The following is a 57,671-nucleotide window of genomic DNA, read 5'->3' as shown; positions in this document are numbered from 1 at the left end:
ATCCCTAGGCCTGTCCCGCCTTGACCGCGGCTGGTTGTGAAGAATGGATCAAAAATATGATCCAACACCTCCTCGGACATCCCTTTCCCATCATCGGAATAGGCTAGCATGACATGATCGGGATAGTCTATTACTCGGATACATAAACATCCTTCATCGTCATCAGTATCGTAAGCATGATTCAGGGAATTCATAACTAAATTCGTAATGATTTGAGATAACGCACCTGGGTACGTATACAACTGCAGTTGATCATCGCAGTAAACATCTAGTTGTATACGTGTTTTCTTAAGTGCAGGCTTCAAACTTGCGATAATCCCTTCCACATATTCTTTGAATAGGAAGGTTCGCTTCATCTCTACACTTTGATCCACTGAAATTTGCTTGAAACTTTTTACTAAAGAAGAAGCTCGTTCCAAGTTAGATTGAACCATCACTATGCTCTCATGGGAAATGGATAGAAATTGCTCCAAATCGGATTTCTTCATTTTCCCTGCTTCATACAAGGTTTGAAACTCTTTCGCCTTCTGATCCAAGTAACTTATAGCCGTTACACCAATACCAATTGGGGTGTTAATTTCATGCGACACGCCTGCAACTAAATTCCCTAGTGCCCCCATTTTCTCCGAATGTACGAGCTGATCTTGGGTAACTTGCAAGGTATTCAGAGCCTGCTGCAGCTCCTGATAGCGTTCATCCAAATTGCTGACCATATCATTAAAAGCGTCAGAAACCTCGGCAATTTCTGGTGAAGCTTTGAATTGCAATTTAGGCAGTTCTCCACCTTGCTTCACAATGACTGCCGCTTCACGCAACCGGCTTAATGGCCGGATAACAATGACTCGCAGAATAAGCCATAATAAAATCGATAGTATAATTGCAATACTAAGCCCAACGAACAGAATCAGTTTCGTTCTTTGTTTGAGCAGCAATTCCTCTTCCGATGAGTCGAAAATAACCTCTACTGCCCCGACAACAGAACCATCTTCTTGCAGTGGTGCCGTTAATCGAACGATCGGCCTATCACTCTCGGCAATTGGGATACGATCTACAATCGTCTTGTCTTGCTTAGGAATCACGATTTTCGCGGCATTCAGAATCGTTCCTACCTCTTGTCGATTCGAGGAGGCTAAGATTTTTCCTTGTTTGTCATACAGCTTCATATCCATAACGCGATTATTCTTATATTGAATGTAATCGAAAATCTGCTGAATATCGGAGATCGATCTTGATTCTTCATAACGACCGTTGATTGCAATCGTCATACCGCTGATTTGACTTACATATGCTTCACGGATCGATTGATTCAAGCTGATCGTATCAAACACCATCATCGTCGAGATCATGCCCGCTGTGACCGCTGTTACTAGGAATACAATACGTTTCTGTAAGCTTAATTTCTTTTGACGAAAAGACATCAACACACCTACTTCACATCGAACGTAACTGTTTTGCTAACATCGTAAGGCGTGTGGTCGTTATTATGTAAGGAGATTTTCACTTCATGTGAACCTTTACTTAAATGATCCAATACCTTTTGCTTTGTTGTGACTACGATCTTCTCACCCTTGTCTAACGATATATGAACATGACCTTCACCTTCTACACGTTGTTGATCATAGTGTTCCTTCGATAACTTCAGATCCGTTGTCAAATCTAAGGTGACAGTATCATCTTTAACAACGTAAGCGACTTCTAAAGTAGGTGTAAACGCAGGTGTGTTGGACGTTGTCGTTTTGGCTTTCCCACAACCAGAAATTACGATTGTTAATGCTGCTAATAAATAAAAACCCTTAAATTTATTCATTTTCATCCCCCATGAAGATGTTTTTATATCTATACATGCCCACAAAACTATCCTCTCTAGCTTAAGAATAATCAGTTAATTTGTCCACTTTTATTTTGGTAACATGTGTAAGAATGCACCCAATATAGCGAATAGTTAATTTATTCGAAATTGTCTGACAATTAATGTCGAATCCGCATGATAACACTCACATTTTGCGCTTACCCAGGAAATAATTTCATTTCCCGAATCCGAATTATTTCCCCAATTTTGGTGCAATGTAGTAAAGTCGCTTTTCATAGCTTCTCCCTTGTCTTTACGAACCCTAAGGAGGTTTCCCCCATGACAGAAACCAATCAGCATCAACAACCGGTTCAGCACGCTATTGACGCTGCTGATCATGCCATTCTCCAAGCGCAAGACGCCCAGCATAAGCTGCAAGTCGCCATAACCGAAGCTAATCCCCATGCGATTCAATCTGCTCAAGCGGCACTTGTTCAAGCAGATCAACAGGTTACGCAAGCCCAAAGACAATTAGCTGAATTTGCCAACGAACAATTTGGACAGCAAATCAAGCAAACGTTCGAACAGCTAAACCAAGCTGCTCAGGATATTGAAGCTAATCAAGAAAAGTTTCATACGCCAAAGCAGGTTCGTTAACCGCTTTGCCTCCCAAAAGTGATCGATATTCGATCACTTTTTCTTTTTAGGCATACATTATGTTAAACTACGTAGGAAGGTTTTCAAGTTATTTGGGGAGGCACTACTTACATGCTCGTGATTGGAATTGCCGGAGGTACCGGTTCAGGTAAAACAACAGTAGCAAAATCGATTATTACAAAACTCGGATCCACGAACGTGACTTTAATTTCACAAGATAATTATTATCTTCATCATAGCGGACTGACCTTTGAAGAGAGGGAACGCATTAATTATGATCATCCACGTGCTTTTGAAAATGAATTGCTTCTTCAGCATTTGAATATGTTGAAAAGCGGGCAGCCCGTCGACATTCCCGTCTACGATTTTTCTAAACATGCTCGCTCACAAGAAACGATTCGTATTGATGTAAAACCCATTGTGCTGCTTGAAGGCATTCACGTTCTAACGGATGAGGACCTCCGCGGCGCGTTAAATATTAAAGTGTTCGTGGACACAGACCCTGATGTACGCATCCTACGTCGTCTATCTCGCGATATTAATGAGCGCGGTCGTTCCTTACAATCCGTTTTCGACCAATACTTAACGACAGTTAAACCTATGCATGATGCATTTATCGAACCATCCAAAAAGTATGCCGACATCATTATTCCTGAAGGCGGAGAAAATCAAATCGGTATCTCGCTGCTTACCATTTTGACAGAACGCTATATGACGGATCAAGCTGCAAATTACGAAATCGGCTAGCATCAGAAACAGCAAGAAGCCACCTTCCTTTATCTAGGGAAAGTGGCTTTTTTCATGCCGTACGAGCTTTGAAAATGAACCCTGAGAGGCCAAACAACAAGTACACAAGGCCAAGAAAGTAGAAAATACTGAACACACTCAAATAGTGAAGAGCTATGCCGCCTACTAAAGGACCAATGATACTCCCTACACTATATTGAATGGAGGCAATGATATTGGCGGTCGGCAGCAAATGTCGCGGCAAAATATCTGCCGCATAGGCCAACCCTAACGAGAAGAAGGATCCTACCATGCCGCCTGCTACGCCTAAGCAAAGCCCAAGTCCCCATAAGTTTGTCCCAACTAAAGGCACACAACTGAACGCCAAAGCCCCTACAATGGCTGTACCCATGAGAATTGGCTTACGACCAATGCGATCACTCCATATTCCGAGCGGGAGCTGCATGATGAGTCCACCGATCCCCGTTACGGGAAGTAAAAGTCCAATTGTAGACTCCGAAATACCAATCCGAAGGCCATAGAGCGGAAAGTTACTGTTCATCGCAGCTTCCATGTAGCCAAAGAGTAAGGAAGTAATCAGCGGAAACCACGCTAATGAAATGACTGTTGTAGCACGTTTATGCGCAGCTTCCGCACGTTCGGCTCGCTCTGGCTTCTCATTTTTCAACCTCGTTAGAAGTAATAAGATGAGAAGAAAAAATGCACTTGTCACCATAAAAGGCACCCAAATCCCCGCTTTAAGCAACGTTATGCCTAATGGACCGAGACTAAACCCTACCCCATAGGCCATTCCGTATAGGGAAATATTGCGTCCTCTCTTCTCTTTCGGGCTGGAGGCTACTATCCAGAGTTGTGTAGCAAAATGTAAAGCACTGTCGCCGATACCCACTATTAGTCGCAATACAAACCAAAAGCCAACCTGCTGCCAGACGGGGAAAAGGCAATTCGCAATAATAATTAAGCTCATCCCGATCAGAATGACGGGTTTATAGCCATAACGACGAACAGGCTTCTCGATGAAGAACATCGTCGCGAAAATCCCAATATATAGGGCTGCCGCGTTTACACCGTTTGTATCTGTTGATACACCCGAACGATCTAATAATATCGTGAGTAACGGCAGGAGCATCCCTTGACTCATTCCCGCCACGATGATGACCAAGATTAATGTGGTTAATTGATAATTAGATCGCAGTAATTTAAATGCCATTCCCGAAATCCACCGTTTCCCATCTCTCGGCACAGTCATTTAGCTTGCCATGAAGGGGAACACGGAACTGCGTAAATATGACGAGTCTAGCTTTTTTTATCCATTCTTTGAAAGATGGGTATGTAACGAAGAGGTTCGCATAACGATCGCTCATACAAATAAAGTGTGGCCCTGAGGATTTCTCTGTTAAAAAATTTAGTGATGTATCGAGTGGCGTATATTTCTTACGTTTCCCTTCCCATTTGTCCACTTCAACTTGCAGATTCGTATCTACATCCTCCAACAGTTGTTCCAGATGCTTCAGACGGGCATAATAGGGCATTTCCGATCGGATATCCATTCTACGGAGCGTTTCCTCATGCTGTGGATAGAAGATCACACGAACGAATTTCCGTTCTTCCGCCCAAGCGATACAAGCGCTCATTTCGTGCTCTGTCCAATCTTCGAATGTCTCGAAAACCATGACTGTTCCCTTATCTGAATTTTCCGGGGGTTCATACCCATAGGGTACTTTTATTTGGTCTCGTGCCATAGCTTCCTCCTCTAGTTGATCTTACATGTCGTTGGTATGATGGAATTACTTACACATATACCTAGTATACCCCTTCCATCTCGATGAAACCATTGCACAGATTGGATTACAGGATCGCGTTACGTTATAATTTGAGGGTACGTATTATTTATTAAGGGAGACCTATAGGATGAGAGATCCAAGATTACAAACTTTTGCCCGAAACATTATTCGATATTCCGTGAGCCTACAGCCCGGTGAGAACATATTGATTGAAATGATTGGTGTTAAAGATCCAGAACTTGCGAAATGCTTAATTGAAGAGGTTTATGCAGCCGGGGGTAATCCATTCATTGAATTGCGTGATCCTGCCATTACGCGCAGCTTGCAAATGAAAGGAACGCAAGAACAATTCAGCACGTGGTCTGCTATTGAGCTTGCTCGAATGAAACAAATGGATGCCTATGTGGCTGTCCGCAGCGGAGATAACATCACGGAGTCATCAGATGTGCCTGATGAACAAATGAAGCTGTTCCTGAAGTACTTCCAACGTCCAATCTTTGATGAGCGTATTAACAATACCAAATGGGTCGTTATGCGCTATCCAAATCCGTCAATGGCGCAGTTGGCTGGTAAAAGTACGGAGGCTTTCGAGGATTTCTACTTTAACGTCTGTAACCTGGATTACAGTAAAATGGCAAAAGCGATGGAATCCCTCGTTGATTTGATGAAGCGCACGGATCGTGTCCGTTTGGTCGCCAAAGGTACGGACCTCAGCTTCTCGATCAAAGGCATCGGGGCTGTTCCTTGCTCAGGACTTCGAAACATCCCAGACGGTGAAGTATACACAGCACCTGTGAAAGATTCCGTAAATGGTACAATCAGTTACAATACACCGACGATTTACTCGGGTACTTCTTTTGAGAACATTGTCCTGACCTTCGAAAATGGCCGAATCATTAATGCGACAAGCAACGATACCAAGAAACTGAATGAGATCTTGGATACGGATGATGGCGCACGCTATATCGGCGAATTCGCAATTGGTGTGAACCCCTACATTCAACATCCAATGAAAGATATCTTATTTGATGAGAAAATTGACGGCAGCATCCATTTCACGCCAGGTCAAGCCTATGAAACCGCAGATAACACCAATCGTTCATCTGTCCACTGGGACATGGTTCTGATTCAACGTCCTGAGTATGGCGGCGGCGAAATTTATTTCGACGATGTGATCATTCGTAAAGATGGCCGTTTCGTCATTCCAGAACTCGAAAAGCTTAATCCAGAGAACTTAATGTAGTTAATTATAGGAATAGACAGCAAACTTAAAAAGCAGTTGAGACTTCCGAGTAGATTCACTCGGTAAGCTTCAGCTGCTTTTTAGCCTAACCAATGGAAAATGGTATTTCCCGCGGATTCTGAGTGCTGAGGCAGGCTCGTTGGAATAAGCTTTGACATTTGACCCACCTGGTCAACTCGAATAGGTGTATGTTCACTTGAAAGTATACGCACCTCAGTTCCTTTCGGTACGAAAGGGAATAGTTGCTGTATATCGTCATTTGTTAATCGAATACAACCTAGGGACTTCGCTTCTCCGATCGAGCTCTCATCATATGTGCCGTGTAAAGCGATAGATCCTAGTCCTAAGCCTGCATCACCATAGCTTTGACTTGTCTTTCCTTTTGGCTGCTGCACTCGCTCTATGACCCGATATACGCCATCAGGCGTGCTGCCATTCGCACCGAGTCCAATTTCTTTGTCCCATAGCAAGTATGAGCCACTAACGAGCTGCAACTGATAATCACGCTGACTGACTTCGAGATGCACAGGTTCATAGGGAACTTCATCCCCTCCAACGACATTCGCATAAAACATATGTGCAATATCTGCCGCTTTGGGGTTAAATACCCAGCCCCCATCCCCCTTATAGGCTGATTTGATCTCATTCGAACCCGAAAGAGTCTCAATCGGGATGAAGCTCAAGTAATTTAGCGGATAGTCTTGCAGGAGTTCATCTATTCGTGTGGGCGCTTGTCCCACATTGTCGCGATAGGAGTCCAAAGCGGTTCGAACTAAATTAGCACCAATCGCGCTTAGCGGTTGGTGCTCTTCAAATTCAGCGTTCAGAAATCGGATGTGAACCAACGCATCTGCCTCTGGCTGATATGTTGCGATAACCATCGCACGTTTAATATCATCCTCATTGGTCAACAGCATCGTTTTCCCTTTATCCACATTATCCTCCGTGATAATCCCATAGAGGAGAATCGTTGACTTCGGTATTTCCTTTGCCAAAACCAAGGCTTGAGCATGGAGCTTCTTCTCGATTTCTGCATGTGACATCTCTGGCGAGAGATACAGAATAAAAGGCTTGTCTACCGATTCGTAGGTTACTTGCGTGCCTGAACTCCACAATTTCATTTTACTAATCGTCCGTGGTATTGCCTGATCTCCAGCAAAAAACAAAACTAAAAGGACATTGAGGATCAGAAGGACAAGCAACAACATTTTCATAAATGGCGGCAATAAAGGCTTTCGCTTCTCGGGCAGCGTCTGTTCTAGATTCGCTACATGAGTGGCTTGCTGCTGATCAAGGAGGTGAATCGCACGATTTGCAGCAGAATAGAACGGCGAGGGATAGGTTTTGAGCGCTTCCTTGTAATGAAACCTGGCTCTCTTCCAATTCCCTTTCTCACGAAATTTCTGTCCCAGATTGAAATGGGCTTCCGGAGAATTCGCATCCAAATAACGAATAACCTTTTCATGGTAAAGTGGATCAGCATGACTAATGAACAAATTCTTGTGCAAATGGACGAGGTGATCATCGAGTTGGTTACGGAATCGTTGGTTTCGTCGGATCATTTGGCTCCTCTCCGTTCATAAATTTAGCTCGATACAATTAGTATCTCTGATACATAATGTATCATGAGCGAAATGGAAAGACAACCTTTTTTCCGACTTAAGCATTGACGTACGCCATCAATTAGAAAAAGACGCCCTCAGCCTTGATAAACAAGGCTAAGAACGTCATCTAATTCATGCTATTAACTATTTAATGCGCGACAGTATTATAGGTCATGATCCAGATGGAACCGGCTACGATGGTCACTAGAATAACTAGACCAAATAGCAGCGCCATAATATTCCACCGTGCATTCTCACCTTCTTTGACATGCATGAAGAAGAACAACTGCACACCAAATTGCAGAACGGCCATTACTAAAATTAATACCAATGTACCTGTTTTCCCAAGCATATGGTTCATGACAACAACGAGTGGAATGATGGTCAGAATGATAGATAACGCAAAACCGATAATATACGATTTCAATGATCCATGCGACCCGTGATTGTTATGAGATTCTGTATGTGGTTGGCTCACTTACATCACCCCCATGAGATAGACGACTGTAAAGACGAAGATCCAAACGACATCCAAAAAATGCCAGTACAAGGAAATGATCTCTACTTTACGTTTCGTAACTGTTGTGATCCCGCGGCGCTTCAATTGAAATATTAGACCAATCATCCAAAGTAGACCAACGGAAACGTGCAAACCGTGTGTGCCAACTAATGTAAAGAAGGCTGATAGGAAAGCACTCGTACTGATTGTTGCGCCCTCATGGTTAACCATGGTAATGAATTCTGAGAGCTCTAGTCCAACGAACGATGCTCCTAATATCACGGTCACAATCAACCAACCGATTAACTGCTTCAGATTCCCTTTGTGCATACCCAGTACAGCTAAACCGCTAGTAAAGCTGCTCGTAAGCAAAATGAAGGTTTCCGCAATAATTCCCGGCATCTTGAATAACTCTTCCGGTGTTGGTCCGCCATTTGTATTTTGATGAAGGACGATATAGGTTGCAAATAACGAGCCGAATAAAATAACGTCAGTGATTAGAAATATCCAAAAACCGAACGTTTTGAGCGATTCGTGCTCTTGTTCATGATCGTGTTCATGGTCGTGTGCTCCATGTGCTACTGAGTGTGCCATTACACCTTCACTCCTTTCCAAGCGGCGTCTTCCGTCTTCTTCACTTCATCCGCTGGAATATAGTAATCCGTATCATAGCTGAAGGAACGAGCAATCATACAGATGGCAACACCAATTAATGATGGAATGGTTAGCCACATCCAATCCCAGACGAATCCGAAGCCCGCAAAAAACCATAACAGCGATATAATAAACGGAATTGCTGAGTTTTTAGGCATATGAATCGGTTCATAGGTAGTTGGTCTAGGTTGTTTCTTGCCTGTCCCTTGCTTCGCCTCCCACCAAGCGTCAGCGACTTCTGCTTTAGGCAGCACAGCAAAGTTGTAAAGTGGTGCTGGTGAAGGAATGGACCATTCCAGTGTACGTGCATCCCACGGATCGCCAGTAACATCTTGTTCTCTGAACTTAATGGAGTGAGCAATTTGCCACACTTGGAAAATGAAACCAAGACCCATTAAGAAACCGCCGACGGTCGAAACCATGTTAAGCGGGCCCCAACCCATATCCCAGCTATACGTATAGGTCCGACGAGTCATTCCGTCTAAACCAAGGAAGTATTGCGGCATGAAACAGACATAGAAACCAATGTTCCACACCCAGAACGCCCATTTGCCTAAATGTTCATTCAGCTTAAAGCCGAACATTTTCGGCCACCAGTAGTAGAGACCTGCGAAATATCCGAATGCTACACCACCAATAAGTACTTGATGGAAATGGGCAATCAGGAAGTAACTATTATGGAATTGGAAATCAGCTGGAGCGACAGATAACAGAACCCCTGTCATACCCCCAACAACGAAACATGGAATAAAGGCAATCGTCCAAAGCATCGGGGTCGTGAAGCGAATTTTCCCCCGGAACATCGTGAAGAGCCAGTTAAATACTTTTGCCCCTGTTGGAATCGCAATTAGCATTGTACTTATCGCGAAGAAAGCATTCACATCCGCGCCGGAACCCATCGTGAAGAAGTGATGTGCCCAGGTGAAAAAGGATAATAAGCTGATGATCAGCATCGCGAATACCATCGATTTGTACCCGAACAGCTTTTTCTTCGAGAAGGTTGATACGATCTCGGAGAAAATACCGAAGGCTGGTATCACGACGATATAAACCTCAGGGTGACCCCACATCCAAATTAAATTGATATACATCATCGGATTGCCGCCGCCGTCCAAGGTGAAGAAATGGGCACCAAAGAAGCGGTCTAAGAATAATAACGCTAGTGTAACTGTCAAGATTGGAAAAGCAAAGATAATCATAATACAGCTTGAAAATACGGACCACGTAAACATCGGCATTTTCATCAACTTCATACCAGGTGTACGCATTTTCAAAATGGTCACAATGAAGTTAATCCCTGTTGCCAAACTACCGATACCTGAAATTTGAATACCCCAAATGTAGAAGTTCTGGCCAACTCCTGGGCTATGTGACAATTCGGATAGTGGCGGATAGCTGAGCCAACCTGCATCTGGTGAACCACCAATAACGAATGAAACATTGAATAACATAGCGCCCCAGAAGAACATCCAGAAACTCAATGAGTTCAAGAATGGGTATGCGACATCGCGCGCTCCGATTTGCAGAGGAACAACAATGTTGAATAAACCAAACATGAGCGGCATCGCCATGAACAAAATCATGATTACACCGTGCGTTGTAAAAATTTGATTATAGTGATCTGGCTGTAGGAACTGGCTATCCGGAATCGCTAGCTGTAACCTCATTAGAAGCGCATCTACACCACCGCGGAATAACATCATTAACGAACAAATAATATACATAATCCCAATTCGTTTATGATCGACACTTGTCAACCATTCCCGCCAAAGCCAACCCCATTTCCGGAAGAACGTGAGTACGAATACCATGGCTACTAACGAGAGCCCGATACTAACCTGGGCTCCCAGAATCATGGGATCGCCCGTTACGAAAAACTCGGATGCAAAATCTTTAATTTTATCCAGCATGAGCAGATCTCCCTTTCATAAAACTCTGATCTATCACTTATTACTTCGACATATTCATCTGACTATGATCCATTTGCGAATGGTCCATGGAGCTTTCTTTCTTTATATCCTTTGAATCTTTGCTTTCATGACTAGCCCCGTGACCATTGTGAACAGGCTGACCCTTCGTATATTTCGTTACGATTTGTTCGAAAAGTCCTTCCGGGACCTCTGAGAAATATCTCACACCAGACTTGCCTGGCAATGCTAATTCATCGTAGCCTTCTTTAGTTAATTTCGTAGGGACTTTCTTGGTCTTCGCAATAAACGAATCAAAGTCTTCTCGCGAAGTAGCATTCACGTCAAACGTCATGTCAGCGAAATGTTCACCACTGAAATTCGCTCCCGTTCCGAAATAATGGCCGATCTCATCTGCTTGCAAATACAACGTCATCGCCATGCCTGACATCGTATAAATTTGCCCGCCTAATTGTGGAATCCAGAATGAGTTCATTGGCGCATCCGAAGTGAGTTCGAACTTAATTGGTGTATCCTCTGGAATTTGCAAATAATTCACAGTAGCAATCCCTTGCTCTGGATAGGTAAACAACCATTTCCAATCTAGTGATGTCACTTGAATGGTAATCGGTTCTTTATCCGACTTCAATGGCTTTGACGGTTCCAAAGCATATGTGTACTTCAGCGTAACCACAGCCAATGTGACAATGATGATAATCGGCACAGCCCACCAAACGATTTCGAGTGAGGTACTGTGAGACCAATTTGGTTTATACGATGCCTTATTGCTTTTGCTATCGCGATATCGCCACACAATCCAACCCGTAAGCACAAGAACCGGAACAAGGATTACCCCACATAAAATAGTTGCAATCACAATTAAATCTCTCTGCTCTGCACCAACGGGTCCTTTAGGATCCAACACCATAGCTTGGCTGCAGCCAGAAAGTACTAAGATGATGGCGACCATCATGAAGAGCATTCCTGCTTGTACAAGCTTTCTCTTCTTCATCCATTTAACCTCCCAATCAACAAATCCTGCCTGTTATCAACATATCATCTTGTTCGTCAAAGTTCACCATCACAAAGTCAACTTAACAAATACGTCAACGGTTCGACGTAGTAATGTAAAACAAATGTCACAGAACGTTTGTTGACTCTGCTGGAAAAATATGAACAGCAAAAAGCCTTCCAAGTATTAAACTTGAAAGGCTTGCATAGTATTCCTTCGAACCCTCGTTCTCATTCGCTCTTGGAAACATTGCGAGAATGTACCAAATGAATAGCGGTGCGAATCACATAAATATGGACACTACCGACCATGAACCCAATACCCACCATTAAAGTTGTATTGCGATCACTGAAGCTTTCTAAACTGACTAAGCTAAGTACTAAACCTATAGCAAGCAACGCCCACGCGGCAAAAGTCATTAATTTCACTAACGGCATCACATCACGTTCAACACGCTCAACGGAATTTACGGACACGGCTCTATTTGACATTATGATCACCACTCCTGACTTAAATGTAAGTGCTTTAAAACTAGTATAACACAAAAATCTGTTTTTGTTCATATTTTATTCACACGATGATCAAAATTTGGACAAAAATACACGAGGTATTTTTCATTATAACATTAACATTGACTTTAATCGATAAATGTGTTATGATAAAATATTTAATTGACATGAATAACCTCAATGGATATGATGATTCCATGCCTTTTGATACTTATCATTCCAAATTGGAGGGTTTCGCATGCAAATTTCAGAAGGACTTTATTCCGTTGACTTATCCGTTCCACTCATGGGACGAATCAATGTCATTCATCCCGCCTTATTCGTCGATGAGCAAGGAGCTGTACTTGTAGATACAGGCTACCCAGGTACTCTTCCACTCCTACATAAAACATTAGAAAACTTAGGCGTTGATGCATCGACTTTGAATTCCGCCATCCTTACTCATCAGGATATCGATCATATCGGAGGTTTACCTGCTCTTCTCGAAGCTTCCTCCCATCCCCTTGAAGTATTCGCTTCTGAACTAGAAAAACCTTATATTCAAGGCGATAAAATGTTAATTAAAATAACCCCCGCATCCATTGAACGTGCTGTTGCGAATTTACCTGCAGACACGACTCCTGAGTGGCGAGAAGCGTTTCGACGTAACCTTGAGAACCCGCCGAAGGCACCGGTTACCACCATATTGGATGATGGTCAGGTACTCGACAGATGTGGTGGGATCGTTGTCATCCTTACACCTGGTCATACACCAGGTCACATGAGCCTTTATCATAAAAAAAGTAAAACACTAATCGCCGCGGATTCCATGGTTGTCGCTGAAGGCGAACTTCAAGGACCTATACCAGCATATTGCGCTGATTATCCATTGGCCCTACAATCATTGCGAAAATATTTGCAATTCGATATCGAACAGGTTCTATGCTATCACGGCGGCTTAATCACCGTTAATGTGAATCAACGAATCATTGAAATCGTAAATTCAATAGAAACTTAAAGAACAAAAAAGGGCTGACTACCGTATAAGATTTACGGTAGTCAGCCCTTGCTACTATGTACGTTCTACTTCAGAAGTGTATAGCTGCCGATAATAGGAAGAGGTTTTACTTGACCTTGCGCTGCTGCAACAATGCCCAGCACAGCCAAAATCACCAACGCCAAGTTAGCAATCGGCTGAAGGATCCAACCAATGAATGGTATAATGCCGAGAACCACATTCACAATGACCCATGCCAAAAACAAAGTAAGTCCTTGATTGGCATGGTACCACGCAAACTTGGATTCCTTCGCCGCGATTAACGGGATGAAAAACAAAATGTACGCAAGAATCGCCATTCCCTTGTTACTTTGAATATCTGTGGAATCGTACATGGACAGCACCTCATCTTCTCAGAGTTTTACTCTTCCATTATATTCAAATTCCAGCAGCTATTCATCCGCCTAGTGGACAAATCTCAAATTATTTTTGACCAACCTTCCACTCGTGCCAAGCCTTCAGCAACTCCTGCTCTCGCCCTGGTTTTAATCCAGCTACTCGAATAATATCAGTACCTCGACCTTGATCCCATTCCCGTGTATCTTTCACGGTGTCAATTAATGCTCTCGTCGTTAAACCCGATTGGAATGCTTTTGCATTGTTTAACTGCAACATGCCGATCAAACTGTCGCTTGGCAGCCACAGTGGCAGCTCCATCCATGGACCCACCCCTTTTTCAACTAAGAAGTCTTCCGTCACCCAAGTAAACGTCGACTCTACATCGTTGTCGTTAGATCTGCAAGCTTCCATGACCTCTTCCATTGAATACTCATTTCCACTCGCATGAATAGTTCCCGTTACACCTTGTTCAATCAAACCTATCGTCCACGCCGCTAGGTCACGTACGTCTATGAATTGAAGCTTTCGCTCTTTGGGCAGCGGAACTAAAACCTCGCCGCCTCGTTGTAAACGAGCAGGCCAATAGGTGAATCGGTCTGAGGCGTCATAAGGCCCTACGATGAGACCTGGGCGAATGATGAGTGCTCCAAGAGGAAATGCTACTTGGACAATCTGTTCACATTCCGCTTTGAGCGCCCCGTAGCGCTGTCCAGGATCTGTTGCCTCTTCTAGCCTTAATACGGGTGCCGCTTCATCTAAATGGACCTGCTTTAAATCCGCGTACGCAGATACGGTAGATATGAATGTGTAGTGCTTTGCACGTCTTTTCAATATTTCGGTTGCTGCTATCACAGACTCCGGCTCATAGCCACTTGTATCAATGACCGCATCCCACTCCCCATCCTGCAGTTTAGCAAGGTCGGTATTCCGATCACCTAGAAGGTGATGGACTTGAGGAAATGCAGCAGCATCGTGAAGACCACGATGGAACAGTGTCACTTCGTGTCCTTTCGCGAGTGCTGCCTCCGTCAGTGCTCTTCCTAGAAATTTGGTGCCGCCAAGGATCAGAATGTTCATGTGTGACCTCCACCTCGCTCCGGGTTTACTTGAATGATTCCATCTAATATAGTTCTCGCTTTTCTTACCTTCTCTTCCTCAACCATCCCACTCACACTTCCATTTTCTCTTACAGCTGTACCAAGGTGGACATTATGCACCCCTGTAGCTTGGACAAATGAACTCAAACTATCAAGTGTGAGTCCACCACCTGGCAAGATATTTAAATGACTGTCGCGGGTAAGAGCCTTTAGGAGTCGTATCTGCTCAACAGCATGAAGTACACTTGCGGATCCTCCTGATGTGAGCACGGATTGAATTTGTTTATATGACATCAGCATTGGCAAAGCATCTGCTTGTTCTTCTATTTCGTCGAAGGCCCGGTGAAAAGTCACAGGCAAAGAAGTAGCCGCTAACAAAATTTCAAGATTGTGGCGATCAATCTTCTTTTCCGGTGTCAACACGCCAAATACAAGAGCGCTGGCGCCTGCTTGCTCCGCGCCTTGGATCGTATCGATCATCGTTGCGATGTCATCCTCAGACATATGAAAGGACCGAGCATGCGGACGAATCATCACGTGCACAGGGATATTCACAACAGATATGATTTGCTTAACAAGCTCTATCTCGGGTGTCAAGCCTCCAAGTTGCAAATTTGCAACAAGTTCAATCCGATTTGCGCCGCCAGCTTCAGCTCGTAAAGCATCTTGTAATGTAGTCGCGATTACTTCCAATAGCATATTTAGAACGACCTCCACTTTCATATATATGAATTCCCACTCTCACTCTAACACAAAGTGGACAACACAAAAAACTCCTTAATCTATTCGATTAAGGAGTTGTGTTACCCTATGGGAAATGTATGTCCTAAATATTCGAAGCTGTTTGCCATTGTTGTTGATGCACTTCGACGAGCTCAAGATTGGCAAATGAACGACTAAGCTTCAACATTTTCTCCGTTGCTGCTAATTTCGGCAATGGTGCACTCATAGGCTTGCCTTTGTAACATACGATAAACAACAATTTCATCACCTTCGCTTTCTAGGATTACAACGTTTGGTTGGCTTTGCTGCTATATCATTCGAAAGACCCCCTCAGATTTGAGGGGGTCTTTCGACATTTCGACAAATTTCGCTTCGGGTTATATTACACGATCGCCAGTTCAGATAACTTTGCCCGAACTTCTTGTGCTAGTTGAACAGCATCTGCCTTGCGATTCACGACATCGACGCGATCCATATCAACGATAAGAACTTCAGACGCATGATAATGATTCATGACCCAGTCATCATAACCTGACCAAAGCTTACGATAATAATCAACCAATGATTGATCCTGTTCAAAACTGCGGCCACGAAGACCAATGCGGTACATGACGGTTTCGAAGGAAGCCTTCAAATAAACCATCAGATCAGGCGCCTTCTTAGGCAGCTCCGCCAACTCTGACATCATGTTATCAGCCAAGCCCTCATAAACATCAAATTCTAATTGTGAAATGCGCCCTAGCTCGCGGTTCACCTTGGCAAAATACCAATCTTCATAAATACTTCTATCCAGTACATTTCTGTTATGTACTAATGCCTGTTTAATGGCCTTAAAACGCGTATTCAAAAAGTGCAATTGCAGCAAAAACGGATACCGATGCTTTTCGATTTCTTCCGGTGAAGCTGTGTAAAATAGCGGTAATATCGGATTATCATCGACACTCTCATAGAAAACATTCGAATTTAGTTCTTGCCCAAGTAAAGTGGATACTGATGTCTTACCAAGACCGATCATTCCCCCAACCACAATCACTGCCATTGACCCCTTTCTCCTTCTACCCAATCGTAATTTACCTACTGTCAATTCAGCAAAGCTTACCTATTATACAAGGAATTCAAAGGCGAGGGAACCCTCTATTTTTCCCTTTATCATTTGACTTAGTTGTTGCTGAAGAGTCGAAGTACATAGCCACGCAAAATTCCCGGCAACGACTGCTCATATTCTACATATTTTAGGAAATCCTCAATGTAACCCACAAAAAAATTAAGAACACAGTGTGATGAATTCATCTGCCATACTGTCCCTATTTATAAGTACTTAACAACTATCCTTATGACAGAGGTGTATCGATGATTTACGGAACTAAGCTACTAGATACAGATTCAGAATTATTTGCTGCTGCCCTATCAAAAACGCCAGTGTTCGTATGGTCACTCGATCAATTAGGCGTTTATTACCAAGTAACTACAGGGATTATCGTCAAATACACGCCAGATCATGTACAAGTCTACAATGAAAATAACACCACTATTTCCACTTGGTATTCAAGAGAAACTTCGGAATTTAGTATTGCATTCTAAAGAAATGAGAAAACCGCCGATACCGGTTCAACCCGTCGGCGGTTTTCAGCTTCTCATCGTGTGTTACACAAGCAAATCAATTATGCTCCCCCGTATACGTTGGCAAGAACACATCAATAGTCGTCCCATACCCCACTTGGCTCTGGATGGTCATAGTTCCTTTGTGCGCTTCGACAATCTTGAAGCACATCATTAAACCTAAGCCAGTTCCCTTCTCTTTCGTCGTATAAAAGGGCTCCCCTAACCGTTTCAATCGTTCCTCCGGTATGCCACATCCGTTATCTTGTGTCCGAACTCTAATCTGATCATTCCCGTGCAAGGAAACGATTAATTTGATTTGACCATCCTTCGGCATCGCTTCCATCGCATTTTTGATCAAATTGATGAATAATTGCTTCAAATGCATCTCCGAACACGTAATCTCAGGTATATCCGATTGGAATTCCAAGACAAGCTGTACGTTACAGAGTACGGCTTGCGTATCCAGAAGGGCAATGACCGATTGCAAGATCGTCACTAAATCGCTTTTTTTATACGTTATGGCTTCCGGCTTAGCGATCACTAAGAATTCACTAACAATGAAATTGATCCGATCCAACTCCGATAACATGATATCAAAATAATGCTTTTTATCTTTCAGATCATGCTGGAGAAGCTGCAAGAAACCGCGAAGCGAGGTAAGCGGGTTCCTAATTTCATGCGCTAGCCCCGCCGCGAGCTGTCCTGCTACGGACAGTTTGTCCGATTTTCGGAGGAGCTCCTCCGTTTGCTTCCGTTCAGTAATATCTCGTGTAATACCTGCGAATCCGAAAATATCACCTTTTTCGTTCCTAATGGGCGTTTTCGTTATACTCACATGGATCAATTGACCATCTTTACGAAGTCGAACCGATTCCATCCCTGTTACCTGCTTCCCTAGTCGCAGTTCGTTATACATATCTTTGCGTTCTTTTTCCAAATAATCAGGATAAATTGGTAATGTTCGATCCGCTAACTCCGCTTGACTCCAACCAAATATTTGCTCATGTGCGGCATTGATTGAGATCACTCGCTCATTCAAATCCAGTACACAAATTGCGTCCGTAGTGTTATTAATAACAGATTCTAGAAGCTCCTTCGTTTCTCTGAGCTCAGTTTCCATCCTCTTACGTTCCGTAATATCGACACATGAACCAATAACCTCCACCATGCGCTCATTCTCCAGAATGGGTCGCAATGAAGTGAGATAGGTAATCCCCCGAAAGGTCGCTTCAAACATCACATTTTCTTCGCCATTCCAAGCTCGATGGTAATAAGTTTCTATATAACTGGCCAAAAAGGCTGGCCAAATATCATGTAATGTATTCCCTAAAATGTGTGATGGCTTAAAACCTAAACGATATAGCAGCTCACCGTCACACAATGTATGGATGAAATTCCCATTTATTTTTCTAAACTTTAAAGTCATCCCCTGTTGTCTTCGTACAGTGTCATGGAGATCCTGTTGAGCGACTCGCAACGATTCTCGATCACGATTGAATTGCGTGATATCCTTCGCGATTAAATACACGCCATCCAGTTTATCATTGACAATGATCGGAACATTTTTGACTCCTAATTCTATCTGTTCGCCACTCTCTTGTTGAAACACCAACATATAATTATCATTTTGCATGAGTATGCCAGCAGCAGATTCGAATCTCGTGTTATTCTGCAGAAAAATATGATGGATAAATTGAGAGAGCAATTCTTCTTCAGGGTAGCCTAGAATCCTCTCCATGGCTGGATTAACACCCTGTATGCGACCATGTATATCACAGGTCAAAATCCCTGCCGGATTATGCTCAATTAATGATTTATAGCGCTGTTCGCTTTCCGCCAGTTTACGTGCCATGTCAGACTGTTGGGAGATGATCTTAACTTGAACAATGAATGCCTGAGGTTTGTTGTCTGCATCTCGCATGATTGACATCCGCCAGTCAACGCATAGTAAAGATAAATTCTTATGTAGGATACTGATCGTTTCTTGATAGGTAGGTAACTCTCCACCAAGTAAATTTTTCATGATACGCTCTATGCGACGCACTTGATTAGGTTCTACTAACGACTTCATTTGCGTTGTAAGGAGCTCCCGCTCCGAGTAGCCGACGATGTCGCACAAGCTGCGATTTATTTTCAACCAATGACCCTCAAGCGAAATCAGAGCCATTCCCATTGTGGTGAATTCAAAAATCGCATCGAACGATGGCTCCATTTCCGAATGCTTATTCATATATTTTCCCCCAGGGTACATGCTTAGATGGTGATCTTCACCGTTTGATAGATTCGACAATCCCACTAACAATCCTGCACTTAGAGCCTTAAGGATCGAAATTGTTCACGAAATATGCCCTTGCTTTCCATCATTATGTTAGAATGAAAAGGTTCATTATTCTTCATCTCACGTTGTAGGAGGTTGCTCCCTTGCCCAATATTTGGACACATTTAATTTTCGGTCAAAAAGCGATGAACCAACTTGGCCACACTTCGGTTCTAAACGATAAACAACAGCGTCACATCTTTTCTCTTGGCTGCCAAGGACCTGATTTTCTTTTCTACCACAACTTTCTACCTTGGCAAAAAGACAAGAAATTAAATACACTTGGTAGTCTCATGCACAAGGAGTCCTGTGGACCCTTTTTACTTGAGCTAGTTCGACAGGTGCAGGGCCGCGGCCTATATAATCCTGCGGTTCTCTATGTTCTCGGTTTTCTAACACACCATGTTTTAGATCGCAATTTACATCCTTATGTATTCTATAAATCTGGTTTCAAGAAGTGGGATCATCAACGATTTGAAATCATCATGGATACACTTTACGCAAAACATGAACGCGATATCCAAACGTGGAAAACGCCAGTATGGAAAGAGATATATGTAGGTGAAAAGTTCCCCTTGGGCATCGTTCCGGCTCTCTCGGCTGCAACAGCAATCCATTACCCAGGAATCGCCTCACAAATGCAAGATTCCGATTGGGACGACGCCTACTATGACATGATCCGTGCACAACGGCTATTTCATGATCCGCATGGAATTAAACGAATATTGACAGTTGGTCAAATATCACCCTTGGTTTACACAAAGCATCCCGCTCCACGCGATTATTTTAATGAAGCCAAGACGACTTGGAACTGTCCAACCGATCTGAATGAAACTTATACGTACAGTGTATGGGAATTGTTGGAGACAGCGATGAATGATGCCGTACTTGTGCTTGAAGCAGCCATTCAAGTCTTGCAGCGAGGCACCGAAGCCGACTACGACGCACTTCGCGAAGTTCTCGGAAACCGTTCCTACGAATCGGGTAAGAATTGCGAGCTAAACTTGCCAATTACATATGTACAACCTATATTGTAGAATAGCTAGGCAATCTTTACATAGTCAATATATACTATTCGTTTCGGAACGTTGGTTTCGGTCTATACAAATGTAAAAAAACCATGAATATTGTCATTCATGGTTTTCATTATGCCTACTAGTCGGGATTTGCCAGTCGATCTCTGTCATATCAAGTCGATTCAGCACGGTATTGATGTTAGAAAAAGGCTTGCTGCCAAAGAAACCACGATATGCCGATAACGGGCTTGGATGGGCCGATGTTATGATTACATGTCGAGTGGTGTCGATAAGAGTTCGTTTGGCCTGTGCGTGGCTTCCCCATAGCAAGAAAATGACAGGCTTCTCACGTGCACTTAATGCTTGTATGATCTGATCCGTGAATCTTTCCCAGCCCCTTCCCTTATGCGAATAGGGTAGTGCCTCACGAACGGTTAATACCGTATTTAACAACAGAACGCCTTGTTCTGCCCATGCTTTCAAATAACCATGATCAGGCACCGTACAGTCGAGATCTGACGCTAGTTCTTTGTACATATTTCTTAGCGAAGGTGGAATGGCAATCCCTGGCTTCACAGAGAAACTAAGTCCATGAGCTTGCCCGCTCCCATGGTAAGGGTCTTGCCCAAGTATTACAACCTTTGTATCCACAAAGGAGGTCCACTCCAATGCAGTAAACACTTCATCCGCTGGTGGATAGATCGTATGCTGGGAATACTCTTCCTGCAGGAACTGTTCAAGCGCCCTATAATAAGGTGCTTGAAATTCGTCTGCCAAAACCGTCAACCAATCATTTGTTACAGGTTTCACACCTTAGTTCCCCCATCTAGTCATTCAGTGCCTAGTGCACCAGTAGCAACATCCATCAGCACAATCTTCCCGTCTGTTTCTGTTCCATCAGCTAGAACTAGCTTCAACTTGGTCGTTTTCCCTTTTTGAACAAGCGCTTGTACTTGTATGTCTGTTAAGCTTCGACCGAAGCTTTCCTTCCAAATAACAAAGCTGCAGCCTTCCTTATAATGCGAGCAGCCGTAACCCTTTCGACCCATAAAGAGGGAGCCGCCACAGCCAGGTCTAGGACAAGTTGCAATGAACGTACTAGCTCCATCAGCTGCAGGTTTCGCAGCAGGCGCTCGCTTCTTCGCAGGAGCTTTCGGTGCACCGTCTCCACGAGCCGCCGTCTTCGTTGTTGCTAAGCCACGTTTGCCAGATGATTCCGGCGCATTTTCGCCCTCGAAATCCGTTTTCGAAGCTCTAGCTTGCTTGCGCACCTTATCGACAATCAGCGTCGCAAATCGCTTCACATTGTGCATAAACTGGTCGTCCGATGCTGTGCCACGGGAAATTTCGTTCAATCTGCGCTCCCATTGCCCTGTCATCTCAGGTGACGTCAACAGCTCAATGCCCGCTCCGCGAATCAATTCAACAACCATTCTGCCTTTCTGGGTCAAAATGATTTTCTTCCCCTGCATGTCGATATAGCCGACTTTCTTCAATCGTTCAATCGTTGCTGCTCGTGTCGCAGGCGTGCCTAGACCGGAGTCTTTCATCGCATCGCGGAGCTCTTCATCCTCAATCTGCTTCCCTGCGCTCTCCATTGCCTTCAGCAAGGTACCTTCATTAAAATGCTTAGGTGGCTGTGTGTCTTTCTCTTTAACAATCGCATCCGTACACAGCACGTCACCATTCGCATCGATGGAGAACGGTTCGTTGACTTCGACCTCTTCGTCGTCATCCGTATCTTCCTTTTCTTTCCCTTTGGTCGCCTTCACCTTTTCCTTCTTCTGATCAGCGTAAATGACCTTCCAGCCTAGCGATAACAATTCTTTGACAGTTGTCTTGAAAAGCTCTTGTTCCACTTCCGTCATGACGGTATGTACCTTGTAGGCAGCAGGCGGGTAAAATTGGGAGAGAAAACGTCTGACAATAAGATCGTACAATTTCTGCTCATCCGGACTTAGTCCTGAAGCCTTCTTATTCGTAGGCAAAATGGCATGGTGATCCTCAACCTTGGTTGGATTACAAATAAATTTATTATTAATATGAACAAGATTGCGATTCGCACCTTGTACAAGTTCGTGATATGCCGTTCCTTGCAAGGCGTTTAGCGCCTTATGCATATCCGGAATATTTTGCTCCGTCACATAGTTGGAATTCGTTCTAGGGTAAGAAATAACCTTGTGCTTCTCATACAATGCTTGCGCCGTATCCAAGGTTTTCTTCGCTGAAAATGCATATTTCGCATTCGCCTCACGTTGCAGCAAGGTCAAATCATACAATTTGAATGGGAATTCCTTGGTTTCTTTCACCTCATAGGACTGAATCCGTGCAGGTTTCCCTTTTACCTTTGCAGCAAGTGCTGCCGCCTTCTCACCATCCGTGAAACGTTCACCCTGCCACATGCCCCGGTATGGTGTTTCCCCTTGCGCGAAGTGCCCCTCCAGCTCATAAAATTTGAGTGAGGAAAACGCTTCGATCTGCTTTTGGCGATCATAAATCAGCGCAAGCACCGGCGTTTGAACGCGTCCCACTGAGAGCAACACATTATGTTTCGTCGTAAATGCACGTGATCCGTTCATGCCAATCAACCAATCCGCTTCACTGCGAGAGCGAGCGGCGCGCGTCAAGTTCTCGTATTCAGCGCCATCCTTTAACGTGGCGAACCCATTGCGAATCGTTTCCGACGTTAAATCGGAGATCCAAAGCCGCTTAACAGGCTGATTGAGCCCCAGATGCCGCTGGATAAGGGAGAAAATGTGCTGCCCTTCTCGCCCCGCATCGCACGCATTAACCAGTTGATTGCACTTCTTCGCTAACTCCGCGATCACCTTGAGCTGATCATACGTACGCGGGTTAGGAATTAACTTAAATTCAGAAGGGATAATCGGAAGATGATTAATATTCCATTTTTTATATTTTTCGTCATAATGATCCGGTTCCGCCAGCTCAATCAAATGTCCGATTGCCCACGTGATGATATATTGCTCACCTTCTAGATGAGACCTCATATTTTTGGCTTTTGGTTCTATTGCGGCAGCTATGTTTCGCCCCATATCGGGTTTTTCCGCAATAATTAATGTCTTCAACCACAAATCGCTCCTATCATGTGATTCCCGAAGTCATACTGGAAATCAGATTCTGTCGATTCAGTGTATCCCACTTTATTATCGCCTGCAATATCGATTGCGTGAATTATGACTTTTGGCATAAAAAAAAACCTCTCACACCACCATAGAAGTGGAATAAGGGGTTTACATGGATGTATGGAAATGAAGTTGTCATGGTAGGTCGAACATATTAAACCAACTTCCCATTCCAATAATAACTATCTTCCCGATATAGCTTGAAAGCAATTTCAACCTCAGGAATCCCGAGTGATATAATATGTTTAGTCAGAACCTCCGCATAGGAATCACGAATTTCCTGCCCTCGCTCGAACCAGCCTACTTCAACAAATGGATAGGTTGCACAGATCTCACCTTGGAAAATAGAGACGACCGGCAAACATTCCAACATGAAATTGTCTGTACCACAAGCACAGACAGCAGCCAATTCGGATATCAGCGCTGTGCTAATAGATTGAATTTGAGGAACGCTGATCCCTCTTATTATCATATGAGGCATTGTCGAAAGCTCCTTTGCTTGCTGGAGCGGTTAAGCTCTCATTAATTCTTTTATGGTTTGCAAGGAGACCCCTGTTTGATGGTAAATTTCAATAAGTGTCGCACGTGGATGTGTTCGAACAAAATCTTTGACTTTATTCGAATCGTTCAAAACTAGCTGCGAGCAGCTTGTACATCTTGTTTCCCATTTCGTGAGGAAAACGCGCCCACATTTATCACAATTACAAAGTGACATCCTTACACTCCCCTAGAAACATTGAATGACCTGCTCGTTAAGGTCATTCGTAATGACAGGTCAATTTCCGGGGGTACATCAGAATTTTTTTTCACAATATCGCCAATTCATTTCCAATCTCCCAACCGAGCACAAAGGCCTCCCAACGTCTCTCTTCTGGAAAATCCACCAGATTGCCAAAATGTCTCCCAATCGTGACATGCTGCGTTTGATGAGCTTTAAGTGCAGCAGCTTTCACTGGCCACAGCTTCTCGGTGTCAATTAGAATGGACGGTTCATGCCCTTGGGCACGCAGCAACGGAGAAAAGGCATAATACAATTTCCTTACACTCGGACAAGCTCCACTGTGTACGGCCGCTGTAGTCGCCTTGGAGATCGCGATATGGTCACGATGTCCATTACCGCCATCTTCTGCAAATGTGTAGACATTCTCCACTTCGTGACGCTGAATAAATGTGATAATTTGTTGTACGAGTGTTTCAAAATCAACTTCATCCAACTGACCGTCTGGCCAGCCTAAGTGTTCAATCGTTGAAATCCCAAGTATTTCCGCTGCTGCACGCATTTCATGTTCTCGTAGTTCCGCTAATTCTTGCCGATTCTTCGCCCGCTCCAACCCTTGTCTTCCCGCATCGCCACGTGTGGCAAGGAGTAAGACATTGTCTTCTCCAGCATCAGCTAGACGGCGAATGAGGCATCCGCTTAAGAATGTTTCATCATCGGGATGGGCATAAATAAACCCGTTCTGTGACCCCATTGCACGTCCACCTCCTCTTTCATTTATGCTAAAACAGCCTCAATGTCGGCGCTAATGTCCGCAGGTTCTGTACGGGCACTGTATTGTTTAACCACATTTCCGTTCGCGTCAACTAAGAATTTCACGAAATTCCATTCAATGTCACCTGTGCGATACGGCTCAGGCGTATGGCTTAGCAAATACGTATACAGTGGGTGCGCATGCTCGCCTTTTACATCAATTTTATCAAATAAAGGGAATGTCACTTGGTAGTTAAGCTCGCAAAACGCTTGGATCTCTTCATTCGTCCCTGGTTCTTGACCAGCGAATTGATTACAAGGAAATCCGAGTACGACCAACCCCTGATCTTGGTATTGCTCATAAAGCGCTTGAAGCCCTTTATAATGCGGTGTAAGTCCGCAAGCACTAGCAACATTCACAATGAGAAGCGCCTTCCCTTTAAATGCTGAAAGTGTTTGTGTTTCGCCTGAAATCGTTGTAACTGCGATATCATAAATAGACATGAATCCCTTCGCCTCCATTAATTAAAATGCATACTTCCTGAGTATACCATTCCTTTCCACAGAAGCCCAAATGATCGCCGATGATTTTCCAGAATCACTTTCTATCTCCCGCTAGGTGTGTTATAGTGTTTACCTGTTTATGACAAATCAATAGACAACATCTGATCTTAGGAGGTAACTGATCTTGGACACAAAGACTCAAAGTGCCTATCAAGAAGAACTTCAACGGCTTGAACAAACGAATAAGGAAATTGATAAACAACTGGAACGCCTAAGAGCAACTCCCGTTTATTACGGTCCTGATTTAACGGAGCAAGCACTTGAAGTTTTGCGTGAGAACGGTAGGCACAATTTAACCAAAGCCATTGATGAGCCTTATTTCGGCCGCCTTGACTTCGAAGAAACAGGCACCGGTTCTCCATCACCGCTTTACATTGGTAAAGCAGGAGTGGAAGACGAACGAACAGGTCGACTTCTCGTCATTGATTGGCGTGCACCAGTAGCAAGCCTATTCTATTCCTTCACAGGCGGCTTGGACGCAGCTTCCTATGATTCGCCGGATGGCGTTATCGACGGCTTAGTCTATTTGAAGCGAAACCTCGTTGTGCGCAAGCAAATTCTCCAGCGTGTTGTCGATACATATGACCGGAATGAAGACTCCCTGTCTGTCGGCGATGAGTTCCTTCTATACCGCTTAGGCGAAAATAAAGATAACAAGCTGCGCGATATCGTCTCCACGATACAAGCGGAGCAAGATCGGATTATCCGTGCAGCGAAGAATACCGCACTCATTATTCAAGGGGTTGCAGGAAGCGGTAAAACAACCGTAGCTCTGCACCGCCTCGCCTTCCTTCTCTATCAATACCGCGAACAGGTTCGGGCAGAACGAATGATTATTTTCGCACCCAACTCCATGTTCTTGGACTATATCTCGGGCGTACTGCCTGAGCTTGGTGTCGGTAATATCCAACAAAGTACATTTACCGATTGGGCACTTGATGTACTCGATCATGAAGTGCAAATCGCAGATCAAGAGATCACATTACAACGTTGGTTTGCCCTCGGAAGCAAACGACCTCCAGTTGATGACCAAGCGCCAGGACGCTTCAAAGGAGCTATCGCTTTCAAAGGCTTCCTTGATGACTGTCTCAACCGTCTTGAAGCCACCTACGTTCCTATGGCGGACTTCTCCCCTTGGGATGGCGTCAAACTTCCCATAGCTACCATTCGCGAATGGTTCTTCGTCGAGAATAAGCATTATCCGATGATCAAACGCCGTGAGCGCGTCGTTGCCCGTATCAAGCGTTGGATGGAGATCCAGCTCGAGAAGGTTTGGGAGCAAAGCTTGAAAAAAGAGCTGAAGAAGAAATCCGCTCAGAAGCTGCGGACTTATCTGACAGGATGGCCTGAGTATACAGCATTTACGTTCTATAAAATGCTGTTTACAGACAAAGGTCGATGGGACAGCTTGCCTGTAGAACTGCTTCAGAACATGCCTGAGTCCATCGTAACTACATCAGCGAAGCTTTTCAAAAAGAAGGAAGTTGGGCTCGAGGATCTGGCTCCTCTCCTCTATATTCATACACGACTACATGGCATTTCGTCGGATCGGTTATTCGATCATGTTGTCATCGATGAGGCGCAAGACTTCTCACCATTCCAAGTCGCGATCTTAGATGCGTACACACGCAACAGCTCATTCACGATTTTGGGTGATTTATCGCAAGGGATACATGCGTATCAAGGCATCCAGGACTGGAAGGAATTTTCCAGTCTGTTCCAAGAGGAGGAAACAGGATATTTCGAGTTGGAGCGGAGCTATCGTTCCACCATGGAAATCATTCAGTTTGCCAATTCGGTGCTCCAACGCGGCGTAAGCAATCCCTTACTGGCCGTTCCAGTCTTCCGCAGCGGGAATAAAGTTCGTGTGCTGCAGACTTCGATCAATGAGAGGCTGTCACTGGTGCAGAAGGCGATTACGAGCTTACTAGCTGGCACTTCCAGCACCGTCGCTGTCGTTGCTCGTACGGAGAAGCAAGCTCAGGAGCTGCATAATGCGTTGACGCTCATCGGGATCGAGACGAATCTGATCACCTCCAAGCAACGTGTTTATCGTGGCGGTATATCGGTGCTGCCCGTTTATTTGACGAAAGGTTTAGAATTCGATGCCGTTATTCTGATGGACGTTACCGCGGAGCATTATGAAACTACTCTCATGGATGCGAAACTTCTCTATGTAGGCTGCACACGTGCGCTACATGAGCTTTGGTTGCTCGTGACAGGTGATATTTCGCCGCTAGTTACTGTGGATCAACCGGAAATTACGACGACGGAGTTTCCGAAGTAAATAATTAAAAGACACCTACTCACCGATCACTTGAATCGATCGGAGGATAGGTGTCTTTTTTCACAACTTAGTAGGCAACTAGGACTCCACCTTCACCCGCATAGGTGCCAATCACAGTACCCATATTAGAGAACAGCACATGGCGGAACGGATGCTTTTCTAAAAGCTGAGCCATGAATTCGCGCGCCCTCGCCTCACAATTGCTATGTGCGATGGCTATCACATCCTTCTCGTAATCATGTTCCTTATCACCAAGAAACGAGAGTAATCGCTTCAAAGCTTGCTGTGAGCCGCGGATTTTCTCGACAACCTCAATCGCACCTTCTTCACTTGCTTTCATCAGAAGCTTTATATTCAAGACAGAAGCCACTGCGCCGCGCACGCGATCGAGCCTTCCTCCTTTAATGACATTTTCCAAGGTATCTAGGAAAAAGAAAGTCCCTGAGCTCGGTACTGCTTGCTGAATGGAAGCTGTTACCTCTTCATAAGACATGCCGCTTGCCGCCATCCGAGTAGCTCGATATACAAGCACGCCTAATCCAAGTGAAGTAGTCTTAGAATCAATGACTTCGATGCGGCCGGTATAACCATCTTCCAGCAGCATTTCTTTCGCCATAACAGCGTGATGGTACGTTGAACTTAACGCCGATGATAGACACAATACAAGAATATCTTGATCAGGGCCACCCTTCTGATACTCACTTAAGAAATGCCCAGGTGACGGGCTTGAGGTTTTGGGCAACGTACTCTCCCGCTTCATCCTGGCGTAGAAATCAGCAAGATCCATATCTGATGGCATACATTCCTCGCCAAATTGAACAGATAAGGGAACGATCCCTACTCCTATTTCTTCTATAGTGCTACTCTGAAGGTCGCAGCTGCTGTCTGTAATAATCTTGATTGTCGTCATGGGTGTCCACTCATTTCTTATTTTTTGGCGAAAACAATACCTAGCGTATGTGGTCCGCAGTGGCTCGAAACGACGCAACCGGTTTCCGTCAAAAATACGTTTTTCACATTGGTATGTAATTCAAATTGTTCTTTCACGTATGCCGCTTCTTCATGAGCCTGCGCATGTGTGATGAACATGAAATCCGTATCCATGTCATCTTTAAAAGCCAGTGCATTCTCCAAAAGTTGATGGAGCGCTTTCTCCCGTTTACCTCTAATTTTGTCCGTTAATTGCATCGCACCGTTACTGACTTGAACAATGGGTCTAATTTTCAGTAGACTCCCAAAGAAAGCCTGTACGCTAGAGCATCTAACGCCTTTATGCAGATATTCCAAGGTATCAATGATGAAGGATACTTCTATTTTATCAATGAACGACGTAACAAGTGCTTGAATTTCTGATGAGCTTCTTCCTTCTAATGCAGCTTGCGCCGCTTTAACTACTAGTACGCCAATTCCTGTTGATAGGTTTCGAGAATCGATCACCCTAATTCTACCATCTGGGAAACTCCCAGCGGCAATCTTCGCATTCTGGATCGTCGACGATAACTCAGAGGATAAACCGATAAAAACAATATCTTCATCCGCTTCGATGAATGGTGCAAAAGCACGTTCAAAATCGCCAGGTGATGGCGCCGCTGTTTTGGGCAATTTGCCTGTATGCGCCACAAAATCAAACAACTGCTCAGCATGAATATCCACACGATCCAGATACGATTGCTCCTCGAAAATCACATATAAAGGAACAACTTCGATTTGGTAGTGTTGCAAAAGTTCATCATTTAAATCACACGTACTATCTGTAAAAATACGAACTCGAGTCATCTGATTCTACCACCTTATCTGGCTGTTACTTCTAAAAACGAGTCTAATGAGTCTTTGCCCATCTCTGTGAATAGTATAGTAGAACTATATTGAAAGCTCAATCCTACAATAGTAGACATCATTCACCAAAATTCGCGATTTAAGTATAATAAAAAATGGTTTAATTCGCTATCATTCTATGATATGTTAAATATTGTAATGGTATTTATACCCAATATTTCAAAGGAATGGTGAACAATGACTCGATTGTTAAAAGGTAAAAAGAATCTAGTAACTGCTGCTATTGTAGTAGGAGCAATTGCCTCTGGCGCAACCACCGCTCTTGCTGGCATTACTACTTCCACGTACACGTTAGATACAATGGTATCTACACCAGGTAATTACGCGTGGTTAGGCGATGCGACAGGCACATACAATTGTCTCGCATACGCATTAGGCAACTATAGCTCGTGGGACTGGCCATGGGGATTGAGTAATCCGGATACTTGGAAAGCAGATACCTATTTAAAATCAAAAGGTTTCGGAACTAGTAAAGATATCAACAGCACGGATGTTGCTGCTTATGAAATCATTTCATACGGAAACATTTATTCCATTACGCATTTCAGCAGAATTGCAGCTTCTGGTTATACCAATGCCAAGTGGGGCAATTATGAGCTTCTTCAAAGTTATGGCTGGCAACCGTACAGTGCAAATAATTACGGACCAGCCGTTAAAAAATACGCTCACTAAGGAGAGGTGATATCCATTGAAAAAAATAATAACTTTCTTATCTTTATTTGCTTGCAGTTTTCTATTTGTATCCTTTTTAATGAATAATAAAAACGTTTCTGCAGCTGAGAAACAGATTAACGAAAGCTTCGCTGCCATATCCGAACAAATAAATAAGGAAATTTCTTTACAATCAAACCTCTCGTTCAGTTCGAATCCCTATGACTATATCAAACAAAATGCGGATTTTGATAACATCATTAAACTAGGAAATGATGCACTCCCCTACTTAGATAAAAAGTTAGCAAACAGCAAGCAAAACGGCTTGCAAGAGTACATCACAGCAATAGCCATTGAACGTATTGCAAAATTGGATTTAAAAGAAAATGAAAATACTGCATGGGAAAATGGAAAAGGTTTTTCAGCGAAATGGAACCTTCATCTTAAATCCATCCCTTCATCCGTCGATGCTATTCTAACGGATAAACAACTCAATTCAGATGATAAAGTAAAGAAGATCATTAAACTAGGAACACCAGCAATTCCATTTATCGCTGATAAAATTGAGCGTGGCGATGAATCTTTATTCCCAGCATTAATCGCTTTAACGAAAGACGACGGTAATAAACCCGTTGCTGACGAAACCATTTCTAACAAAAAAGAATGGGTAACTGCACATAAATCTCAATATAATAATCTGAAAGAATACGTGCTACAGAAATAATGCAAGCACTCAGCAAGCTTCACATAACGATGATCCCCTCTAAGTTCTCAAAGCACTTGTGCTGCCAACCGCAGCATGCAGTGCTTTTTTTTGCTAGAATCCGTATATCGTCATGCCGCCATCAACAAACAGCGTTTGGCCTGTAACATAGTTCGCTGCATCAGAAGCTAAGAATACAGCTGGCCCGACAAGCTCCTCTAGCTCTCCTACACGACCCAGTGGTGTACGTGCAATAATTTCGGCTAAATAATCCGGCTGATTCAAGATTTTCTCTGTCAACGGCGTTTTGAAATACCAAGGTCCGATGCCATTTACCAAAATGCCATATTTCCCCCACTCCAAAGCGAGCACCTTGGTCATTTGGATCATCGCAGCTTTGGTCGCGGCATATACGACACCTGTGCGCAACGCTACTTGCCCCGCAACGGATGCAATATTGATGATTCGTCCATATTCCCGCTGTTGCATGTGTCGACCGACGATCTGAGAGCACAAGAAAGCGGATTTCAAGTTTGTCTGCATGATCGTGTCCCATTCCTCGTCCGTGACGGCCAAAGCTTGACTACGGATGTTCATGCCAGCATTATTAATTAGAATATCTATGCGTTCTGTTTCTTTGATGATAGCCGAAACCGCCTCCTCAATTTGTTCACGATTCGTAACATCGACAGTAAACGGGTAGGCTTGTCTACCTAAAGAGCGAATCTCACCCGCCACTGCTTCCAAATCTGAAGCAGTTCGAGCGAAGATCGCGACGTCAGCCCCTGCTTCAGCTAAGCCAATAGCAAGTGCTCTTCCAATGCCTCTTCCGGCTCCGGTCACCAAGGCAACTTTATTATTCAGTTGAAATGAAGGTAAATACATCGTTTCATCGTCCAATCTATATAGGGAGTCCCATTCTGTCTAGAGGAAAGAAGGGTTGTATATGCAATATTCCATCAAAGAAGAGAAAGCCAATGCGATTACACATGGTATTGGTGTTGTACTCAGCATCGCAGCACTTGTCTTGCTCATCATACAAGCTTGCACACAAGGAAATGCTTGGCATATCGTTAGCTTTAGCATTTTTGGCACAGCACTTGTTCTCTTGTATACATGTTCCACATTGCTGCACAGCGTTACACAATCGAAATTAAAAGATGTTTTTGAAGTTCTTGATCACTCGGCGATCTACGTGCTAATCGCGGGGAGCTACACGCCATATCTACTCGTTACCTTACGGGGGTCATTGGGCTGGACATTTTTTGGCGTCATATGGGGGCTAGCCCTCATTGGCATCGTGCTGAAGCTATTTTATGTCAAAAGATTCGTACTCGTTTCAACCTTGTGCTATATCGTGATGGGTTGGTTGATTGTGATCGCGTTCAAGCCACTATACGTCCAGTTGCCGCTTGGCGGCATTTTATGGTTAGTAGTAGGTGGCTTATTCTACACACTTGGCTCGATATTTTATGTATGGAGGCGCATCCCGTATCACCATGCCATCTGGCACGTATTCGTGCTAGCCGGCAGCGCCAGTCATTTCATTTCCGTATTCGGTTATGTGAGATAGTCTCATTTCACATGAACAACTGCTGTAGTTGCTGCAAAGATACAGCTACCTCTAATTGATTGGCTACCCGCTCATAACCTAGTTCATTTGGATGAATCGCATCCTCTGACAAAAATAGTGCTGCTTGACCAACGAATGCGTCGTAAACCTGCACGATTTGAATATGCGGCTGCTCTAATTTACGCAGAAATAGATTAAATCGCTGTACCCAATAAGCTGCATCTGGAATCTGCGGTAATGGATTATATAAACCAATTAAGGCCAGTAAATACGGGGTTTGTATACCTTGCCGCAGCCTTTCAATTTGAGCGATAAGTTTACGATAGTTGGATTCGTACGTTTGTAAAGCTGTTTTGAGCACCGTATTATCGCCATCATAAAAGAAAGGAATTGCCGCTTGAATGAGATCGTTCCCGCCAGCTGTAATGGTGATGAGAGTCGCTTCTTGAATATCCTTCTGAAGCTGCGGATCAGATTCGATAGTCTCCAGCAATTGCGCAGTCGTGGCACCATTGGTGCCAGCATGACGTAAGGAAACAGGAACATTCAGCAAACATTCCAACCTTTGTCGATACAGCGAAACGAAGCCTTGACCTTCCTCAGCACCATAACCAACGGTTAAAGAATCACCAAATGCCAAATATTGAATTCTTTTTTCCATCGCTATCCTCTCCCCTAAAGCGTGACGTATATTACTATATGCGCCTCCGCCCAGTTTGGGAAGGGATACCTAGAGGGGTTCATTCGTCGTTTTTTTTTGCGCTTACATGTTGATTCACATACTTTTCAATTTGTTCCTTCTCCGCATAGGTGAATTGGAACTCACTATCACAACCTTCATCGTGCAAAACGATCTGTACAATCTCACCTTCGATATTACAAATCACAAGAATAGATGGATCGATCAAGCCTTCTGGAAGCTTTTGACCATCTTCTAGCTGGATACCCAAATAAACATCCTGCCACTGACCGCGGCTTTCCTCTTCAAGAAAGCATAAACTAAATCGGTGTTCCTCATGCTCTGCCCCATATTTCATCATTGTCGCTTCCTCCAATTTCATATCTTCAAGAATGAGCCCTCAAATAGCCCTTATATCTTTGCATTTGGTAGTTCTCGCTTCTATATACTACAATGGAGTTAAGAACCATTCAACAAAGGAGCTTACAAAGCCAATGAAATCAATGATCACACAAACCATAGAAAGCAATGCCGCAAGATTTAAAGACATCTCACGCTTTATTGGGGCAAACCCCGAGCTTGGACATGAAGAATTCCTTGCTTTTGCTCGTTTAACCGAAGAATTAGCCTATCATGGCTTTACGATCGAACGCGGTGTTCTAGATATTCCTACCGCTTTCATCGCGACTTATGACTCAGGCCAACCAGGCCCCGTCGTTGCGTTCATGGCTGAGTACGATGCCCTTCCTGAGCTCGGTCACGCCTGTGGCCATCATCTCATCTGCATGATGAGCATCGGGGCTGCAATCGGCCTCAAATCCGTCTTAGCCGAAACTGGCGGAAGCATTCGGGTTTACGGAACGCCTGCCGAAGAAACGAAAGGCGCTAAAGTTCCAATGGCTGCTGCTGGGCTTTTCCAAGACGTTGATATTGCACTCATGGCACACCCTTACTATACGTATGAAAAATCAGGCGAATCTCTCGCGATGGATGCGATCGAATACGAATTCTTTGGCCGCTCCGCACATGCCGCGGCACAACCATATGAAGGCATTAATGCGCTTGACGCGGTCTTACAGCTCTTCAACAGCATCAATGCGCTGCGCCAACAGCTCAAGACAGATGCGCGTATTCACGGTATCATCAGCGAAGGCGGGAAAGCACCGAACATCATTCCCGATTATGCCGTTGCTAGATTTTATGTCCGCTCAGCTACTCGTACGTACACGAACGAGCTCGTCCAGAAAGTCCTGCATTGCGCTGAAGGCGCTGCACTTCAAACCGGCTGCACGCTGAAAACATCATTCTATGAATACTCATACGATGAGCTCCGTACGAATGAAGCTTTGTCGAACGTGTTCACTGATCAATTGTTCGAGCTTGGCATCCGACCGAACGAAATCGAAATTGGCAAAGATCACGGTTCCCTAGATCTCGGCAATGTCTCGACCCAGTGTCCCACCATTCACCCATTCGTGAAAGTAGTTCATGAGCGACATTTGCTGCATACCAAGGAATTCCGTGATCTCGCCATGACGGAACCGGCTTTAGACAGTATGCTCTTCACCGCCAAGGCTCTAGCCTATACGGCTTATGAAGTACTCTCCAAACCAGCTTTATTAGCTTCCATAAAAGAGGAATTTGCCGCTGCGAAATGACCGTTCTTCCGCTCTTCCAGTTGTGCAAGGATCGTGTAGAACATCGCCATACCGATTACGCCGCTGAGTGCGATCAACGAAGCCATAAGCCAGGAAGACAGCATTCCGCCTAAGATAACGCCTAGACCACCTAAGAACGTAGCTCCTCTATATACCATGCCATATAAGGCCATATAGGAGCTGCGTGCATGGTCTGGTGCCAGGTTGCCAAGATACGCTTGCTTAATCGGAACATACATCAGTTCTCCAACCGTGGCAATCAGCATTGATAACAAGAGTAAACCTGGTTGATTGCTGTAAGCGAGATAGCTATATCCCGCGATATAGCATGCATAGCCAATAAACAGGACTCGGCGATCAGAAAACCTACGCATTAGAACCCCCATAAAGACCGAGAGTACAACCACGAGCACTGTGTTCTCCGTACGCATAAACCCTAACATCTTGAAGCCATCAATTCGCCACGCACCCGTTACCAATGGAAGGAAAGGCGTATCCACCATCTCTTTCCCTAAGCGAACAGCCACGTAGTTCCCTAGATGAAACTCCACCGAAACCAACAATAAGGAAGCCATTGTGAAAATCAGAAACGTCTTATCTCGCAGAACCATGCGGTAATTCGCCCAAATCGAAGGGCTATTCTTCTTCGTTGTGCTGGGCTTCCCACTTATTGGCGCCTTATAATCATCTTGAATATAGACATAGGTAATGATTCCCGTTATTAAACCAATCACAGAGAGGGCAATAAATAATTCAAATAAATACGATTTAAACAAGAATGCACCCGCCATACCGGCGATGGCAAAGGATAAATTATTCATCCAATACATGATGGCATACATAAATTTACGTTCTTCTGGAGCGGTAACATCTAGAAGCATCGCTTCATTAGCAGGTCCATGGATTCCCCAGAATATGCTGACAATAATCATGAGTAGGAAGGTGATGCCTGCCGATTCAAACCACGGCGAATTCACTGCCGCCATAAGGCCGAAACAGAGCATCCAACCAATTTCTGCGGCAAGCATTAGCTTTTTCCGACCAAATCGATCCGAGTAATAACCACCTATGATCCCAGCAACAACACCGGCCATAATACCCAGAATAACAACCAACCCAGCCAGTGTGTCCCCTAATTTCCCCGAGAAATAAATCGACATAAAGGGAAGCACCATATTGTTCGCTGTGCCCGAAAGGAACGAAAGACCTATTCTTAATTTCACATTACGATGAAAATCTCGAAACCTCATGCTGTCTGTACCCCCTTCTCTACAACTTTTGAAAATTGATCAACAGCTAACCCTTCAGATGATTGACCATAGTTCAATTAATGAACAAAAAGAAACCTTTACGGTTTCTCATTACTACGTAAGAATAAGGCTACGCCAACCAACAGGAGACATCCTGCTAAAAGCTGCATCGTCGTAATCGTTTCGCCCAGTAAGAAATAAGCCAAAATGGATGCACCCAGCGGCTCTCCAAGCACGGTCATCGATACCGATGAAGCTTTCATATATTTCAGAAGCCAATTAAAGACATAATGACCGAAAATTGTGGAAACGAAGGCTAACAGGAAAAAGATGCCCCATTCCTTCCATGGATAGCCCGTAAACGATTCGCCAGAATAAACATTCGTCACCGCTAGTGTTAGCCCAGCAAATAAGAAAACGAGAAAGCTGTATACATAAGCGGAAATGCGCTCCCGCAAGCTTTTGCCCAGTAACATATGAAATGCTACAGCGATCGTACCCACGAAGGACAGCACATCCCCCTTAAGCGCCTCTCCGGAAAATTGAAAATCACCCCATCCGATGCAGATGGCTCCCACAATCGCGATACACATCGCAATCAATGAGGTACGGCTTGTCCGAACACCATAGAGCAAGAACGCGCCAACGAGCACAAAAATCGGTTCCAGCGTCAAGATCGCTGTTGAACTAGCCACCGTCGTATATCGCAGTGAGTCCATCCAGAATAAAAAATGCAGGCCTAGCGCAATGCCTGATACTGCCGTGCGCAGCCAATCTTTCAGTTTGATTCTCTTAAATTCATTGCGATAGGTCCAGAGGAATGGCAGCATTAATACATTGGTCATAAATAATCGGTACATGGCAATGATGGAGGCTGAGGCGTCTGACCACTTAACAAAAATCGACGAAAAAGATATCGCTATGATGCCAATTACTAGGTAGATCGGGATTGGGATTTTCGTTTTATTCATTGCATTCATGGATATGTAAACTCCTTAGTTGAACGTTACCGTCATGTTGTCGTCAATAAGTATATAGGAGGATGTTTGGCTTGCCAATCTTTTTTTGACCGCCGTTCATTTAATGCACAGCATGAAAAACCCTCCGTTTCACCTACATCACGTAGACAAAACGAAGGGCCCAATGTGTGACAGAATTAGTCCAAAACCGCGGACATATGTTTGTTCGTCACTGACCAGTGCGAAGTATTCCAGATGGATTCTTTATTTTTGAAATAAAGAATTTGCGGGGACGCATGCTTGACACCAAGATCCTCTGCAATTTGATTCGATACCGGACGTGATTCAATCACTTTCACCAAGAAATAATCAACAGCCTCGTTATGTGTACCAGCCAAATATTGTTCGTATTCATCAAGTGCGCTAGCACTTACTGGACAAGTAGTACTGTGTTTCAGAACGACAGCAGGCTTTTCGCTGGAACGATCAAGCACTTCCTGCCATTCAGTTAACGTCGTTAACTCTTTCCATGCAGACATGTTTCACAACTCCTTTCTCTACTCTCTCTTCAAAATTATAAGGTAACGAATTCGCTTATGCAACTAACTTGAGTCGACCAACCTTTGAATTCTTCCACAAACAGCCCCAACAATACAAACCGAGTAGGCAACGCTATTTACATAATAAAAACCCTTAGCGCCATCTGGCTACCTCGGGTTCTATTGACTTAAGATCTCACTTGCAAGAATTGACGGAAAAGGAATACCGCTTTCAGCTTCAAGAGGTCATTTACTTTTTTGAAATCGACTTGTAGAAGATCACTAATTTTCTCCAACCGATACGTAACCGTATTACGATGAATGAATAATTGCTTAGCCGCCTCGCTGACTTGACCATCATTCCGAATAAAAACTTCAAGTGTTCGAATCATTTCTTGGGAGTACTCCGGATCCTTCTCTAAGAGAGGACGCAAGATCTTGGCACAGTAATCCTCCATCATCGGAGACGACAAGTGCTGGAAGAGATGAGCAAATTCAATCGTTTCATAATGCAGGACTCGATCAGGCAAACAGAGCTTCTCTGCCATCCCCCCCGTTTCACCACATTCCAGGTACGCTTCGCGAAGCGCCGTTGGCTTCACCTTTAGCGCTGACGTGTAGAACACCATGCCATCTCGATCGGACGCATGCCCAGCGTCTCCCTCATATTTACTTAACAATTGCGATAGCTCTTCTTCTGGGAAGCCATCCGCTTGTGTCGTCGAGTAAATGGAAAACAGGTGATCCTTCAGAACAAAATGATGTCCACGCAAGTTGCTTGATTTCGAATGGGACTCCATGTATTGCTTTAACTCTTTAAGCTTCTCGTTTGTAGCATCTGGAATCAAGGACTCCTTCTTGCACTTTCCAATCACACATTGGTAAGCACCGGTGAAGATGAATAATCCTCTGGACTCAGCTTGCTCCATAAACTCTTCAAGGGAAGTTCCTTTGTCCAAATAGCGGATCAGGTTATTCTGTAAATCCCGCTCTGCTGAAGCTTCCACATGGGATCTGAATGTATAACTCATATGAAAGGTCAATATATCAGCGGCTTGTTGGAACAAACCTTCTTCAACGGTTGCTAGTAACATCACATCTGGAATAATTAACAAATGACCTAACGGTTCATCATCTTGTTGTTGTAATCCAACGCGATACGCTCTTTCTTTCCCGGCGTATACCCATCCAGACTTCCGTTTTTTCGGCCAATTCTGAGCAAGCTGATCAGAACTCCAGGTACTGGTATTATATAAAACTTGACCTCTCGCTCCAACAACTGCCATCGGATACCCCAAAATTTCACAGACGAGTTGAAACATAGAAAGCATATTGTCTTGCTTTAGTCCAAATTGCATCAGCTTCTTCTGCTTTTCAAGTACCGTTTGCAGCAGTTCTGTATTTCGACGATACTCGGCGTTAAAAAGTGCATTCATTTGATCCGAAAATGTAAATTGAAAGGGCATCTCAATAATAGGAAAATGTAATCGATCCGCTTCATCCATAACGATTTGCGGCAGCTCCGTCCAAAATCTCCCAAGCTTAATCCCAAGACCTGCGGCTCCGCGGTCATTTAATTTGCGCAGGAGGTTCACGGTTTCTTGCGGGCTGTCTTTCATCGCGAAGGCTGTAGTAAACAGCATTTCACCTGATTTCGTCCAATCTGCAATATCAGGTGCGTCCATGACATTGACTGATTTAACAATTCGGGATTCCCCTTGTTTGCCGGCGACTAGCTTTGCTTCCGTTAATGGATAAATCGCCAACGCTTCACGAATGGTAAGATGCATCGTGCTTCCCCCCTATGCCTTTTCATCGATTATAGGATGACCGTATGTCATCAGTCAATGTATTTACGTAAGAAAACATAACATAAATAGAAATTTTATGAAATTTTCATGAAAATTATTAATTTTATGTAAGGTTATATGACATTAAATGTGGAAAAGAACCTTCACAACCACGATCTCCATGGTAATGAAGGCTCCTTTTGCTGAAGCTTTCGTCTAAATCACCCGAAACGTCCCTGTCCCCATTGTTCCCAAATTACCTTCACTATCTTCAACTCGGCCTTGGGCGGTAATCATTTTACGTGATTGATGGACAAGTTCTGCTGTCACGAGCAGCCTACCCGCATATAATGGTGACACAAAATGCACATTCAGATTTGTCGTAACAACCTTCTCCTCGGGCCTAGCTATCATTGCAATAATGCCCATTGCCGTATCTAACAATGATGAGGTTACACCGCCATGAACCATGCCAATCGGATTCAAATGATGCGGCTTCGCCTCCAAGGCAATCGTGATAACACCGTCCTTCAAGTCTACAAATTCACAACCCAGAAAGCCCCAGAAGGTGAGCTCCGCTGCTGCTGCGAGTTGCTGCAATTTGCGAATTATAAGATCATTTCCATCATCCATTGGACTCCCTCCTTCTTTGTAAGGGCTGCCCCTACGCATGATGAGAAAACACACTTACTGCTTAACTTCTTCCTCTAGTAATTGCCGCCTGAGCACCTTTCCAATCATCGTTTTCGGCAAAGACTGCCTGAATTCAACTTTACGAGGGACTTTATAGGCCGCCAATCGTTCTCTGCACCAGACATCTAACTCTTTTTCCGAGAGCGTCATACCTTCTCTTAGCACGATAAAAGCTTTCACGGTTTCCCCACGGTATTCATCGGGAACACCTGCGACAGCCGCTTCGAGAATCGCTGGATGCTCGTAGAGAACTTCTTCAATATCGCGTGGATAAATATTAAAGCCGCCTGCAATAATTAAATCCTTTTTACGATCAACGATTGAAAAGAAACCATCCTCATCCATGCGTCCCATATCACCAGTATATAACCAGCCATCTTTGATCGTCTTTGCCGTTTCTTGTTCCCGTTTCCAGTAACCCTTCATAATTTGAGGGCCTTTAATAATAATTTCACCGATTTCACCAATCGGCATTTCCTCGCCAGAGTCAGAATCCACGACTTTCGTTACCGTATCCGGAAAAGGAACACCGATGGACATAATTTTACGAAAACCCCAAATCGGATTCGCATGCGTAACCGGAGAAGCCTCTGTTAGCCCGTACCCTTCAATTAATCTACCTCCGGTCAACGCTTCAAATCGCTCTTGAACCTCCAATGGCAGTGGCGCTGAACCGCTTACACAAACATTAATCGAAGAAATATCAACTTCCTTCACCCGTTTATGATTGATTAACGCGACATACATTGTAGGTGCACCTGGGAAAATCGTAGGCTTTAATTTGTGAATCGTATCGAGAATCATATCAATATCGAACTTTGGAATAAGGATTAGCATCCCTGCTCGATACATCGATTGATTCAGTAGAACCGTCAGACCAAAGACGTGGAAACAAGGAATCGCCCCTAAGAAACGATCTCCGCCAGGCTGGACTTGATAACACCAATTGCTCGTCTGATACGTATTGGCAATTAAATTGGTATGCGTTAGCATCACACCTTTGGATAATCCTGTGGTTCCGCCTGTGTATTGAAGCAAGGCAATATCGTCATCTGCGTTGACATCAACACAGATAGGGGTAGCCGAAGCTGCTCGCAGTAACTTCTTGAATGCATATACGCCATCACCATAGGTAACATCCAGTTTGGCGCCATCCTTTTTCATTTTAATCGGATATAAAAGATTCTTAGGAAACGGTAAATAGTCCTTAATCGAGGTCACGATAACATGACGCAGAAATGTCCGCGATTTCGCCTTCTGTACGCGATCAAATAGCAGATCCAATGTAATAATGACGACAGCTTCCGAATCAGAGAGCTGATGAATCAGCTCTCTCTCGACATAAAGCGGATTCGTCATCACGACAATTCCACCCATCATCAACGTGCCGAAGTACGCAATGATAGCCGAAGGACAGTTCGGCAGCATAATCGACACCCGTTCCCCTGGACGTACCCCAAGATCCATTAACACGTGAGCAAATTGATAAGACGCATGTAGCAATTCGCGATACGATAGCTTTTTCCCCAAGAAATACAAGGCAGGCCGTTCGGGAAATTGATGTGCTGAATCAACCAACAAACGTGCTAGATTATGTTTCGGGTACTCGTAAGTCGGCGCCACTTCCGATGGATAATGACGCAGCCAAGGCTTTGACTCCCTCATACAAAACCATCCCCTTCAGGTTCTTGACTCCCAAGACTCATCCGATGAATTTCTCACCCTGAATTACACGTGCGGCGATGTCGCGCTTCAACCCCACCGTATTGACACTGCTGCGTCTAGACAGCTTCTTGAGTATGGATAGTTGAGTCCGAAGCACATCTCCTTCTTCCATCGTACTGAGCGCTTCTTTCGCATATGCCTCAATTTTGTCAAAAGCCTCATGAATAAATACAGTCGTAACTTGAATGGCATTCGTCGCCTTCGCTTCACCAAGTTTGTGAATGAGCTTTTGGGTTCTTAACAGACCACTTTCGGCTGCAAAAATCTGAATCATGATATCCGCAAGGTTGCTTAATACTTCCTGATTTTTCTCGAGAGCCATACCGTATTTCTGTACGGCAAGCCCGCCCACCATGAGGAACACCTTTTTGGCCATCCCGACCAAATGCGTTTCTTCAGCCAATGTACCTTCAAACGTTTGACCTGGCATATAGGCAAGCAACTCACCTTGTAGTGCTTGCGCTTTTTGCAGCAAAGGCAGTTCGCCTTTCATCGCTTTCTTGACCAGTGTACCCGGAATGAGCAAACGATTAATTTCATTCGTCCCTTCGAAAATACGATTAATCCGCGAGTCGCGATAGATCCGCTCTACTTTATATTCTTGGATAAAGCCGTAACCACCGTGAATTTGTAGTCCCTCATCCGCAACAAAGTCTAGAACTTCCGATGCAAATACCTTATTAATTGAGCATTCGAGCGCGTATTCTGATATGCCTTTCGCCGATATTTTGCCTGCATCAGGACTGGAATGGTCAATATCCTTGAGGATCGTATCAAATAGGCCAGTCGTCCGGTACACCATGCTTTCTAGGATATACGTTTGAATGTTCATTTCAGCTAGTTTTTTACCGATTAATGGGAATCTAGAAATCGGCGTCTGGAATTGCTGGCGCGTATTCGCATATTTCACTGCAAGCTCAATAGTCTCCTTGGACGCACCTAGACAACCAACAGCTAGTTTATAGCGTCCGATGTTCAAAATGTTAAAAGCGATGAGATGTCCTTTCCCGATTTCACCGAGCAGGTTTTCTACAGGCACTTTCACGTCTTCAAAAAATAGCGGACGCGTTGATGAGCCTTTGATCCCCATCTTCTTCTCTTCTGGCCCCATGGTAAAGCCTGGATCGCCTTTTTCCACGATAAAAGCGGTAAAGTCTGTACCATTGATTTTGGCATACACGATGAAAATATCTGCGAAACCAGCGTTAGTGATATAAAGTTTCGAACCGTTTAAAAGGTAATGTTTTCCGTCTTCCGACAGTCGAGCCGTAGTTTTGGCACCAAGGGCATCTGATCCAGATGTCGGCTCCGTTAAGCAATAGGCAGCAATTTTCGCCCCTGTCGCTAAGTCAGGCAGATACTTTTTCTTCTGCTCCGTTGTACCGAAGAACACGATAGGTAACGTTCCAATCCCAACATGCGCGCCAATGGATAAAGCAAATGAAGAGGCACGTGCTAGGTTCTCGCTGATAATCGTAGAGCTAACCTTATCCAAGCCAAGTCCGCCATAGATTTCTGGCACATCCGCCCCAAGCAACCCAAGATCACCGGCACTTCGCATGAGTTTGACAGTCAAATCATAATCCAACTTTTCTAAATGCTCATCATTCGGCATAACTTCCCCGTTTACGTAGTCACGCGTTGTTTCTGCAATCATACGATGTTCTTCCGTGAAATCCTCCGGTGTTACGATGGAATGAAAATCAAGATCCGATATAACAAAGCTTCCGCCAACGACTTTGTTCGTCATGAGTCAACTCTCCTTATGATTTGGAATGATGATAATGAACATATATTATGAAGGTAAAATGAAACATGAGTGCTGCCTTACTCCGCTGCATGGACTTGAAACACGCCAGCTGCTCCCATACCACCGCCGATACACATTGACACAACCCCGTACCCGCCGCCTCGGCGCTGCAGCTCATAGATCAAACTTGTTGACAGCTTTGCACCTGTGCAGCCAAGTGGATGACCCAGTGCAATCGCTCCTCCATTTACATTGACCTTCTCCTCGTCTATTCCCAGCTCGCGAACGATATGAACGCACTGTGAAGCAAAAGCTTCATTAATCTCAAAAAGATCGACTTGATCTTGGGAAATACCAGCCATCTTCAGCGCCTTCGGAATCGCTTTGACCGGGCCAACGCCCATGATTTCCGGCTCCACGCCGGATAGCGCGAAGGACAGGAACGTCGCCATCGGCTTCAGCCCGAGCGCTTCCGCGCGCTCTCGGCTCATCAGCACGGCCGCCGCTGCGCCGTCCGACGTCTGTGACGCGTTGCCCGCCGTCACAGAGCCCCCCAAGCTGAACGCAGGCTTCAGCTTGCTCAGCCCTTCCACGGATGTATCGGGGCGAACGCCCTCATCCGTGGCAAACACATACTCACGTACGAAGGCTTTGCCTCGTTCGTCCACGCCCTTCACGCTCGTGCTCACCGGCACGATCTCGTCTGTGAAGCGGCCCGCTGCGATGGCCGCCGCTGCCTTCTGATGGCTGCGCGTCGCGAAGCCATCCTGCGCTTCGCGCGAGATGCCGAAGCGCGTAGCTACGGCTTCGGCCGTATGCCCCATGCCCATGTACACCTCGGGCATGGTCTCGACCAACCGCGGATGCGGCGAGAGCTTGAAGCCCGTCATCGGGACGTGGCTCATACTCTCGACGCCTCCGGCGATGATCACCTCGGCGTGGCCAAGCATAATGCGCTCCGCCGCATAGGCGATGGCTTGCAAGCCGGAGGAACAGAAGCGATTGACCGTGATTGCCGGCACGGTCACGGGAAAGCCCGCATACAGCGACATCGTGCGGGCGAAGTTCAGCCCTTGCTCGCCTTCAGGCATCGCGCACCCGATGATGATGTCCTCGACATCACCCTTGTCGAGACCAGGAACTCGCCGTACAGCTTCTTCGAGTACGGCTTTGCCTAGATCTTCCGCGCGTGTTTGCGCGAAACTGCCTTTTTTCGCGCGTCCAACAGCTGTGCGCGTTATGGATACAATGACGGCTTCCTTCATCGAACTCACCTCATTAGGAATAGTTGGGTATCATACCTTACAAATTGTGTTCTCATCCTTATCGTTATCCTTATCTTCAACCTCATCCTCTCCCCTGCCCCGAAAGGGAACGAGAGTGCGCTATTTCAGCGGAATGAGCTTAGTCAACGCCATCTTCTTAGTTCCTCAAAGCCTTGCCCTTCGAGAGCATATATTGCATCCGCTGCTGCGTCTTGATCTCACCACATAAGCTCAAAAACGCCTCGCGCTCCAAATCCAGCATATATTGCTCCGTCACCAACGTCCCCGCAGGTACATTCCCCCCTGCTAATACATGTGCTAGCTTATTGGCAATCAGTTGGTCATGCGCACTAATGTAGCCGCCCTTCAGCATCGAGTAGGCACCGACCTGCATAACCGCCTTCCCGTTCTCGCCTACGACACGGATTTTCTCAATCGCAGGTGGTGTATAGCCTGCCGCATCCATCCGAAGCACGGCTTGCTTCGCTTCATAAATCCGATGATCCGGATTTACGACAACGGAATCTTGCGCTCGCATATAGCCAAGACGTTTCGTATCATGGCCGCTCGTGGACACCTTCGCCATGGCCACCGTCTCAAATGCTGCATTGATCCATGGCTGCAGATCAACTTCCGGATCTCTTACTTGCTGACTGGCCAACAGCGCTAGCTCTTTGCAGCCGCCTCCGGCGGGAATGAGTCCAACACCCGTTTCAACGAGTCCGTAATACGTCTCCGCCGAGAAAATCGTTTGATCCGCTGGCATACAGGCCTCTACGCCCCCACCGAGCGTCATTTTATGCGGGGCAGCGACGACAGGTTTATCCAGTCTTTTCAGCTTCAGCATGGCATTCTGGAATAACCGAATGATGCCATCCACTTCATCCCACTCGCCGTCCTGAGCTTCCATCAACAGGAGCATTAGATTGGCGCCAACACAGAAGTTTTTGCCCTCATTGGCCACAACCAACCCCCGATAATTACTACGCACCTCATCAACACTTTGCTGAATCATCGTGAGAATATCGGCCCCAATCGCATTGTTCGGGGAGTTGAACTCTAGGCAAGCAACGTCGTCACCAATATCAATTAAACTCGCTCCGCTGTTCGAGCGGATGACTTTATTTTGTTGCTTGAGAGATGCCAGTGAGATGATTTCTGGCCGAGACTCCACCTCGCGAAGCTCCTCGTTCAAGATCGCGAATATGCGACCCTCTTTCCGCTCATAGAAACTGTCATGACCCGCGTCAATCCATGCTTTTACCCACTCGGGCACAGTACTGCCTTCCGCTTCCATGCGTTCCACAGAACGTTTTAGCCCAATCGCATCCCATGTCTCAAAAGGTCCCAACTCCCAGTTAAAGCCCCACTTGAGCGCATTATCGATATCAACGATTGTTTCCGCAATTTCGTCGCGTTTCTCAGCAGCGTACAGTAGAACCGGCTTCAGAATGTTCCACGCCAGTTCCGAATACCGATCCTTCGCACCAAGCAATGCCTTCAACTTGCCCACAGTTCCCTTCGCCTGTTTGGCAGCCTCCAAGGATGCTGAGCTAATTTTGCGACCTACCGCGTATTCCATCGTTTCTAAATTCAAAGCCTGAATTTCCTTACCTTCGGCCGTTTTCACCTTTTTATAAAAGCCTTGACCTTGTTTCTCGCCGATCCAGCCTTTGGCTACCATCTCTTTCAGAAGGGCAGGTGTATCGAAGACATCCTTCTCAACGGGATCCGTCACGAGATCAAACACATTGTTCGCCACATGCACGAATGTATCGAGACCAACAAGGTCCAATGTGCGGAATGTTGCGCTTTTCGGCCGCCCCATAGCAGGTCCTGTAACCGCATCCACCTCTTCAACCGTATAACCTTTGGCCAGCATTTCTCTTAAAGTAATCAGCAAACCGTAAGTACCAATCCGATTACTTATAAAATTAGGTGTATCTTTCGCTTGCACAACGCCCTTACCAAGCTTTTTCTCACAAAAATCACTCATACTCGTGATGATCGCCGGATCCGTCTGCTCATTCGGAATAATTTCCAATAATTTCATGTAGCGCGGAGGATTAAAGAAATGAGTCCCTAGAAAATGTTTCTTGAATGCTTCCCCAGCGTTCTCCACCATGGCATTTATGGATATTCCTGACGTATTCGACGAAACGATCGTACCGGGCTTCCACACCTTTTCAATACGAGCGATAAGCTCTTGTTTAGCCTGTAAATTTTCGATAATAACTTCGACAATCCAATCCACATGGCTCAGCTTCGCCAAATCATCTTCGATATTCCCTGGCGTAATGCGTGAAGCAAAAGTTTCACTATACAAGGGTGCTGGGTTAGTCTTGCCGAGCTTCTCCAGAGCAGTAACAGCAAACCGATTCCGTACTTTGGGATGATCGAGCGTCAAACCTGCCGCTTCCTCTTGTGATGTTAACTGTTCAGGCACACGATCGAGCAATAAAACAGGAATACCTACATTGGCCAAATGCGCAGCAATACCGGAACCCATTACTCCCGAACCGATTACCGCTGCCGTACGAATAGTTGTCATGAGATCATCTCCTAAAAGTTTTTCGATAGAAAAACTAGCTTCGTAAGCACTACATTAGTTTTTCGATAGACCAAACACCGATTGTGCAAGAATTTCCGCGATATCTCGTGCTTTTACCTGCTCTTCTACTTCTTTCAGCTTCGTGCCATCCTCCACCATCGTCAAACAATAAGGACACGCCGAGGAGATCACCGTTGGCTTGATACTCAGAAGCTGCTCCGTACGCGCCACATTCACACGAGTACCGGCCGTTTCCTCCATCCACATCATGCCTCCGCCCGCTCCACAGCACATGCTGTTCTCACGAGAACGCGCTTGTTCCACAAGTTCCACACCTGGAATCGCCCGCAACACATTACGGGGCTCCTCGTACACTTCGTTATAACGACCTAAGTAGCAAGAATCGTGGTACGTTATGCGTTCATTGACCTCGTATTGCGGAGTCAAGCGTCCTTCTTTCACCCATAGATCCAGCAGTTCTGTATGATGATAAACTTCTGCCGTTAAGCCAAATTCGGGATACTCATTTTTGAACGTGTGATACGTATGCGGGCATGTCGTAACGATCTTCCCTACCTTATACTTTTGAAAAGTAGCGATATTGTCCGCACACAGCTGTTGGAACAAGAATTCATTCCCCATCCGACGCGGTGTGTCACCTGAATTTTTCTCCTCATTTCCTAATATGGCAAAAGAGATACCAGCCTCCTTCATTAATTTCACGAATGCATGAGTAATTTTGCGACTGCGATTATCATAAGCACCCATCGAACCCAAAAAGAACAAATACTCGAAGGTTGGATTTTCCTTAACAGTTCGCACTTGAAGTTCGTCTTCTGGGTCAACCTCTTTGACCCATTTCACACGATCATTGCGAGAAATTCCCCAAGGATTACCTTGCCTTTCAATATTTTGAAGTGCGCGTTGACCATCATGCGGCATATTTCCTTGTGTCAGCACCAAGTGCCTGCGCATATCAATGATTTTATCCACATGCTCATTCGCAACTGGACATTGATCTTCACAGTTCCGACAGGTTGTACAAGCCCACAACTCTTCCTCGGTGATTACACCTCCGATGAGTTCTACTTCAAGTGCATTCCCCTGCGATTCTGGTGCGAATACCATGGCAGGCACCCAAGGGGATTTCGAGGTTATAGCAGCGCCCTTCTCCGTCAAATGATCGCGCAGCTTCGTAATGAGGTGCATCGGGGACAGCAACTTGCCAGTCGTATTAGCGGGACATACGCTCGTACAACGACCACATTCTACACAGGAGTAGAAATCCAGCATCTGTTTTTGCGTAAAATCCTCAATCTTGCCAACACCGAATGTCTCTGCGTCTTCATCCTCCAAATTCAGGGATGCAAGCTTACCCGTCGGCTCCGTGCGTCGCAACAAGATGTTAATCGGAGCGGTAATAATGTGAAAATGCTTGGACTGCGGCACATAGATAAGGAAAGATAACAGAATCAGCAGATGCATCCACCAACCAGCATAGAAACCTACCGTTGCCGCTGATGTTGACATGCCATCGAACATACCAGCCCAGACCGATGTCAACGGAGCGAAGCCTGAAGCCGGCAATCCCTCGCGCACTCGTTCAAAGCCACCGCTAATGACGACTGACAACATCAGAAACATGATAAAAAACACAACAATACTTGGCTTCCAGCCTCGCTTAAGGCGTTTAAGCTTCTCGATATAGCGTCGATAGGTCGCGTAACCCATGGCCAGCACGATCAACCCGACCGTCACTTCCTGCATGAGGGTGAAGTAGTCATAACCTGGGACAGGTAACCCTCGGTCAATTAATCCTTTTAAAATAAGGTCCAAAGCACCTAGCTGTAGAATAATGAAGCCGTAAAAAATTACGATATGCATGATACCGCTCTTTTTATCCTTCAATAACTTCGTCTGGCCAAACACTTGAACCGCAAACCCCTTGAGCCTTAAGCTCGCTTCCTTCTTCAAATCAACCGATTTCCCCAACTGGATGTATAAATATCGGTGATACACAACCCGGCCAAACCCGTAGAGCGCCAAACCCGTAACCGCCAAAAAGAGTAGAAACTGAATCAGCGTACCGGTCATGGAGGACCCTCCTTTTATATTTAGTTTGTTAATGACTCACCTTTTTTGTTAACGCTTACATTCACGAATCGCAAAAAAGCAAATTCCATGAATCCCTTTTTTTAAATAAGAGTAGAAACCTGCTTCCATGTGAAGAGTAAGCCGACAAACCTCCCTACTGCTTGGTTAAGCGGAATAAGTCGTTGACAAGGCGTACTGCGTATTTTATGATGAAATTACAAAAATGAATGAGTATTCATTCACCGATATTTGTATTCTAACACCGAGGTGATCTCCTTGACAAGTGGCAAAAAACCAGACAAGTATTATGCGATTCTCGAAGGCGCGATGAAAGTATTTGCGGAAAACGGGTTTCATAAATCCCAAGTTTCACGCATTGCCAAAGAAGCCGGCGTCGCGGATGGCACCATTTATCTCTACTTCAAGAAGAAGGAGGATATCTTAACTAGTCTTTTTCAAGAGAAATTAGGCGAGCTTGTCGAGAAATTCAACGCAGCTGTCCGAGAAAGCACGAGCCCGAAGGAAGCGCTGCGAAAAATCTGTGAGATTCATTTTAGCGAGTTGGAAAATAACATTCATATGGCCTACCTCACGCAAATTGAGCTTCGTCAAAGTGATTTGGAGCTTCGTAAAGAGATTGGTCTTGCCCTAAAGAGATATATTATCCTCATTGAAAATATATTAGAAAAAGGAAAGAATGACGGCAGCTTTCGTGCGGATCTGGATGTGAAGCTGGTAAGACTTCTTATTTTTGGAGGTATGGATGAGGTCGTCACCTCTTGGCTGATTTCTGGGCAAAAGTATTCCTTAACAGCTCAGGTTGGTCCAACGCTTGATTTTTTCATTAAAGGCATTGAGTCATAATTATTCTAGAGTTGGGCAAGTAAGGTCTCTATTTCATGTATATTCAGGAGGGAGCTTGGCTATGGACATTTTTGTATTATTGAAGCAAACGTTTGATACAGAGGAGAAAATCGTCTTGCAAAATGGTGTCGTTCAAGAGGATGGTGCGAAGTTCGTCATAAATCCATACGACGAGTATGCGGTAGAGCAAGCTATACAACTGCGAGATGAGCATGGCGGTAAAGTGACACTTCTATCGATCGGGCCTGATCGCACGGCGGAAGCGCTGCGAACTGCTCTTGCGATGGGTGCTGACGAGGCTGTTTTGATTACCGATGATCGAATCCTCGGGGACGAATTCGAAATTGCTGAAATTTTAGCATCATATTTACGTAGCCAGTCTGTCGACCTCTTACTTGGAGGTAACTTTTCCGTTGATAACGGTGCAGGTCAAGTAGCCATTCGTCTTGCTAATCTGCTTGGACTGCCTCATGTCGCTTCGATTACTAAGCTGGAAATCACAGGAGAAACAGCACTTGTTCACCGGGATGCCGAAGGCGATATTGAAGTGATCGAAGTTCCACTCCCTGCCCTATTTACAGCGCAACAAGGCCTAAATGAACCTAGATACCCCTCACTTCCTGGCATTATGAAAGCGAAGAAAAAACCTTTCCAACACTTAACCCTAGATGACATTTCTGGTGCGGATGCTATTCTTGCCAAAACGACACGACTGGCTTTATCCCTCCCACCTGAGCGTCAAGCTGGTCGCATCCTCAAAGGTGAACTTGCCCACCAAGTAACTGAGCTCGTTCAAGCACTGCGAAACGAATCCAAAGTGATCTAAATTTACCCGAAACTATAATTACTTAGGAGGCTATATCGATGGCTAAACAATTTCTTGTAGTTGCAGAAGCTCGCAGTGGCAAGCTTCGTCAAGTATCCTTTGAGGCCCTACGTTCGGCGCAGCTATCTGCTGCTGATGGTGATACACTTGCTGCCGTTATGCTCGGTGGTGCTGGTACGAAAGCGTTAGCTGGTGAGCTCGCCGCTTATGGCGCGGATACCGTCTATGTAGTCGAGAATGCTCAGCTAGAGAGCTACAGCTCGGAAGCATATCTAAGTGCCCTGTTGGCCGTGACCTCAATCGCCAAGCCTCATGCAGTTTATTTCGGCCATACTGCCATTGGCCGTGACCTAGCTCCTTTGACCGCCGCTTCGCTCTCCGCCGGCCAAATCTCTGACGTTACCGCCATCGAACGAAGCGGCGATAACGTCTTGTTCACCCGACCGCTTTACGCTGGCAAGGCGGTCGAAAAGAAAGCGTTTACCGACCCTGCCGCACCATGGGTCGTCACGATAAGACCGAACAACATCCCGCCTACCTCGCCTGACGCTTCGCGTCAAGCAGCGATCATCGATGTTGCCTATCCCGCTCCCTCCCTGCGCAGCATCATCCGGGAGGTCGTGAAAAAGACGTCCGGCGCCATCGACTTGGCAGAAGCCAAGATCGTCGTCTCCGGCGGGCGGGGCGTGCGCAGCGCCGATGGATTCCAGCCGCTCGAAGAGCTGGCTGCCGTCTTAGGCGGCGCGGTTGGGGCTTCCCGCGGGGCCTGCGACGCGGGGTACTGCGAGTACGCGATGCAGATCGGCCAGACCGGCAAGGTCGTGACGCCGGAAATTTACATCGCGTGTGGCATTAGCGGCGCCATTCAACATTTGGCGGGGATGAGTTCTTCGCGCGTCATCATCGCGATCAACAAGGATGCGGAGGCGCCGATCTTTAAAGTCGCTGACTATGGCATCGTCGGCGATCTGTTCGAGGTCGTGCCGCTGCTGACCGAGGAATTTAAAAAGCTGCTGGCGTAAACGCAGCAGACGAGTGCAGCCCCCTTCGAAATACGCGAAGGGGGCTGCTTAATAATCATTTCCTCCATTTTCGCCGAACCAAGAAAAATGTCGTTCCTATCACAACTACTCCAATTACCGCAACCCAGATAAAGGGCTGCGTGCGTGACAGCTCACCTTCAAGATGTACTTGTTCGGTTGGAATTTTCCCCTCACCTAATACAGCCAGATCCTCCTGCGCTTGATCTAAAGCAACTGTCCGATCGCAAATGATTGTAACAAGTAACTCTTTGTCTCCATACATGGTGGAGGGCTGGGCATATACCAAATATTCCTTACCATTTTCAAATTTAAATCCACAATCCCCGCCACCGCTTCCCGTATGAATAATAATTTGAGATGAAGTGCCACCTTTCCATATACGGCTTACGTCGAATAGCGCAGCTTTGGTCATACTTCCGTTTAAGTTTTTTTGCTCCTTCACTTCAAGCACTTTCCCAGAAAAAACAGCTTCCGATCGACTAAATTGATTTTTCACCGTTTGAGGCTGAGCACAGGAGCAAGCATATACATTTGAAGAATGGAAGATCATCATGAAACTTAATCCTAGAACCGTCATAAGTAGGATACTTATTACTCTTCTCACCACAACTCCCCCTTCTAACCCCAATTTCATAACAACTCACACAACTCTTAAACGGACCAGCTTTCCCAAATGTTTCAAGCATAATGTAAATTATTTCCTATTGAACTGATCCATTTAGGTGTTTGATTGTTTATAATTATTGTGCTCGTTGCATCGCCTAGGTTAGGAACTGAATATCATGGGTGAGGTCGTCAACCGCTGCAAATTTCAACAGTTTAGCCCCCTCTACTACTAATTCATCTTGTTCCTGAGAAGATAAACTCCTGAAGGGTTCAATGGTGAGTGTCGCTGTTCCGCTCTCCCGCTTGATATTCCATATTCCTCTAACAAAGCCGTCAACAAGGATAACTGACCGAATGATGCCGTTCTTGGTGAATACCCGATTTCGATAAGTGTCATCTATAATCCGTGAGCGGTCTGCATGTGACAAGAGGATATTATCAAACTCGCCCAAAAATCGTGGTGGAGCTGCAATGGCAGGGTCGGGTCTCGGTGCATCTGGCAGGTCGAACAATTCATTCCCCTGCTCATCACGAAAGCAGATGAGATCAGGACGAAGTTTCTCGAGTACCTCACGCAACCTGGTTAGACCCGACCATGCCTGCATGTCCTTGACTGAAGCTGGGCCAAAGGCGGACAAGTAGCGTTGGATCATTATTTCCAGCTTCGGTACGGAAGAGAGGGACGATCCCAGCCAGAGTTCTGCAGATGTATGCAATGCTTGGCCACTTAGACCCCAGAGTCCGCGAGGTGGCACTTGAACAAGTGGCACCAACGTCCGAATGGCAGCTGCGAGAGCATCCGGATCTCGGTCCGGCCATTCTTCACGTAGCCGCTTGCCTATTTCGCTGAATGTCATTGGCTTCGCTTCAACCAATGCTCGGCCTGCGGCGGCTAGCGCTTGTGCGTCTAAACCAGCGAGACTCTTGCCATAGGTACCAGTAAAAGCTCGGTCGTGGACACCTTGTACCAATGGTCGCAACTCCAAACAATCACGAGCTGACACTAAGTGAATTGTAGAGCGCATCATCGCGATGCGCACCGCCTTCCTTTCTTCAATAAGTTGACTCAGTTCTTCCTGTCGAAATTCTTCAAGCCGTGCCCACAAAGCATAGTATGGAGGATTGGGGGCTTGAGCCTGCAAACCAACTAAATGCTCAATGGCTTCAAACGCTGGCAGTTTGACTCTCCTAAGCAGCAATTGTCTCTCGAGCAAAGCGCGGTTCAAAGCGCGTCTTCCAAGAACTGAAGCAGTTTCGAGGTTAGTTGCCGTATTGGCTGGCTTCTTCTTACCTGTATCCACGCACACGCCTCCTATATAAATATCAAAAAATAGTAGGTACCATCCCACCATCCATACGAATCGGAGAACCTTTAAATGCGGAAGCATATGGGCTGCATAGGAAGGCAGCTAGTCTTCCGATTTCAATAGGATTGATAAATCGTTGGATTTCAGATTGAGGTAAGATTGTAGACATCAATTGTTTCTCTTTTTCTGAAAAAGTCATATCTTCACTAGGATACATACCTTCAATGATTTGTTGCACATTTTCAGAGAGTGTTGGGCCTGGCATGATTGAATTGACAGTAACTTCTGCCCCTCTAGTTAATTTAGATAGGCTTTTGGACAATGATAATAGCATTGATTTCGTCATACAATACTGTGGCATTTGACCTGAAGGCATCAGTGCTTCTTCACTTGCGATAAAGATAATGCGCCCAAAATCATTTTTCAGCATGTTAGGTAAGTAAAATTTAGATAATCCATTTGCAGCTAGAACATTGGTACGGAAGTACTTTTCCCATATTTCATCATCAATGTCCTCATATTGCATCATTTCATAAATCCCCATATTGTTCACTAAAATATCTATGTCAGGGTATTTTTTAAATAGCGCCTCTCTTTGCATACGATCCACAATATCAGCAGTCGCATTTTGAGGTGAGGTAGCTGGGAAATTCGACTTCATTTCTTGAACAATCCGCTCTACCTCTTCAAAATTCCGTCCATTAATGAGGACATTGACCCCTTCTTTGGCAAGTTCAATCGCAATAGCTTTACCTATCCCCTTCGTAGATCCTGTAACTAAAGCTGTTTTATTGGTTAATCCCATATCCATTATGCTTGTCTCCTTTTTATATCAAAATACTGTACCCGGATAGGGATTATATTACTTGGTTTGAATTGTTCCGTAACTAGCCTATGGCGCCAAAGTTCTTGCATAACACGCCAAATAATCAAAGCTGTACAAATTAGTTCTTTGTAGCAAAGGTTTCGTTGGCCGCACGCCAATTGGAAGGCGTATCGCCTTCCCACAAGCGGAAGGCACGGTAGAATGAGTTCTGGTCTTCATATCCAATCAAGAAAGCCACTTCTTTAATTTCGAACGTGGGGTCTGCCAAGTACTCCCTTGCCTGTTCATGTCTAACTTGAGTCAACAGTTGCTGGAAGCTCGTGTTCTCATCTGTAAGCTGACGCTGCAATGTGCGCTCACTCATACCCAACTCCTTTGCGACCGCATGAATGTCGGGGCGTCCTCCGGTAAGGCTGCGTTTCAAGATCCATTTGACCATCTCAGTAACAGATCGTCTACGCTGTTGCTCATCCAAGGTTTGGTCCAGAACAGGAGTGAGCATCTCTAGCAATTCTTCGTTGTACGAAACAAAGGGGTGCTCCAAATCTCTTCGATCCAATGTCAAACGGTTACTTTGTGCAGCAACCCCGACGCGGCAGCCAAAGTAAGCTTCAAGTGCTTGTACATCGCCCATGGGCTGTGAAAATTCAACGAATCTCGCCGTTAAAGGCTTGCCTGTGCCTCGTCGTCCGAGTTCCAGCAGGTATGCCAGTGTGATACCAACCAGCATAGGTGGACCGGTTTGCTCTGAAGTCACCCAATTCAGTTCGATTACACAGCTCTCACCCTCCTCGGTGATATGTAAGCTTTCCGGCGGGCACATTCGCTTATAACGAACCATTCGGTTTAGTGCATCACGATAGTCACGAGCATGGTAAGTCGCTAAGACAGACGGTGGGTACTTGGCTGTTTCAAAGGCGGTCACCAGCTTGATAATTCCTTGGGCATTGTCACCTATGAGATCGGAATAAGCCTGCCATATCGCGAAATATTGGGTAGTGGTGACTCCTGTTTCAGTCATAATGGTGAGCGGCAAACGTGCTTGACGAGCTATATCGTGGGGAGAAATCCCCAATTGACGTAATCCTGCCCAGAATCCTAGCGGGATTTTAATTCGGTCTGAGGTAAGATGCTTCATACATTGGAGCCTCCTTCATTTTACATTAGTTTAACACATTGCCTTTGAAAGTTACCTGCCTCATCATCCTTCTAATCCGCCGCTTGCACTTCTACCTGCAATCCCCTATACTTTTCTACCAATCACTCATTTTTCCAACTAAGGAGCAATACCTATGTCATTATCACCAAGAGACGTCGTTCAACGTTTTTTTCAACTAGTCCGTTCTGGCAAGCAGCCCGATGCAGCCCATGATTACATGGCCGAACAGGTTCTAGCTCATCAAATGACAGCTGAAAATGAAACAACAGTACATCGGACGCCGACGAATTACGCTGATCATGTTCGCGAAATGCTTGACGCTTATGGCACTTTTCAATTAGAAGTTCAGGAGCTCCTCGCCCAGGATGATCGTGTCTATGTTCGCTGGAAACAAACGGGTACACATATTGGAGAAGTTGATGGCTTCCCACCTACCGGGAAACCGATTGTCGAAATCGCTAGCGCTGTTTATCGTGTGAAGGATGCAAAAATCGTAGAATACTGGATTCAAATCGATCGTGAAGGCATTCGTGCGCAACTCGAACGGAACGCGAAGTAACAACTAGCGAACTCACAATGTGACATTTCCAACCATCACCAAAAAAGCTGTTCCCCATAAGCCATCAGGCCGATAAGGAACAGCTTATTTCACTTCGCGATCCAACTATCTAACCTTGCAACAATATCCCTCATTACCTCATCGCGATTAATTTCATTCAACATTTCGTGCCTGCCACCTGGATATAGCTTATAGCTGATATCTTGTATCCCCAGCTTCTCATAGGTCTTAATTAAACTGCGTACGCCCTTTCCTTGCCCGCCAACTGGATCATCCTCACCTGAGAAAATATAAATTGGAATCTCCTTGCGAATACGAGCCAAATGCTGGGGGGTATGTATTTCCATTAATCCTTTGAAGAAATCCCTGAAGTATCCCGATGTGAAAATCCCACCGCAGTAAGGATCATTGATATATGCATCAACCTCACGTTCATCCCGACTCAACCAATCAAACGCCGTACGATTCGGCTTGAACTTCGTATTAAACGATCCGAAAGAGAGTGCGGTCAACAGGACACTCCTAAAATGATCTCCTCGAATTGCTGCTTCCAGCGTCGCTATCCCAATTCCAACTTGTAGGACTGGGCCTTCTTTTCCATTCGAACCGGACAATAGAATCCCTTGAACATGAGTCGGGTATCGCTTCAAATAAGATCCCATGTAATACTGCGTTAAAAATGAACCCATACTATGCCCTAACATAAATAAGGGTAGATTGGACTCTGCATAACGCGTACGAATTTGTGAAGTAATTTGTCCCATT

General features: G+C 45.1%; 57 protein-coding genes (2 of these 57 running past the window's edge). 15 read left to right on the top strand and 42 right to left on the bottom strand.

The features are described 5' to 3' along the window. Nucleotides 1-1,418, bottom strand: the 5' portion of a protein-coding gene (locus tag ASL11_RS25610) for a sensor histidine kinase (protein WP_056621180.1). The gene continues 121 nt to the left of window position 1, outside the view; only the first 1,418 of its 1,539 coding nucleotides appear in the window; it begins with the start codon at nucleotides 1,416-1,418; its stop codon lies off the left edge, out of view. An 8-nt stretch (nucleotides 1,419-1,426) separates the two neighbouring features. Next, a complete protein-coding gene (locus ASL11_RS25605) occupies nucleotides 1,427-1,807 on the bottom strand; it encodes a hypothetical protein (protein WP_056621179.1) in 381 nt (126 codons plus the stop codon). A 321-nt stretch (nucleotides 1,808-2,128) separates the two neighbouring features. Here ASL11_RS25605 and ASL11_RS25600 point away from each other — a divergent pair, with 321 nt between their 5' ends. Both ASL11_RS25600 and udk read left to right on the top strand, forming a co-directional pair. Then, nucleotides 2,129-2,446 (top strand): hypothetical protein, encoded by a 318-nt coding sequence (locus ASL11_RS25600; protein ID WP_056621177.1) that lies wholly within the window; start codon nucleotides 2,129-2,131, stop codon nucleotides 2,444-2,446. A 111-nt stretch (nucleotides 2,447-2,557) separates the two neighbouring features. Beyond that, complete coding sequence (gene udk, locus ASL11_RS25595; protein WP_056621175.1) at nucleotides 2,558-3,193, top strand: uridine kinase; 636 nt, start codon at nucleotides 2,558-2,560, stop codon at nucleotides 3,191-3,193. 52 nt (nucleotides 3,194-3,245) lie between these two features. Here udk and ASL11_RS25590 read toward each other — a convergent pair whose 3' ends face one another. Together ASL11_RS25590 and ASL11_RS25585 are read right to left on the bottom strand one after the other, a co-directional pair. Beyond that, the gene (locus ASL11_RS25590) at nucleotides 3,246-4,403 is read right to left on the bottom strand and encodes an MFS transporter (protein ID WP_056621173.1); all 1,158 of its coding nucleotides are present in this window, start codon (nucleotides 4,401-4,403) and stop codon (nucleotides 3,246-3,248) included. Further along, nucleotides 4,393-4,935, bottom strand: coding sequence for a hypothetical protein (locus ASL11_RS25585; RefSeq protein ID WP_056621172.1), 543 nt, complete (start codon nucleotides 4,933-4,935; stop codon nucleotides 4,393-4,395). The genes ASL11_RS25590 and ASL11_RS25585 overlap by 11 nt, the downstream gene beginning before the upstream one ends. Before the next feature lie 169 nt (nucleotides 4,936-5,104). Here ASL11_RS25585 and ASL11_RS25580 point away from each other — a divergent pair, with 169 nt between their 5' ends. Next, complete coding sequence (locus ASL11_RS25580; RefSeq protein ID WP_056621170.1) at nucleotides 5,105-6,220, top strand: aminopeptidase; 1,116 nt, start codon at nucleotides 5,105-5,107, stop codon at nucleotides 6,218-6,220. Nucleotides 6,221-6,300: 80 nt separating this feature from the next. Here the strand turns inward: ASL11_RS25580 and ASL11_RS25575 are convergent, their stop codons facing one another. From ASL11_RS25575 to ASL11_RS25550, 6 genes are all read right to left on the bottom strand, one after another. Beyond that, nucleotides 6,301-7,782, bottom strand: a complete 1,482-nt coding sequence (locus ASL11_RS25575) for a L,D-transpeptidase family protein (protein WP_056621165.1) — start codon at nucleotides 7,780-7,782, stop codon at nucleotides 6,301-6,303. Between the two features lie 190 nt (nucleotides 7,783-7,972). Then, nucleotides 7,973-8,302, bottom strand: coding sequence for a cytochrome o ubiquinol oxidase subunit IV (gene cyoD / locus ASL11_RS25570; protein WP_056621164.1), 330 nt, complete (start codon nucleotides 8,300-8,302; stop codon nucleotides 7,973-7,975). Beyond that, nucleotides 8,303-8,917 (bottom strand): cytochrome o ubiquinol oxidase subunit III, encoded by a 615-nt coding sequence (gene cyoC, locus ASL11_RS25565; protein ID WP_056621163.1) that lies wholly within the window; start codon nucleotides 8,915-8,917, stop codon nucleotides 8,303-8,305. Then, nucleotides 8,917-10,887: a cbb3-type cytochrome c oxidase subunit I gene (locus tag ASL11_RS25560; protein ID WP_056621161.1), complete on the bottom strand. Its 1,971-nt coding sequence runs from the start codon at nucleotides 10,885-10,887 to the stop codon at nucleotides 8,917-8,919. The genes cyoC and ASL11_RS25560 overlap by 1 nt, the downstream gene beginning before the upstream one ends. A 40-nt stretch (nucleotides 10,888-10,927) precedes the next feature. Then, nucleotides 10,928-11,896 carry a ubiquinol oxidase subunit II gene (gene cyoA, locus ASL11_RS25555; RefSeq protein ID WP_056621160.1) on the bottom strand — a complete coding sequence of 323 codons (969 nt, stop codon included), beginning with the start codon at nucleotides 11,894-11,896 and terminating at the stop codon, nucleotides 10,928-10,930. Nucleotides 11,897-12,126: 230 nt separating this feature from the next. Next, on the bottom strand, nucleotides 12,127-12,387 hold the full coding sequence (locus ASL11_RS25550; RefSeq protein WP_056621159.1) for a hypothetical protein: 261 nt from the start codon (nucleotides 12,385-12,387) through the stop codon (nucleotides 12,127-12,129). Between the two features lie 256 nt (nucleotides 12,388-12,643). On the opposite strand from ASL11_RS25550, the gene ASL11_RS25545 reads away from it, so the two are divergent. Continuing rightward, the gene (locus tag ASL11_RS25545) at nucleotides 12,644-13,402 is read left to right on the top strand and encodes an MBL fold metallo-hydrolase (RefSeq protein ID WP_056621154.1); all 759 of its coding nucleotides are present in this window, start codon (nucleotides 12,644-12,646) and stop codon (nucleotides 13,400-13,402) included. A gap of 65 nt (nucleotides 13,403-13,467) precedes the next feature. On the opposite strand, the gene ASL11_RS25540 is transcribed toward ASL11_RS25545, so the two are convergent. From ASL11_RS25540 to ASL11_RS25525, 5 genes are all read right to left on the bottom strand, one after another. Continuing rightward, nucleotides 13,468-13,776 carry a DUF4870 domain-containing protein gene (locus tag ASL11_RS25540; RefSeq protein WP_056621150.1) on the bottom strand — a complete coding sequence of 103 codons (309 nt, stop codon included), beginning with the start codon at nucleotides 13,774-13,776 and terminating at the stop codon, nucleotides 13,468-13,470. Between the two features lie 88 nt (nucleotides 13,777-13,864). Then, nucleotides 13,865-14,857: an NAD-dependent epimerase/dehydratase family protein gene (locus ASL11_RS25535; protein ID WP_056621149.1), complete on the bottom strand. Its 993-nt coding sequence runs from the start codon at nucleotides 14,855-14,857 to the stop codon at nucleotides 13,865-13,867. Continuing rightward, nucleotides 14,854-15,576 (bottom strand): copper homeostasis protein CutC, encoded by a 723-nt coding sequence (locus ASL11_RS25530; RefSeq protein WP_056621148.1) that lies wholly within the window; start codon nucleotides 15,574-15,576, stop codon nucleotides 14,854-14,856. The genes ASL11_RS25535 and ASL11_RS25530 overlap by 4 nt, the downstream gene beginning before the upstream one ends. A gap of 127 nt (nucleotides 15,577-15,703) precedes the next feature. Beyond that, nucleotides 15,704-15,856: a hypothetical protein gene (locus ASL11_RS36745; RefSeq protein WP_162261681.1), complete on the bottom strand. Its 153-nt coding sequence runs from the start codon at nucleotides 15,854-15,856 to the stop codon at nucleotides 15,704-15,706. 126 nt (nucleotides 15,857-15,982) lie between these two features. Further along, nucleotides 15,983-16,639 carry a deoxynucleoside kinase gene (locus ASL11_RS25525; protein WP_056621147.1) on the bottom strand — a complete coding sequence of 219 codons (657 nt, stop codon included), beginning with the start codon at nucleotides 16,637-16,639 and terminating at the stop codon, nucleotides 15,983-15,985. A gap of 311 nt (nucleotides 16,640-16,950) precedes the next feature. On the opposite strand from ASL11_RS25525, the gene ASL11_RS25520 reads away from it, so the two are divergent. Further along, nucleotides 16,951-17,181, top strand: coding sequence for a hypothetical protein (locus tag ASL11_RS25520; protein ID WP_056621145.1), 231 nt, complete (start codon nucleotides 16,951-16,953; stop codon nucleotides 17,179-17,181). A 76-nt stretch (nucleotides 17,182-17,257) separates the two neighbouring features. Here the strand turns inward: ASL11_RS25520 and ASL11_RS25515 are convergent, their stop codons facing one another. Beyond that, nucleotides 17,258-19,432: a PAS domain S-box protein gene (locus ASL11_RS25515; protein ID WP_056621143.1), complete on the bottom strand. Its 2,175-nt coding sequence runs from the start codon at nucleotides 19,430-19,432 to the stop codon at nucleotides 17,258-17,260. A gap of 191 nt (nucleotides 19,433-19,623) precedes the next feature. Between ASL11_RS25515 and ASL11_RS25510 the strand changes: the two genes are divergently transcribed. Next, on the top strand, nucleotides 19,624-20,556 hold the full coding sequence (locus tag ASL11_RS25510; protein ID WP_056621139.1) for a zinc dependent phospholipase C family protein: 933 nt from the start codon (nucleotides 19,624-19,626) through the stop codon (nucleotides 20,554-20,556). Nucleotides 20,557-20,649: 93 nt separating this feature from the next. Here the strand turns inward: ASL11_RS25510 and ASL11_RS25505 are convergent, their stop codons facing one another. From ASL11_RS25505 to ASL11_RS25485, 6 genes are all read right to left on the bottom strand, one after another. Beyond that, nucleotides 20,650-21,345, bottom strand: coding sequence for a uracil-DNA glycosylase (locus tag ASL11_RS25505; protein WP_056621137.1), 696 nt, complete (start codon nucleotides 21,343-21,345; stop codon nucleotides 20,650-20,652). A gap of 20 nt (nucleotides 21,346-21,365) precedes the next feature. Next, nucleotides 21,366-23,621 carry a type IA DNA topoisomerase gene (locus ASL11_RS25500; RefSeq protein ID WP_056621135.1) on the bottom strand — a complete coding sequence of 752 codons (2,256 nt, stop codon included), beginning with the start codon at nucleotides 23,619-23,621 and terminating at the stop codon, nucleotides 21,366-21,368. Continuing rightward, nucleotides 23,618-23,743 carry a hypothetical protein gene (locus ASL11_RS37900; RefSeq protein WP_268796235.1) on the bottom strand — a complete coding sequence of 42 codons (126 nt, stop codon included), beginning with the start codon at nucleotides 23,741-23,743 and terminating at the stop codon, nucleotides 23,618-23,620. Before ASL11_RS37900 ends, ASL11_RS25500 begins: the two co-directional genes overlap by 4 nt. 89 nt (nucleotides 23,744-23,832) lie before the next feature. Beyond that, nucleotides 23,833-24,159, bottom strand: a complete 327-nt coding sequence (locus ASL11_RS25495; RefSeq protein WP_056621134.1) for a DUF1904 family protein — start codon at nucleotides 24,157-24,159, stop codon at nucleotides 23,833-23,835. A gap of 325 nt (nucleotides 24,160-24,484) precedes the next feature. Then, complete coding sequence (locus ASL11_RS25490) at nucleotides 24,485-25,150, bottom strand: PIG-L deacetylase family protein (protein WP_056621132.1); 666 nt, start codon at nucleotides 25,148-25,150, stop codon at nucleotides 24,485-24,487. Between the two features lie 23 nt (nucleotides 25,151-25,173). Further along, nucleotides 25,174-25,653: a glutathione peroxidase gene (locus ASL11_RS25485; RefSeq protein ID WP_056621129.1), complete on the bottom strand. Its 480-nt coding sequence runs from the start codon at nucleotides 25,651-25,653 to the stop codon at nucleotides 25,174-25,176. 184 nt (nucleotides 25,654-25,837) lie between these two features. On the opposite strand from ASL11_RS25485, the gene ASL11_RS25480 reads away from it, so the two are divergent. Beyond that, complete coding sequence (locus ASL11_RS25480; RefSeq protein ID WP_056621128.1) at nucleotides 25,838-28,000, top strand: HelD family protein; 2,163 nt, start codon at nucleotides 25,838-25,840, stop codon at nucleotides 27,998-28,000. Between the two features lie 67 nt (nucleotides 28,001-28,067). Here ASL11_RS25480 and ASL11_RS25475 read toward each other — a convergent pair whose 3' ends face one another. Together ASL11_RS25475 and ASL11_RS25470 are read right to left on the bottom strand one after the other, a co-directional pair. Next, the gene (locus tag ASL11_RS25475; protein ID WP_056621127.1) at nucleotides 28,068-28,910 is read right to left on the bottom strand and encodes a DegV family protein; all 843 of its coding nucleotides are present in this window, start codon (nucleotides 28,908-28,910) and stop codon (nucleotides 28,068-28,070) included. Nucleotides 28,911-28,927: 17 nt separating this feature from the next. Next, on the bottom strand, nucleotides 28,928-29,776 hold the full coding sequence (locus ASL11_RS25470; RefSeq protein WP_056621124.1) for a DegV family protein: 849 nt from the start codon (nucleotides 29,774-29,776) through the stop codon (nucleotides 28,928-28,930). A 237-nt stretch (nucleotides 29,777-30,013) separates the two neighbouring features. Here ASL11_RS25470 and ASL11_RS25465 point away from each other — a divergent pair, with 237 nt between their 5' ends. After that, entirely contained in the window at nucleotides 30,014-30,508 is a 495-nt protein-coding gene (locus ASL11_RS25465) for a DUF7689 domain-containing protein (RefSeq protein ID WP_056621118.1), read from the top strand. A gap of 16 nt (nucleotides 30,509-30,524) precedes the next feature. Beyond that, entirely contained in the window at nucleotides 30,525-31,211 is a 687-nt protein-coding gene (locus ASL11_RS25460; protein ID WP_056621117.1) for a hypothetical protein, read from the top strand. A 93-nt stretch (nucleotides 31,212-31,304) separates the two neighbouring features. Here ASL11_RS25460 and ASL11_RS25455 read toward each other — a convergent pair whose 3' ends face one another. Beyond that, nucleotides 31,305-32,075 carry an SDR family NAD(P)-dependent oxidoreductase gene (locus ASL11_RS25455; RefSeq protein WP_056621115.1) on the bottom strand — a complete coding sequence of 257 codons (771 nt, stop codon included), beginning with the start codon at nucleotides 32,073-32,075 and terminating at the stop codon, nucleotides 31,305-31,307. 61 nt (nucleotides 32,076-32,136) lie between these two features. Between ASL11_RS25455 and trhA the strand changes: the two genes are divergently transcribed. Then, the gene (trhA, locus tag ASL11_RS25450; RefSeq protein ID WP_056621111.1) at nucleotides 32,137-32,763 is read left to right on the top strand and encodes a PAQR family membrane homeostasis protein TrhA; all 627 of its coding nucleotides are present in this window, start codon (nucleotides 32,137-32,139) and stop codon (nucleotides 32,761-32,763) included. A gap of 7 nt (nucleotides 32,764-32,770) precedes the next feature. On the opposite strand, the gene ASL11_RS25445 is transcribed toward trhA, so the two are convergent. Then, entirely contained in the window at nucleotides 32,771-33,424 is a 654-nt protein-coding gene (locus ASL11_RS25445) for a GDSL-type esterase/lipase family protein (RefSeq protein ID WP_056621109.1), read from the bottom strand. 79 nt (nucleotides 33,425-33,503) lie between these two features. After that, nucleotides 33,504-33,803 carry a hypothetical protein gene (locus tag ASL11_RS25440; RefSeq protein ID WP_056621107.1) on the bottom strand — a complete coding sequence of 100 codons (300 nt, stop codon included), beginning with the start codon at nucleotides 33,801-33,803 and terminating at the stop codon, nucleotides 33,504-33,506. 133 nt (nucleotides 33,804-33,936) lie between these two features. Here ASL11_RS25440 and ASL11_RS25435 point away from each other — a divergent pair, with 133 nt between their 5' ends. Beyond that, nucleotides 33,937-35,100: a M20 family metallopeptidase gene (locus ASL11_RS25435; protein ID WP_056621105.1), complete on the top strand. Its 1,164-nt coding sequence runs from the start codon at nucleotides 33,937-33,939 to the stop codon at nucleotides 35,098-35,100. On the opposite strand, the gene ASL11_RS25430 is transcribed toward ASL11_RS25435, so the two are convergent. The 10 genes from ASL11_RS25430 to ASL11_RS25385 all read right to left on the bottom strand — a co-directional run bounded on the left by ASL11_RS25430 (nucleotide 35,034) and on the right by ASL11_RS25385 (nucleotide 49,716). Next, a complete protein-coding gene (locus ASL11_RS25430) occupies nucleotides 35,034-36,350 on the bottom strand; it encodes an MDR family MFS transporter (protein WP_063795687.1) in 1,317 nt (438 codons plus the stop codon). The genes ASL11_RS25435 and ASL11_RS25430 overlap by 67 nt on opposite strands. Nucleotides 36,351-36,448: 98 nt before the next feature. Further along, nucleotides 36,449-37,330, bottom strand: a complete 882-nt coding sequence (locus ASL11_RS25425) for a DMT family transporter (RefSeq protein WP_056621103.1) — start codon at nucleotides 37,328-37,330, stop codon at nucleotides 36,449-36,451. Nucleotides 37,331-37,506: 176 nt separating this feature from the next. Then, nucleotides 37,507-37,848: a bacillithiol system redox-active protein YtxJ gene (ytxJ, locus tag ASL11_RS25420; RefSeq protein ID WP_056621101.1), complete on the bottom strand. Its 342-nt coding sequence runs from the start codon at nucleotides 37,846-37,848 to the stop codon at nucleotides 37,507-37,509. A 188-nt stretch (nucleotides 37,849-38,036) separates the two neighbouring features. Then, the gene (locus ASL11_RS25415; RefSeq protein ID WP_056621100.1) at nucleotides 38,037-39,638 is read right to left on the bottom strand and encodes a PucR family transcriptional regulator; all 1,602 of its coding nucleotides are present in this window, start codon (nucleotides 39,636-39,638) and stop codon (nucleotides 38,037-38,039) included. Between the two features lie 216 nt (nucleotides 39,639-39,854). Then, nucleotides 39,855-40,271, bottom strand: coding sequence for a PaaI family thioesterase (locus ASL11_RS25410; RefSeq protein WP_056621099.1), 417 nt, complete (start codon nucleotides 40,269-40,271; stop codon nucleotides 39,855-39,857). Between the two features lie 54 nt (nucleotides 40,272-40,325). Continuing rightward, nucleotides 40,326-41,996 (bottom strand): long-chain-fatty-acid--CoA ligase, encoded by a 1,671-nt coding sequence (locus tag ASL11_RS25405; protein WP_056621098.1) that lies wholly within the window; start codon nucleotides 41,994-41,996, stop codon nucleotides 40,326-40,328. Nucleotides 41,997-42,033: 37 nt separating this feature from the next. After that, entirely contained in the window at nucleotides 42,034-43,806 is a 1,773-nt protein-coding gene (locus tag ASL11_RS25400; RefSeq protein WP_056621096.1) for an acyl-CoA dehydrogenase family protein, read from the bottom strand. Between the two features lie 77 nt (nucleotides 43,807-43,883). Continuing rightward, on the bottom strand, nucleotides 43,884-45,071 hold the full coding sequence (locus ASL11_RS25395; RefSeq protein ID WP_056621094.1) for an acetyl-CoA C-acyltransferase: 1,188 nt from the start codon (nucleotides 45,069-45,071) through the stop codon (nucleotides 43,884-43,886). A 157-nt stretch (nucleotides 45,072-45,228) separates the two neighbouring features. Next, nucleotides 45,229-47,622 (bottom strand): 3-hydroxyacyl-CoA dehydrogenase/enoyl-CoA hydratase family protein, encoded by a 2,394-nt coding sequence (locus ASL11_RS25390; RefSeq protein WP_056621092.1) that lies wholly within the window; start codon nucleotides 47,620-47,622, stop codon nucleotides 45,229-45,231. 54 nt (nucleotides 47,623-47,676) lie between these two features. Continuing rightward, nucleotides 47,677-49,716 carry a (Fe-S)-binding protein gene (locus tag ASL11_RS25385; protein WP_056621091.1) on the bottom strand — a complete coding sequence of 680 codons (2,040 nt, stop codon included), beginning with the start codon at nucleotides 49,714-49,716 and terminating at the stop codon, nucleotides 47,677-47,679. A gap of 276 nt (nucleotides 49,717-49,992) precedes the next feature. Here ASL11_RS25385 and ASL11_RS25380 point away from each other — a divergent pair, with 276 nt between their 5' ends. The 3 genes from ASL11_RS25380 (at nucleotide 49,993) to ASL11_RS25370 (ending at nucleotide 52,428) form a co-directional block, all read left to right on the top strand. Continuing rightward, nucleotides 49,993-50,580 (top strand): TetR/AcrR family transcriptional regulator, encoded by a 588-nt coding sequence (locus ASL11_RS25380; RefSeq protein ID WP_268796233.1) that lies wholly within the window; start codon nucleotides 49,993-49,995, stop codon nucleotides 50,578-50,580. A gap of 61 nt (nucleotides 50,581-50,641) precedes the next feature. Then, nucleotides 50,642-51,406: an electron transfer flavoprotein subunit beta/FixA family protein gene (locus tag ASL11_RS25375; protein WP_056621089.1), complete on the top strand. Its 765-nt coding sequence runs from the start codon at nucleotides 50,642-50,644 to the stop codon at nucleotides 51,404-51,406. Nucleotides 51,407-51,444: 38 nt separating this feature from the next. Continuing rightward, on the top strand, nucleotides 51,445-52,428 hold the full coding sequence (locus ASL11_RS25370; protein ID WP_056621086.1) for an electron transfer flavoprotein subunit alpha/FixB family protein: 984 nt from the start codon (nucleotides 51,445-51,447) through the stop codon (nucleotides 52,426-52,428). A gap of 55 nt (nucleotides 52,429-52,483) precedes the next feature. Here ASL11_RS25370 and ASL11_RS25365 read toward each other — a convergent pair whose 3' ends face one another. From ASL11_RS25365 to ASL11_RS25350, 4 genes are all read right to left on the bottom strand, one after another. Beyond that, a complete protein-coding gene (locus tag ASL11_RS25365; RefSeq protein ID WP_235550580.1) occupies nucleotides 52,484-53,053 on the bottom strand; it encodes a hypothetical protein in 570 nt (189 codons plus the stop codon). A 157-nt stretch (nucleotides 53,054-53,210) separates the two neighbouring features. Then, on the bottom strand, nucleotides 53,211-54,356 hold the full coding sequence (locus ASL11_RS25360) for a winged helix DNA-binding domain-containing protein (protein ID WP_056621081.1): 1,146 nt from the start codon (nucleotides 54,354-54,356) through the stop codon (nucleotides 53,211-53,213). A gap of 22 nt (nucleotides 54,357-54,378) precedes the next feature. Continuing rightward, entirely contained in the window at nucleotides 54,379-55,173 is a 795-nt protein-coding gene (locus tag ASL11_RS25355; protein WP_056621079.1) for an SDR family NAD(P)-dependent oxidoreductase, read from the bottom strand. A gap of 133 nt (nucleotides 55,174-55,306) precedes the next feature. Continuing rightward, nucleotides 55,307-56,326: a helix-turn-helix transcriptional regulator gene (locus ASL11_RS25350; protein ID WP_056621077.1), complete on the bottom strand. Its 1,020-nt coding sequence runs from the start codon at nucleotides 56,324-56,326 to the stop codon at nucleotides 55,307-55,309. 154 nt (nucleotides 56,327-56,480) lie between these two features. Here ASL11_RS25350 and ASL11_RS25345 point away from each other — a divergent pair, with 154 nt between their 5' ends. Then, complete coding sequence (locus ASL11_RS25345) at nucleotides 56,481-56,906, top strand: ester cyclase (RefSeq protein WP_056621076.1); 426 nt, start codon at nucleotides 56,481-56,483, stop codon at nucleotides 56,904-56,906. A gap of 89 nt (nucleotides 56,907-56,995) precedes the next feature. On the opposite strand, the gene ASL11_RS25340 is transcribed toward ASL11_RS25345, so the two are convergent. Further along, nucleotides 56,996-57,671 carry the 3' portion of an alpha/beta hydrolase gene (locus tag ASL11_RS25340; protein ID WP_056621074.1) on the bottom strand. It continues 275 nt past the right edge of the window, so only the last 676 of its 951 coding nucleotides appear in the window; its start codon lies off the right edge, out of view — the gene reads right to left on this strand; the stop codon is at nucleotides 56,996-56,998.

Origin of the sequence: Paenibacillus sp. Soil750 (genome assembly GCF_001428045.1) — a bacterium.
Taxonomy (GTDB): Bacteria; Bacillota; Bacilli; order Paenibacillales; family NBRC-103111; genus Paenibacillus_E; species Paenibacillus_E allorhizoplanae.
This window is presented reverse-complemented; position numbering and strand designations above follow the sequence as displayed.

Coding starts and splice junctions, on each gene's coding strand:
- ASL11_RS25355 (WP_056621079.1), bottom strand. CDS start 55,173: ATGGATATGGGATTAACCAATAAAACAGCTTTAGTTACAGGATCTACG.
- ASL11_RS25535 (WP_056621149.1), bottom strand. CDS start 14,857: ATGAACATTCTGATCCTTGGCGGCACCAAATTTCTAGGAAGAGCACTG.
- cyoC (WP_056621163.1), bottom strand. CDS start 8,917: ATGGCACACTCAGTAGCACATGGAGCACACGACCATGAACACGATCAT.
- ASL11_RS25475 (WP_056621127.1), bottom strand. CDS start 28,910: ATGACGACAATCAAGATTATTACAGACAGCAGCTGCGACCTTCAGAGT.
- ASL11_RS25485 (WP_056621129.1), bottom strand. CDS start 25,653: ATGTCTATTTATGATATCGCAGTTACAACGATTTCAGGCGAAACACAA.
- cyoA (WP_056621160.1), bottom strand. CDS start 11,896: ATGAAGAAGAGAAAGCTTGTACAAGCAGGAATGCTCTTCATGATGGTC.
- ASL11_RS25415 (WP_056621100.1), bottom strand. CDS start 39,638: ATGCATCTTACCATTCGTGAAGCGTTGGCGATTTATCCATTAACGGAA.
- ASL11_RS25395 (WP_056621094.1), bottom strand. CDS start 45,071: ATGAAGGAAGCCGTCATTGTATCCATAACGCGCACAGCTGTTGGACGC.
- udk (WP_056621175.1), top strand. CDS start 2,558: ATGCTCGTGATTGGAATTGCCGGAGGTACCGGTTCAGGTAAAACAACA.
- ASL11_RS25530 (WP_056621148.1), bottom strand. CDS start 15,576: ATGCTATTGGAAGTAATCGCGACTACATTACAAGATGCTTTACGAGCT.
- ASL11_RS25400 (WP_056621096.1), bottom strand. CDS start 43,806: ATGACGAACAAAGTCGTTGGCGGAAGCTTTGTTATATCGGATCTTGAT.
- ASL11_RS25440 (WP_056621107.1), bottom strand. CDS start 33,803: ATGATGAAATATGGGGCAGAGCATGAGGAACACCGATTTAGTTTATGC.
- ASL11_RS25375 (WP_056621089.1), top strand. CDS start 50,642: ATGGACATTTTTGTATTATTGAAGCAAACGTTTGATACAGAGGAGAAA.
- ASL11_RS25385 (WP_056621091.1), bottom strand. CDS start 49,716: ATGACCGGTACGCTGATTCAGTTTCTACTCTTTTTGGCGGTTACGGGT.
- ASL11_RS25600 (WP_056621177.1), top strand. CDS start 2,129: ATGACAGAAACCAATCAGCATCAACAACCGGTTCAGCACGCTATTGAC.
- ASL11_RS25410 (WP_056621099.1), bottom strand. CDS start 40,271: ATGGATGATGGAAATGATCTTATAATTCGCAAATTGCAGCAACTCGCA.
- ASL11_RS25490 (WP_056621132.1), bottom strand. CDS start 25,150: ATGGGGTCACAGAACGGGTTTATTTATGCCCATCCCGATGATGAAACA.
- ASL11_RS37900 (WP_268796235.1), bottom strand. CDS start 23,743: ATGCCAAAAGTCATAATTCACGCAATCGATATTGCAGGCGATAATAAA.
- ASL11_RS25590 (WP_056621173.1), bottom strand. CDS start 4,403: ATGGCATTTAAATTACTGCGATCTAATTATCAATTAACCACATTAATC.
- ASL11_RS25495 (WP_056621134.1), bottom strand. CDS start 24,159: ATGCCTCATATGATAATAAGAGGGATCAGCGTTCCTCAAATTCAATCT.
- ASL11_RS25350 (WP_056621077.1), bottom strand. CDS start 56,326: ATGAAGCATCTTACCTCAGACCGAATTAAAATCCCGCTAGGATTCTGG.
- ASL11_RS25430 (WP_063795687.1), bottom strand. CDS start 36,350: ATGAGGTTTCGAGATTTTCATCGTAATGTGAAATTAAGAATAGGTCTT.
- ASL11_RS25445 (WP_056621109.1), bottom strand. CDS start 33,424: ATGGAAAAAAGAATTCAATATTTGGCATTTGGTGATTCTTTAACCGTT.
- ASL11_RS25545 (WP_056621154.1), top strand. CDS start 12,644: ATGCAAATTTCAGAAGGACTTTATTCCGTTGACTTATCCGTTCCACTC.
- ASL11_RS25585 (WP_056621172.1), bottom strand. CDS start 4,935: ATGGCACGAGACCAAATAAAAGTACCCTATGGGTATGAACCCCCGGAA.
- ASL11_RS25390 (WP_056621092.1), bottom strand. CDS start 47,622: ATGACAACTATTCGTACGGCAGCGGTAATCGGTTCGGGAGTAATGGGT.
- ASL11_RS25465 (WP_056621118.1), top strand. CDS start 30,014: ATGACTCGATTGTTAAAAGGTAAAAAGAATCTAGTAACTGCTGCTATT.
- ASL11_RS25550 (WP_056621159.1), bottom strand. CDS start 12,387: ATGTCAAATAGAGCCGTGTCCGTAAATTCCGTTGAGCGTGTTGAACGT.
- ASL11_RS25455 (WP_056621115.1), bottom strand. CDS start 32,075: ATGTATTTACCTTCATTTCAACTGAATAATAAAGTTGCCTTGGTGACC.
- ASL11_RS25575 (WP_056621165.1), bottom strand. CDS start 7,782: ATGATCCGACGAAACCAACGATTCCGTAACCAACTCGATGATCACCTC.
- ASL11_RS25520 (WP_056621145.1), top strand. CDS start 16,951: ATGATTTACGGAACTAAGCTACTAGATACAGATTCAGAATTATTTGCT.
- ASL11_RS25435 (WP_056621105.1), top strand. CDS start 33,937: ATGAAATCAATGATCACACAAACCATAGAAAGCAATGCCGCAAGATTT.
- ASL11_RS25525 (WP_056621147.1), bottom strand. CDS start 16,639: ATGGCAGTGATTGTGGTTGGGGGAATGATCGGTCTTGGTAAGACATCA.
- ASL11_RS25370 (WP_056621086.1), top strand. CDS start 51,445: ATGGCTAAACAATTTCTTGTAGTTGCAGAAGCTCGCAGTGGCAAGCTT.
- ASL11_RS25425 (WP_056621103.1), bottom strand. CDS start 37,330: ATGAATGCAATGAATAAAACGAAAATCCCAATCCCGATCTACCTAGTA.
- ASL11_RS25540 (WP_056621150.1), bottom strand. CDS start 13,776: ATGTACGATTCCACAGATATTCAAAGTAACAAGGGAATGGCGATTCTT.
- ytxJ (WP_056621101.1), bottom strand. CDS start 37,848: ATGTCTGCATGGAAAGAGTTAACGACGTTAACTGAATGGCAGGAAGTG.
- ASL11_RS25405 (WP_056621098.1), bottom strand. CDS start 41,996: ATGAGGGAGTCAAAGCCTTGGCTGCGTCATTATCCATCGGAAGTGGCG.
- trhA (WP_056621111.1), top strand. CDS start 32,137: ATGCAATATTCCATCAAAGAAGAGAAAGCCAATGCGATTACACATGGT.
- ASL11_RS25345 (WP_056621076.1), top strand. CDS start 56,481: ATGTCATTATCACCAAGAGACGTCGTTCAACGTTTTTTTCAACTAGTC.
- ASL11_RS25580 (WP_056621170.1), top strand. CDS start 5,105: ATGAGAGATCCAAGATTACAAACTTTTGCCCGAAACATTATTCGATAT.
- ASL11_RS25605 (WP_056621179.1), bottom strand. CDS start 1,807: ATGAATAAATTTAAGGGTTTTTATTTATTAGCAGCATTAACAATCGTA.
- ASL11_RS25560 (WP_056621161.1), bottom strand. CDS start 10,887: ATGCTGGATAAAATTAAAGATTTTGCATCCGAGTTTTTCGTAACGGGC.
- ASL11_RS25470 (WP_056621124.1), bottom strand. CDS start 29,776: ATGACTCGAGTTCGTATTTTTACAGATAGTACGTGTGATTTAAATGAT.
- ASL11_RS25515 (WP_056621143.1), bottom strand. CDS start 19,432: ATGAATAAGCATTCGGAAATGGAGCCATCGTTCGATGCGATTTTTGAA.